Origin of the sequence: Aquabacterium sp. A7-Y, from assembly GCF_026153205.1 — a bacterium.
Taxonomy (GTDB): domain Bacteria; phylum Pseudomonadota; class Gammaproteobacteria; order Burkholderiales; family Burkholderiaceae_C; genus Caldimonas.
The window spans coordinates 1-45,690 of the sequence record NZ_JAPFBW010000046.1; the positions used below are offsets into that span (position 1 = coordinate 1).

Consider the following 45,690-nt stretch of genomic DNA (forward strand, 5'->3'; position numbering starts at 1 on the left):
GTGGTCACGTCGGCGATGTTGCGCACCTGGTCGGTCAGATTGCCGGCCATCGAGTTCACCGAGTCGGTCAGGTCCTTCCACGGTGCCCGCCACGCCCTTGACCTTGGCCTGGCCGCCGAGCTTGCCTTCGGTGCCCACCTCGCGCGCCACCCGCGTCACCTCGGCCGAGAAATTGCCGAGCTGCTCCACCATCTTGTTGATGGTCTTGGCGGTGCGGAGGAACTCGCCTTCCAGCGGCCGGCCTTCCACCTCCAGCGCCATGCTCTTGGACAGGTCGCCCTGCGCCACCGCACCGATCACGCGCGCGACCTCGCTGGTCGGGTGCACGAGGTCGTCGATCAGCGAGTTGATGCAGTCGATGGACTCGCCCCAGAAACCCTTGGCCCCGTCGAGCGAGGCGCGCTGCTTGAGCTTGCCTTCCTTGCCCACCACCTGGCGCAGCCGGGCCAGCTCCTGCGCCATCTCGGCATTGCGCTCGACCACGTCGTTGAACACCTCGGCCACCTTGCCGTGCACGCCGCTCCAGTGCAGCGGCAGCCGCGCTGTCGCGTCGCCGCGGCGCAGCGCGGTCAGCGCGGTCAACATCATGGCAAGAGGATCGGAGCCGGCTTCCACGGCCAGCTGATCAGGCGCATTCATTGCTTTTCTCCTCGGCGCGTGTAACCAGCGCCACGACGACCCGCTAAATGTCGCTGCGAGCGTCCGGGGATTTGTAACGGCCGGTCACGCCCAGCCTGTGCAACCCCAGAGTGTGCCGCACCTGTGCCGACACGCAGGGGTTCCGTCAGTCTGATGATCGCGGCTCTCTCCCGCCAGTAGGGCCTTGGACGCGGAAAACGGCGCGACGGCTGGCGCACGAGTGAGCGCCTCCTCGCAGCCCTGCGGGGCGTGCCGGGTCGTGCGGGAGAGTTGCAGAAGTTAAGGAATTCCCTTAGTTCGCCACTTCATGGCGGCGAATCGCCGGATCCCGGTCCGGGGAGAACCCGGCCGGTCGCCGGCACGTCAGCCGCGGGGAGCCGCGCAGGACTCGCGCACCACCAGCTCCATCGGGATCTCGAGCGTCTGAGGCGGCTCGTCCTGCCCGTCTCCGAGCCGCTGCAGCAGCAGCTGCGCCGCTCCCCGGCCGGCCTGCTCGAGGTTGAAGTGCACATAGGTGAGCGGCGGGTCGGCGAGTTCGAGCAAAGATGCGCTGCTGATCGCGACCACCGAGAGGTCTTGCGGCACGCGCAGGCGCGCTTCACGCAGTGCCTGCAAGGCCCCCGACAAGAGCCGGCTGCCGAGCGAGATCAGCGCCGTTGGCGGTGCCTCCAGCGCCAGCAGCGCCCGCATGTCGTCGGCGCCCGAGACCCCCGGCGCCGAGGCCAGCCGCAGCAGGCGCTCGTCCACCTCCAGGCCCAGCCGGGCATGGGCCTCGCGGTAGCCGGCCACGCGCTCGTCGGTCGGCCGCAGGCCGGGGCCGGCGGTGAACAGCGCGATGCGGCGATGCCCCAGGCTGTGCAGGTAGCGCACTGCCTGCGCGATGCCCTCGCGGTGGGCCATGCGCACCTGGTCGCCGGTCAGTGCGCCGTCGCGGTCGACCATCACGAGCGGCAGCCCGCAGTCGAGGTAGGGATTGGGCCGGTCCTCGCTCCACGTGAAGGAGGACGTCACCACCGCGCCGTCCATGCCGCGGCGCTCGAACATCTCCAGGATCTCAGCCTCGCGGCGGCGGCTGTGGTGGGAGTTGGCCAGCAGCAAGGTGTAGCCGTGCTGCCCGACATGCGCCTCGACGGCCGCGACGAAACCGGCCTGCAAGGGGTTCTCGATGTCGCTCACCATGCAGCCGATCGCCTGCGAGCGGCCCAGACGCAGGCTGCGCGCGCCGGCATGCGGCTGGTACTGCAGGCGCTCGGCCGCCGCCAGCACCTTGGCTTTCAACTCGGCGCTCACGTAACGCCCGCCGTTCAGCACCCGCGACACCGAGCCGATCGTGACGCCGGCGGCCTCGGCCACGTCCCGCACCGACACCCGTTTGGTCTTGCTCATGTTCAGGGAAAGCACTTAAAACGTTTTTCGATATTAGCCCAGGAAGTGCTTGCGTCTCCCACAGACCGGTCTATAAAATCGTTTTTATACCGCTCACTCCTGGGCGGACGAGGAGGAGATCCATGGCCCGCATTCCCTATCTGGACCTGGCGCACGTCGCCGGGCCACTCGGCGAGCGGCTGCGCGAGCGGCCGCCGCTCAACCTGTTCCGGCTGCTGCCCCATGCGCCGGGCGTCGCGACCGGCTTCCTGTCGATGGGACAGGCGGTACTGCGCGACAGCTCGCTGCCGCCGCGGCTGCGCGAGCTGCTCATCCTGAGGGTGGGTGCGCTCAGCGGCGCCGCCTATGAGATCCACCAGCACCGCAAGCTGGCGCGCAAGGCCGGTGTGCCGGACGCGACCGTGGAAGCGATCCTGTCGGTGAAGGGCGGCGAGGCCGGCTGGCGCGCCGTCGGACTGGGTGACGCGGAATGCGCCGCCCTCGCCTTCACCGATGCCACCGTGCGCGAGGTCAAGGCGGGCGAAGCCGCCTACGCAGCGCTGGCGCGCCACTTCGGGCCGGCACAGCAGATCGAAGTCCTCGTCACCGTCGGCTTCTACATGCTGGTGTCGCGTTTGCTCGAAAACCTGGAGGTCGACCTCGAAACGGTCGACGTCGAAAACCTGGAGCTGCGCCATGCTTGAGCTGCGACCCGATCGTCAACTGTTTGAGCCCGCGCTGGGCCAGGCCGCCGCCGGCACCCGCATGGCCGGCCGCCGCGTGCTGGTCGTCGGCGCCGGGCAGCGCCGCAGCGAGGAGGCCGATCCGCCGGTCGGCAACGGCCGCGCCATCGCGGTCCTGTGCGCCCGCGAGGGGGCCAGCGTCTGCTGCGTCGACCGCGACCTCGAAAGCGCCCAGGAGACCGCGGCCTGGATCACCCGGGAAGGCGGCCACGCCAGTGCGCTCGCCGCCGACGTGTCACACCCGGAGGCCATCGTCGCGATGGTGCGTGACGCGCATGACAGCCTGGGCGGCCTGGACGGCCTGGTGGTCAACGTCGGCATCGCGAACCACAACCGCTTCGGCCACGAGACCGCCGAAGCCTGGGACGAGGTGCAGAACGTCAACCTGCGCGCGCACATGTTGTGCGCCCAGGAGGCGGCCGCCCGCATGGAGACGGGCAGCAGCATGGTGTTCGTGTCCTCCACCGCCTCGATCTCGCCGCAGTCGGGGCTGCCGGCCTACGAGACCTCCAAGGCCGCGCTGGCGGCGCTGGGCCGGGCCGTGGCTTTCGCCGGCCAGGCCAGGGCCTTGCGGGCCAACGTCATCGCGCCGGGCCTGATCGACACGCCGCTGGGCCGCGATGCCTCACGCCTGCGCCCGGCGCGAGCGGCGCGTCCGCTGCCCTTCGGCCGCCAGGGCACCGGCTGGGAAGTGGCCTACGCCACGCTCTTTCTGCTGTGCGCCGAATCGTCCTATGTCAACGGCCAGGTGCTGATCGCTGACGGCGGCCTGTCCATCGGCGCCGCGCGCAGCGACGCCTGAAAAAAACCCGGGGGAGACACCCATGAGCGATTCCACTCTTCGGCAGCGCCGCGCGCTGCTGTGCAGCCTCGCCGCCGCGCCGCTGCTGCCGGCCACTGCCAGGGCAGCCGAGCCGCCCTGGCCTGCCAAGCCCATCCGCCTGGTGCTGCCGGCCGCCGGCGGCAGCGGGCCCGACATCCTGGCCCGCGTTTTCGCCGAGCGGCTCGCGGCGGCGCTGAAACAGCCGGTGCTGGTGGACAACCGTCCGGGCGCCAACGGCATCCTCGCCGTCAGCGCGGCCGTCAAGTCGCCCGGCGACGGCTATACCGTGCTGTTCGCCAGCTCCTCCTTCACGGTCGTCAACCAGGCGGTGCAGACCAAGCTGCCCTTCGACGTGCTGACCGATCTGGTCCCGGTGGCGCAGATCGCCTCGGGCGGGATCCACCTGGTCGTGCACCCGCAGCTGCCGGTGCGCAACATCAAGGAGCTGGTGGCGCTGGTGAAGTCCCGCCCCGGCGACTTCGACTACGCGACCTGGGGCATCGGCTCGACCGGGCACCTGGTGATGGAGCTGATCAAGCAGCACACCGGCATCCAGATGCGGCACATCCCCTACAAGACGGTGTCGCAGATCTACCAGGACATCCAGGGCGACCGCATCCAGATCGCTTTCGTCGATGCCACCAGCTCACTCGGGCAGATCAAGGGCGGGAAGGTGCGCGCCATCGCCTCGACCGGCTCGCAGCGCATGCCCGAGCCGCCCGGGCTGCCGACGGTCGCCGAGCAAGGCATCCCCTTCGACGCCGACGCCTGGTACGGCGTGTTCGTGCCCAAGGGCACGCCCGCGCCCATCGTGGAGACCCTGCATGCGGAAATCAACCGCACCCTGACCGCGCCCGAGTTGCGCGAGCGCTTCGCGCAGCTCAACCTGGCCCGGCTGCCGATCAAGACCGCAGCCGAGTTCGGCCAGACGGTGGCCGCCGATCTGAAGGTCTGGCAGGGCATCGCGCGCCGCTTCGACATCCGCATCGAGTCCTGAGACATCCAGCGCGCCCGCGCGCCGAGCGCCGGGCCGCATCCCCTCGGGGGACCGGCCGACGTACCCGTCGGACGAGGGGTCGTCATGCCAGCGGGCCGAGCGCCGGGCCGCTCCCAAGCCGGCCCGCATCCCCTCGGGGGATCGGCCGACGTACCCGTCGGACGAGGGGTCGTCATGCCAGCGGGCCGAGCGCCGGGCCGCTCCCAAGCCGGCCCGCATCCCCTCGGGGGATCGGCCGACGTACTCGTCGGACGAGGGGCTGTCATGACGCCTCGGGGGATCGGCCGACGTACCCGTCGGACGAGGGGTCGTCATCCTCGCCGCCCGCGCCCCCGCATCTGCCACAGCGGGCGCTTGCCCTTGAGCTGGCGCTCGATACCGTCGTTCAGGCGCAGCCGGAGGTCCTCGACCGCCTCGACATGGCCATACACCTCGTGGAAACGCTGATCCAGCCACAGCCACAAGGTGCAGGAGCGCAGCGCCTGCTCCATGCGGTCGAGCCGGCTGTGCTCGTCGACCTCCTGCAGGAACCAGGGCTGGCCGGCACGGCCGGTGTGGGCGTGGCTTTCGGTCCAGCCGAGGAATTCCTGCAGCTGCGACTCGGTGCGCGTGTCCACCGGCGCCTGCGCATAGACAAAACGCTCGCGCAGGCTCAGCTTGCTGGCGGTGCGGTCGAGCTGCTCGGCCAGCTCCAGCATCTGCTCCAGCGCTGCCACCTCGAAGTGCGCGGTGTCGAGCCTGAGCTGCTCCATGAAGATGCCCAGCACCTCGCGCAGCCGGGTCTTGCCCAGGCGCTTGGCGATGGTCTCGACGTGCCACCAGCTGGGCGCCACCGGCGCCTTGAAGTTGCGCGGCGCGCGCGGTGTCTTCTGCAACAGGTCTTTCAGCTCGCGCGCGGCGCCCGCCTCGGCCTCCTGCAGCACCCCGGCGAACCCTTCCTCGTGGATGCCGAAACGCCCGGCCCGGCCGGCGATCTGGTGCACCTCGGAAACGCTCAGCAGCCGGTCGTCCTGGCCGTCGAACTTCATCAGGGTGCTGAACAGCACACGCCGGATCGGCAGATTCAGGCCCATGCCGATCGCGTCGGTCGCGACCAGGATGTGCGACTCGCCCTGCGCGAAACGCTCGGCCTCGCGACGCCGCACCTCCGGCGGCAGCGCCCCGTAGATCACCGAGACGGCACGCCCGTGGGCGCCGATCTGGTCGCGCAGCATCAGCACGTCCTTGCGGCTGAAGGCCACCACCGCGTCGCCCTTCTTGACCGCGCCCAGCGGCACTGGCGCGGGCAGCGCCTCGACGTGCTGCTTGCGCTCGAAGTGGACCACCTCGTGGCTCTCGCCGCACAGCCCCAGCAGGTTGCCGATCGCGCGCGCCGCATAGGCCGAGCAGATGATGATCACCTCGTGTGCCGGCACCGCAACGATGGCCTGGGTCCAGGCCCAGCCGCGCGCCGCGTCGAAGATCATCTGGGCCTCGTCGATCACCGCCACTTCGACCGTGTCGCCGGTGTTGACCATCTCGATGGTGCTGGACACCACGCGGGCGCCCTCGGCCGGCACGTTCTCCTCGCCGGTGCGCAGCGAGCACGGCACACCGCGCGCCTGCAGGCGGTCGCGGCCCTCCAGCGCCAGCAGGCGCAGCGGCGCCAGGTAGGCGCCGTGCTCGGCGGTGGCGAGGCGCTCGAAGGCCGCATGGGTCTTGCCGCTGTTGGGCGGCCCGACGAACAGCCGCACCTTGCGCCGCAGCTTGCGGGCCAGCGGGAAGGTGTCGGGATAGCCCTGGAAGGCCAGCTCCGTGTTGAGGTCGTCCAGCGTGTCGAGCTCGGTGACGCGGCGCTGCCAGCGCTCGAAGGCGCGGCTGCAGCCGGCCTTGAGCGCGTCGAGGTCGCGCGGCTTGGCACATTCCGCCTGCAGCGCCGCCAGCAGTGAGGGCAGCTGGCGCTCGTTGTGCCGACGGCCTTCGGCGACCAGCGTGTCCAGGTGGGCCTGCAGGGCCGCGGCCTGCGGGTAGACGGCGCTGGACCCCAGCGCTCTCAGCAGGGCTTCGCGGTCGCCGGTGCGGAAATAGTCCCAGACCGCCTCCGCATCGATCGGGGCGTGGAAACTCACCGGCACGCGCCAGCCCGGCTCGCGCAGCGCCAGCTCCTGCGACGACAGGCGCTCCCAGCCGTTGCCGTGGCGCGAGATGCCGAGCGCCTCCAGCGCCGCGGCCCGGCTGCTGTAGGCGGCCCGCAGCTGCTTGGGGCCGTCGACCTCGTCGAGGTGGCGCAGCGCGGCGTCCATCAAGGTCGGGGCGATCCAGCGGCTCGGCCGCGAGCCGGGCACCGCCTTCTGCAGCAGGATCAATCCCATCCAGTCGAGGTGGTCGTCATCCTGCTCGCCCTCGGCCTCGACGAAATCGGCCGGCTTGACCACCTGCGGCAGGTGGTAGGCGGCCTGGCGAATGCGGTGGACCTGTTCGGGTCCCAGGTGAGGCGGGATGCGGCTGGCGTGCGAGGGGTCGGGGAGCGGGCGGGGTTCGGGCTTGGCAGGCGGCATGACATGGAGGGGGGAACGGAGCCGCCGCGCAACAGCAAGACGGGGCCTCGGGAAACCCCGATTCTGCACCGAGCAGGGGTCCTTCCCCTGCGCTGCCATGGCCGGCCGGCGGCCGCTGCGCGATATGCGGCCACGCCGACCCGCTGCCGCAGCACCCTCCACGACACCGGCTTCGCACGCTGCAACAAGCGCAACCCGATCCGCACGTGAACCCGCTGGGTGCCAAGGGGGTCGGCGAAATCGGCATCACCGGCGTCGCGGCGGCAGTCGCCAACGCCGTGTGGCACGCCACCGGAGGACGTGTCCGCGACCTGCCGATCACGCCCGACCGCCTCTTGTGACCAGCGGCACCTTCTGTCGGCGCGCCAGGGCCGTCTCTCCGCCAAGCCCCTGCCGGTCGTTGTGAGGGCTGGCGGCCCGGGCCATCGGCGCCTACGTTTCTCGGTCCGTCCCGGGCCATTGTTGCGCCCCGGTCCACCCATCGCCGGCAGCCGGGCGTCCGCACCCGGCTGCCGCCGCATCGTCCAGGAGAGACTGCCATGACCCGACCCTATCGCCGCCTCGACAAGAACCGGGCAGCCGTGCTGCTCGTCGACCACCAGGCCGGACTGATGTCGCTGGTGCGGGACATCGGTCCCGACTCGTTCAGGAACAACGTGCTGGCCGTCGCCGACCTGGCCCGCTACTTCCATCTGCCCACCATCCTGACCACCAGCTTCGAGGACGGGCCCAACGGCCCGCTGATGCCGGAGCTGAAGGAGGCCTTCCCCGAAGCACCCTTCATCCCCCGGCCCGGCCAGATCAACGCCTGGGACAACGAGGACTTCGTCCGGGCCGTCGAGCAGACCGGCCGCAAGCAGCTGGTCATCGCGGGCGTGGTGACGGAGGTCTGCGTGGCCTTCCCGGCCCTCTCGGCCATCGCGGAAGGGTACGAGGTGTTCGCGGTCACCGATGCCTCGGGCACCTTCAACGAGCTCACGCAACAGGCCGCCTGGGAGCGCATGGCGGCGGCGGGTGTGCAGCTGATGAGCTGGTTCGGCGTGGCCTGCGAGCTGCACCGCGACTGGCGCAACGACGCCGAAGGGCTGGCCGCCTTGTTCGCCGACCACATTCCGGACTACCGCAATCTGATGACCCTCCACGCGGCCGGACAGCCGGCATGACGAGCGGCCGGTGTGCTGAGTTGGAACGCAGGCCGCCGGCTTTTTGCCGGGGATGCGGCCTCCGCGAGCCGGCCGTCGAAGCGGCAGCCGGCTTCCCCTATAGTCGGGTCCATTCGAAACGCGAGGCTCCCGCCCGCGTCCGCCCCCGGCCGGTCCTCGGTCGGCAGAACAGGTGCTCATGCTCGCACGGCGTTTAGCTTCCACCGCCTCCCCTGCTGCACCGCCCGCTCCCGGGCCGGTGACGCCCTGGGCCGATTCCATCCTGTGGCGCCAGCTGCGAGGCCTGCTGCTGGCCGGCCTGGCGGCCGCGGTCGTGCTTTCGCTGATGCAGGTGCTGGCCCACGGGCGGGTCGAGCGCGCCGAGCTGGACAGCAGCCTGCGTCAGGCCCTGGACGGCGCGATGGGCCCGGCGCGCCAGGCCGCCTACGAGCTCAACCCCGAGCTGGCCGAGGTGGTCGTGGCCGGGCTGTGGGCCTCGCAGCGCTATGCCAGCGTCGAGATCCTCGACGACGAGGGCCGGCCGTTGGCGAGTGCGCGGGGGGCCGTCAAGCCACTGGTGTTCGGACGGCTGCTGCCGGTCCTGCTCGGTCCGATCGAGCGCCAGGAGCGGGTGCTGATGGACCCGCGCGGCAGCCAGCAGGTCGGCCGGCTGCTGGTGCAGCTGGACCTGCGTGCGGTGGAGTCCGACGTCATCGAGCGCCTGGTGGCGGCCCTGCTGCAGTCGCTGCTGATGCTCGCGGTGCTGATCGCCGTGGTCGCCGCGATCTTCTACTTCACCATCACCCGGCCCCTGGTGCAGGCCGCGCACACGCTCTCGGTCAGCGACGAAGGCAGCAGCCTGCAGCCGCCCCGCGGCCACGAGCGCAGCGAGATCGGAGCGCTGTTCGCCCAGTTCCGCCACCACATCGAGCGGGTGCGGGCCGCCGAGGCGCTGGCCCAGCAGGCCGCGCGCGACCTGGCCGCGAACGAGGCGCGCGTGTCGGCGCTGATCGAGTCGCTGCTCGAAGGCATCGTCACGCTCGACGCCGACAACCGGGTCCTGAGCGTGAACCCGGCCGCGGCCCAGCTGTTCGGCCTCTCGCCCGCCGCGGCGGTAGGCCGGCCGCTGGCGGACCTGCTGCCCGACCTGGCCGCGGGCGAGCCGCCGACGCCGCCCATCTACGGGCCGGCCCGCCAGGCCCCGGGCGGCAGTCAGCACGGCATGACACGGGCCCTGCGTGCCGACGGCGGCAGCCTGGTGGTGGAGCTGTCGGACACGCGCAGCAACGCGCACGGCCAGGCGCTGCGCGTGCTGCTGCTGCGCGACGTGTCGGATTGGCTGGCGCTCGAGGAAGCGCGTCGCGAACGCGCCGCCGCCGAGGCGGCCGACCGGGCCAAGACCGCTTTTCTCTCGCGCATGAGCCATGAGCTGCGCACCCCGCTCAATGCCATCCTCGGGTTTTCGCAGCTGTTGTTGCTGGACACCGGCAAGACGCTCACCGAAGCGCAGCGCAAGCACGCCACGCTGATCCACGACGCCGGTCAGCACCTGCTGTCGCTGATTCGCGACCTGCTCGACAAGAGTCTGATCGAGGCCGGCCGGCTGCAGGTCGACTTGAAACCGGTGCCGCTGGCCCCGCTGGTGGCCGAGTGCCTGCCGCTGATCGGCTCGCTGGCCGAGCAGAAGTCGGTGCAGGTCGACGTGCAAGCGCTGCAGGAGCCGGGCCTGGCGGTGGTGGCCGACGCGACGCGGCTGCGCCAGAGCCTGGTCAATCTGCTGACCAATGCGATCAAGTACAACCGGCCGCACGGAAAAGTCGAGGTCGCCGTGCAGCGCCGCGAGCCGGGGCGGGTCACGGTCTCGGTGCAGGACAACGGCGTCGGCGTGTCGCCCGAGCGGCTGTCCCAGGTGTTCGAGCCCTTCAACCGGCTGGGGCAGGAAAACGGCCCGATCGAAGGGGTCGGCCTGGGCCTGGCGCTGACGCGCCAGCTGGTCGGCATGATGAACGGCACGCTGGATTTCCAGAGCGAGCCGGGCCGGGGCACGGTGGTCAGCATCACGCTGCCGCTGGCCCGCGCGGACACCTGAGCGCGCCTCTGGTCAGGGCCGGCGCGGCGCTGCCCCGTCCCAGGCGTAGGGACAGGGCGGGTCGGCGCGCAGCCGCCGGTACTCGCCCGTGGCCTGCAGCGCGCGCAGGCCCCGGTTGAAAGCGTCCAGGCGCTGCGCCGTCCCGGGCAGTACCGTCGGCAGCATCACATGGGTCGGGAAATGCCCTGTCATCGGCCGGGGGTGGGCGCGCAGCTGTGCCGCCTGGTCGGCATCGAAGTGCCTCAGCATCAGCGAGCAGGCGACGTTGCGCTCCACCGGGACCACGTCGACGCGGCGGCGCAGCAGCTTGCGCAGCGCGGTCAGGTCATCGGGCGTTGGGTCGCCGCGCAGCTCGCCGGACTCGATCATCGAGCGCATCTCCGGGGTGTAGCTGTAGTCCTGGATCAGCGCGAGGCGCCAGCGCGCGAGGTCGGCGTAGTGCTGCCAGTCGAAGTCCAGCTCGTGGTGGTGGAGGAACACCCAGTGTTCGGTCAGGACCGTGTCGGTGAGCACGAAACCCGTCTCGCGCGCCGGGTCGCGGCCCCAGTAGGCGGTGGCGTCCCACTTACCGGCGCGCGTTTCGCGCAAGGCCCGCGACCACGGCAGGAACACATACTCGACCCGGTAGCCGCCCTGCTCGAAGGCCCGCCGCACGATACGCAGCGCGATGCCCTGGTCGGAGCGCGAAGCGGTCGCGTAGGGCGGCAGCTCACCGGTGGCGATGCGCAGGGTCTTCTCGTCGGCCCGGACGCCGCCGGCCACGGCAAACAAGGCGGCAAGGAGCAGGCACAAGAGGAATCCAGGCATGGCGGGGTCCGCGATCCGGCAGGGCGGTCATCATACCCATCCTGCCGCCGGTCGCCCCCACGACCCCGGGGGGCTCCGGCCCGTGCCGGATGCCAGACAATGCCGCGCATGAACTCCAAGCCGACAGCTCCGCTCCCTACCGCCGCGCAGCCCAAGCCCTCGCCCGCCGAGGCGCTGGTGCAGGGCCTGCAATCGATCGCGATCTACAACGACAAGGGCCATGCCTGGGTCGGCCATGGCCCGGACGAGATCGCCCGGATGCGCGAAGGCTTCCAGCAGGCGCTGCTGGCCCGCGTGGCCGAGCTCGGCGAGCAGCGGCTCAGCCCCGAGCTGCTGGAGGCCATACGCAGCGGCGCGGCCGCTCAGGACGGCAGCGGCCGCTTCCACCAGCTGGCGCAGCGCGAGCTGGGCGGCGCGGCGGCACGCGCCGCGCTGCTGGATCAGGACGCGCAGGGCTGAGGCCCCACTTCACCCGTAGATGAAGTCGTTCGCCGTCACGCTGCCTGCAACGCTGAACTCGACCCGCCCGAGCAGCAGCGCATCCCCGCCACCGGCCGCGGTCGGGTTGTACCAGACCTGCCCGTCGAGGGTGTTGAGGTAGATGCCGCTGGCATTGCCGGCGGCGTTGCCGGTCAAGCCCACGCCCTTGAAGAAGGACCCGGCCGCCAGCGCATTGCCCGCCACCGCGCCACCCGCGAAGCTCAGCCCGGCGATGCCGGGATTGAGCGCCCCGGCGAGTCCCGTGTCGAGCGCGTTGGACAGCACGATGCTGTCGTCGGCATGGCTGAAGTCGGTGATCGAATCCGCGTTGCCGGCGCCGCTGCGGTCGAACACGAAACGGTCCTGACCGGCGCCACCGGTCAGAAAGTCCAGCCCGGTGCTGCCGTTCACCACGTCATTGCCGGCACCACCGTTCAGCGTGTCGTCGCCGCTGCCGCCGTTGAGGCTGTCGTCGTCGTTGTTGCCGTTCAGCGTGTCGTTGCCGCTGCCACCGCTGAGCGCGTCGGCACCGTTGCCGCCCACCAGCGTGTCGTTGCCGCTGCTGCCGCTCAGGCTGTCGTTGCCGTCCAGCCCGAACAGGACGTTGTTGAAGCCGTTGCCGCTGATCTGGTTGGCCAAGGTGTTGCCGGTGCCGTTGAGCGCGCTGGCGACGTTGGAAAGCGTGAGGTTCTCGACGTTGGCGTCCAGGGTGTCGCTGATCGTGCTGATCACCCGGTCGACGCCGCCGAACAGCGCCGCCTCCGAGACGCTGTCGCCCGCGGCGTCGATGAAGTAGGTGTCGTTGCCCGCGCCGCCCGCCATCGTGTCGGTGCCGGCATTGCCGTTGAGCGTGTCGTTGCCGGCGCCGCCCTGCAGGTCGTCGTTGCCGGTGCCGCCGCTCAGGCTGTCGTTGCCGTTGCCGCCCTGCAGCGTGTCGGCGCCGGCCCCGCCGCCGAGGCTGTCGTTGCCGTCGCCGCCCGACAGCGTGTTGTTGCGGTCGTTGCCGGTGATGACATTGTTGAGCGCGTTGCCGGTGCCGTCGACCGCCGCGGGCACCAGCGCGAAGCCGCCGCCGGGCTGGACCACCAGCTGCGTCGGCGTGTTGTCGAGCACCAGGTTCTCGACGTTGTTGCCCAGCGTGTAGCTCTGCACCCGCGAGACCACGGTGTCGGTGCCCTGGCCCGCGTTCTCGAACACCTGGTCGCCCGCGGAGTTGACGTTGTAGGTGTCGTTGCCGGCGCCCCCGAACATCGCGTCGTCGCCTGCCGACCAGTTGGCGTTGAGCGTGGAGAAGGCGTCGTTGCTCGAATCGACCAGCGCTTCGCTGGCCGCCGTGCCGTTGATGATTGCCATGAAAAAACTCCAGGAAAGAGAGTGCGTGGATGCGCGTCGTCGACGCGCCCTGACCACCGCGACCGTCCTGCGCACCCGGAATGCGCCGGCCGGCCGTGGCCGCCTTGCCGCGGCGCCCAGGGAGGGGCATCAAGACCGCCGTCGTGCGCGCTTGTCTCCGATCCCTCGTGCTCCGGACGGCAGGACCAGCTTCGGCGATGGCAGGTGATGCCGCCTCCCTCTTGCAGGGGGGGCACCAAAAGGAGGGAAGGCCAGGCCGTGGCCGACCACGCGTCGGCCTGTGCCCGCGCCTCGCCCATGACGCGATCGATGTCGAGGATCAGGGCCGGGGGCTCAGATCGGCGCGGCGCATGCCCAGCCCCGGGGGCCAGGCACCGGCTTGTTCCTCACGCGCGCAGGACGACAGGCGCTTCACCGCCTCCCAAGGCAGGCAGGCCCGGGCGCACGAAGGCGGTCGCCGGCGCGGTCGGCCAATGCGGCTCGCAGCGATGCACGAGCCACTCGCGCTCGGCCGCCGCGCCAGCCGGCAGGGGCAGCCGGCCCAGCGTGTTGCAGCCGGCGTCGCAGGCCGCATACCGGAAAGCGCGCAGGTCCACGCCACCGGAGGGCAGCGGCCCGTCGAACAAGGAGTGCTCCCACTCGTCGAGCCGCTCCATCGTCGTGCTCTGCCCCTGGGGAGCCCCCAGGGCGATGCGGTGCACGTGCATCGCCAGCGGCACGCCGTCGCTGTCCCCTTCCTGCGATTCGCACAGCAGGCAGTACTGCAGCCCGATCCACCGGCCATCCTGCTCAACCCAGGGCGCATAGCAGTAGGCCTGGGCACCGGTGGCGCGCACATAAGCGCAGGCTTGCTGGAAATTCATCATGGCGGGCCTTCCCTTTCTGGCGATTTGTTGGAGTGAATTGGAGTCAGGTCGGCAGGAGGCAAGAGGCATGCCCACGAGCGTCGCGGCGCCAGGCCAGTCCCGGCCCGCGCCCAGGACTGGCGCGGGCCGCCGGGCCGCGCGGGACACGGCGAATGTTTCAAGGCCGGGTAGTTTTCACCCCCGCGCAATCCGCCGATGGCCCTGCAGGCCTTAACGAGGTCGGCCCCCGCCCTCCCGCCGGAGGAACGGCGGTTGCAGCCCTTACCGAGGCGCCCCGACCGATCGCGCCGCCCTCCAACCCTCTCCGGGAGATCCCATGGCCTTGACCCTGTTCGACGACCGTGGCTGCTCGCTCGACCAGCAGCGCTTCACTTGGCGCGACATGGTGCAGACGCCCATCAGCAAGCCCGACGATGACGCCTACCCCCGCGTGCGCATCATCCTGATGAACGGGCTGGAAGTGGAGGCGCTGCGCTTCTCCCACACCTGCGCGATCCCTACGATCGCCACCGTGCCGACCCCTTGTCCAAGCCGCACGCGCTGACCATCACGGCGGCGGAGCAGCAGACCCACAACTACTACATGAACATCGGCCCGCTGTTCAGCGACCCGATGGCCCGCCTGCTGTATGCCGAGATCGCCTCCATCGAGGAGCAGCACACCACCCAGTACGAGTCGCTGATGGACCCGACCGAAAGCTGGCTCGAGAAGTGGCTGCTGCACAAAGCGAACGAGGTCTACAACCACCACGCCTGCGCGAGCCAGGAGAGCAACCCCCGCATCCGCGCGTTCCGGGAGCGTTTCCTCGACTACGAGCTGGGCCACCTGCATGAGGCGATCGCGCTGTTCCAGCAGATTGAGCGGCGCGATGCCGCGGAGGTCTTGCCGGCCGTGCTGCCCGACCCCATCCCCATCACCTCGCAGCGCGAGTTCGTGCGCCAGGTGCTGGCCCGCGAGGTGGACCTGCGTGCCGACGGCAGCCGTTTTGTCGACCGCCTGCAAGAGAACCCGCGGTCCCTCGACTACCGGGACGAGCTCAACGCCGAACTGTCGCCGACCCTGGCGGTGGCCCAGGGCTACCGCTGGCAGCCGGGTACCGAGTTGATGCGGTACGCCGCCTGAAGCACTGGAACAACAGCACCGGCACGCCACCCGTCGGTCTTTCTACAGGAGTCCCCGCGATGCAAAAGAAAACCCCCTTGGGCCGGAACAAGACCGGCATCCAGATGTCCCCGGTCGATGCGGCCCGCATGCAGGCCGGCAGCGAAGCGGCGATGCTGCCGGACCAGGACGCCCTCGATGCCCCGCCGCCGCTCGTCGACACCAGCTATGCCAGCGTCCGCCAAGGCTACATGCGGGAGGACGAAGGCCTGGGCTCGGTGCCACCGCCCGGCACGCAGAAAGGCTTGTTGAAGTCGGGCGCCGACATGATCACCGGCACCCGGCCCCAGGTGCTGGTCGACAAGCTGGGCGAGCGTCTCGCCTTCGAGCGCGGCGGCGTGCGGCTGTACGACAGCCTGCTGGTGAAGTGCTCCGCCGCCGCGCACCCTCTGCCCGACGCAACACTGACACGCTGCGGCGCTTCCGCGACGAGGAGGCCCGCCACTTCGTGATCGTCGTCGAGGCCCTTCGCAGCCTCGGCGCCGACCCCACGGCGCAGACCCCCTGCGCGGATCTGGTCGGCGTCGAGAGCCTCGGGCTGGTACAGGCCATGAACGACCCGCGCACCTCGGTGCAGCAGGGCCTGCATGTGATGCTCGACGCGGAGCTGCTCGACAACGCCGGCTGGGACCTGCTGGCCCGGCTGGCCCGCGCGGCCGGCCATGACGAGATCGCCGAGGGCTTCGACGATGCACTACGCCAGGAGGCCGTTCACCCGGCCCAACTGCGCAGCTGGGTGGAGCTGATGACGCTGGGCGACAGCTCGATGCTGCGCCCTGCCGCGCCGCACTGAGCCGCCCGCCCCGGGACGCGCGCCGGGTCGACCGCCGCGCGTCCCCGCGCTTTCCTGTATTGACCTGTATAGACAAGTAGCTATCATGCGGTCCACCCTCCGTTTTTCGACCGCGCCATGTCCAGCCAGGCCGCCGCTCCCGAATACCTGAAACTCAAGCGCCACATCCTGGGCCGCATCGCCGCCGGCGACTGGCGGGCCGGCGAGCGCATCCCGAGCGAAGGCGAGCTGACGCGCGAGTTCGGGCTGTCGCGCATGACGGTCAACCGCGCGCTGCGCGAGCTGGCCGCCACCGGTGCGATCACGCGCGTGCAGGGCGTCGGCTCCTTCGTGGCGGGGCCCAAGGCCGAGTCCACGCTGGTCGAGGTGCACGGCATCCGCGACGAGATCCGTCAGCGCGGCCAGCGCCACCGCGCCGAGGTGCTGGCGCTGCGCCGGGTCGAGGCCGACGCGCTGCTCGCGCAGTCCTTCGGCATCGCGGTCGGCGCCCCGTTGTTCCACTCACTGCTGCTGCACCACGCCGACGAGCAGCCCCTGCAGCTCGAAGACCGGCATGTCAACCCGGGCGCCGTGCCGCATTACCTGGCGCAGGACTTCACGCTCGATACGCCCCACCACTATCTCTCGCGCGTCGCGCCGCTGGAACAGGCCGAGCATGTCATCGAGGCCGATGCCGCGACGCCCGAGACCGCCCGCCACCTGCAGCTGCAGCCCGACGAAGCGGTACTGATCCTGAACCGGCGCACCTGGTCGCACGGGCGTGTCGTCAGCGTCGCGCGGCTGATCCACCCGGCGCGGCGCTACCGCCTGAGCGGCCGCTTTTCATTCACCCAGCCGCAGCCCCCTCACGGCTGAGCCGAACGCACCCGCAAGGAGACACCGATGAGCAAGCCGGCCCGCAGCGTCCGCGCCCCGCGCGGCAGCCAGCTGCACTGCAAGAACTGGCTGATTGAAGCGGCCTACCGCATGATCCAGAACAACCTGGACCCCGAGGTGGCCGAGCGGCCCGAGGACCTGGTGGTCTACGGCGGCATCGGCAAGGCGGCGCGCGACTGGCCCGCCTTCGACGCCATCCTCGCCGCGCTGCGCGCGCTCGACGAGGACGAAACCCTGATCGTGCAGTCCGGCAAGCCGGTGGCCGTGTTGCGCACCCATGTCGATGCGCCGCGGGTGCTGCTGGCCAACTCCAACCTGGTGCCGAAGTGGGCCACCTGGGAGCACTTCCACGAGCTGGACCGCAAGGGCCTGATGATGTACGGCCAGATGACGGCCGGCAGCTGGATCTACATCGGCACTCAGGGCATCGTGCAGGGCACCTACGAAACCTTCGTCGAGCTGGGCCGGCAGCATTACGGCGGCGACTGGAGCGGCAAGTTCATCCTGACCGCCGGCCTGGGCGGCATGGGCGGCGCCCAGCCGCTGGCCGCGGTGCTGGCCGGGGCCCACTGCATCGTGGTCGAGTGCCAGGAGTCGCGCATCGACTTCCGCCTGCGCACCCGCTATGTCGACCACAAGGCCCACAGCATCAACGAGGCACTGGGCATCCTGGCACGCGCCGAGCGCCCGACCTCGGTCGCGCTGCTGGGCAATGCCGCCGAGCTGCTGCCGCAGTTCGTCGAGCGCGCCCGCCAGGGCAGCGCGCGCCCGGCAGCGGTGACCGACCAGACCTCCGCCCACGACCTCGTCAACGGCTACCTGCCCTACGGCTGGAGCGTGGCGCAATGGCAGGCCGCGCGGGTCGGCAGCGATGCCGAGCGCCTGCAGCTGGCGCAGGCAGCGGCGGCTTCCTGCGCAGACCATGTGCGCGCCATGCTGGACTTCCACCGCCTGGGCGTGCCGACGATCGACTACGGCAACAACATCCGCCAGGTCGCGCTGGACCAGGGCGTGCAGGACGCCTTCGCCTTCCCCGGATTCGTGCCCGCCTGCATCCGGCCGCTGTTCTGCGAGGGCAAGGGCCCGTTCCGCTGGGTCGCGCTGTCGGGCGACCCCGAGGACATCCACAAGACCGATGCCAAGGTCAAGCAGCTGTTCCCCGACAACATCCACCTGCACCGCTGGCTCGACCAGGCACGCGAGCGCATCGCCTTCCAGGGCCTGCCGGCGCGCATCTGCTGGCTGGGCCTGGGCGAGCGCCACCGGGCCGCGCTGGCCTTCAACGAGATGGTGCGCCGCGGCGAGCTGAAGGCGCCCATCGTGATCGGGCGCGACCACCTCGACTGCGGCTCGGTCGCCAGCCCCAACCGCGAGACCGAGGCGATGCTCGACGGCTCGGACGCGGTGAGCGACTGGCCGCTGCTGAACGCCTTGTCGGCCACCGCCGGCGGCGCCACCTGGGTCAGCCTGCACCACGGCGGCGGTGTCGGCATGGGCTACTCGCAGCACTCGGGGGTCGTGATTGTCTGCGACGGCAGCGCCGAGGCCGATGTCCGGCTGGCGCGCGTGCTGTGGAACGACCCGGCCATGGGGGTGGTGCGCCATGCCGATGCCGGCTATGAACTCGCTGCCGAGACGGCTCGGCGCCACGGCCTGAAGATCCCCTCCATCGCAGTTCAAGGAGCCGCGCAGTGACGCCCTCGTCCCCCTTCACCCTGCACCCGGGCCGCCTGGGCCTGCTGGACCTGCGCGCGATCGCGGCCGGCTTCCAGCCCATCGAGCTGGACCTCGACTGCCGCGCCGGCATCGCCGCGAGCGCGGCCGCCGTGCAGCGCATCTCGGGCGGCAGGCAGCCGGCCTACGGCATCAACACCGGCTTCGGCCGGCTCGCCAAGGTCCAGATCCCGGGGCACCAACTGGCCGACCTGCAGGCCAACCTGGTGCGCTCGCACGCGGTGGGCGTCGGGCCACTGCTGGACGACGACACGGTACGGCTGATCCTGGCGCTGAAGATCGCCTCGCTGGCGCGCGGCTACTCGGGCGTGCGACCCGAAGTCATCGATGCCGCGATCGCGATGTACAACGCCCAGATCTGGCCCTGCATCCCGAGCCAGGGCTCGGTGGGCGCCTCCGGCGACCTGGCGCCGCTGGCCCACCTGACGCTGCCGCTGATGGGCGAAGGTGAGGTGCGTGTGGACGGCCGGGTGATGGACGCCGCCAGCGCGCTGCAGCGCGCCGGGCTCCAGCCGCTGCGTCTTGCGGCCAAGGAGGGCCTGGCCCTGCTCAACGGCACCCAGGTGTCGACCGGCATCGCGCTGATGGGTCTGCTGCGCGCCGAGCAGGTGTTCGCCGCCGCCGTGGTGGCCGGGGCCCTGAGCGTGGACGCGGCCAAGGGTTCCGACGCGCCCTTCGACGACCGCATCCACCAGGTGCGCGGCCATGCCGGCCAGATCGACGTCGCGAAGCTCTACCGCGAGCTGCTGGCAGGCAGCGCGATCCGCGCCTCCCACCGCACCGGCGACGACCGCGTGCAGGACCCCTACTCGCTGCGCTGCCAGCCGCAGGTGATGGGCGCCTGCCTGGAGCTGATCCGCAACGCCGCCCGCACGCTGGTGGTCGAGGCCAACGCGGTGTCGGACAACCCGCTGGTGTTCGCCGACACCGGCGAGGTGCTGTCGGGCGGCAACTTCCACGCCGAGCCGGTCGCCTTCGCGGCCGACACGCTGGCGCTGGCGATCGCCGAGGTCGGCGCGCTGTCCGAGCGCCGCATCGCGCTGCTGATCGACGCCACGCTGTCGGGCCTGCCGCCCTTCCTGGTGGCCGAGCCCGGGCTCAACTCCGGCTTCATGATCGCCCACGTGACGGCCGCCGCGCTGGCGAGCGAAAACAAGACCCTGGCCCACCCGGCCAGCGTCGATTCGCTGCCCACCTCGGCCAACCAGGAGGACCACGTCAGCATGGCGACCTTCGCGGCGCGCAAGCTGGCCGACATGGCCACCAACGTGCGCCACATCATCGCGATCGAGCTGCTGGCCGCCGCGCAGGGCGTGGACTTCCACCGCCCGCTGCGCAGCTCGACGGCGCTCGAAGAGGCCCATGCCGCGATCCGGGCCAAGGTGCCGCACTATGCCCGCGACCGCTACTTCGCGCCCGACATCGCGGCGGCCGAACAGCTGATCGACGCCGGCACCTTCACTCGGTTTGCCGGCAGCGTGCTGCCGTCGTGGAGCGGGCAGTGAAGGCCGGCTGGCGGGAGCCCTGGCAGGGCCGCGTCGACCCCTTGGACGGTGAGGCCGGCCGGCGCTGGCACCAGGCTGTGCAGGCCTGGCAGCCGGGCGCCGCGCGCGGGGTGGCGCTGCTCGGGCTGGCAAGCGACGAGGGCGTGTCCCGCAACCAGGGCCGCGTCGGTGCCGCCCAGGGGCCGCTGGCCTTGCGCCGCATGCTGGCCAACCTGCCGGTGCACCGGCCGCTGCCCCTGTACGACGCCGGCGACGTCACGTGCGAGGCGGGCGACCTGGAAGCGGCACAGTCCGCCTATGCCGAGCGCGCGGCCGCCCTGCTCGACGACGGCCAGCTGGTGCTGGGCCTGGGCGGCGGCCACGAGATCGGCTGGGCCAGCTACCAGGGCCTGGTGCACAGCACCGCGCTGCGGGCCGGCGGCTCGCTGGCGATCGTCAATTTCGACGCCCACTTCGACCTGCGGCTGGCACCGCAGGCCAGCTCCGGCACCCCCTTCCGGCAGGCGCTGGACGAGGCCGAGGCCAGCGGCCGACGGGTCGCCTACCGCTGTGTCGGCATCAGCGTCACGGCCAACACGCGGGCCCTGTTCGACCATGCGCGCCAGCGCGGCGTGATCTGGAGCCCCGACGAGGCCCTGGACCTGCGCGGCCTGGACAGCTGCCGCGCCGAACTGCTGGCATGGCTGGCCGGCCACGACCACGTCTACCTGACCCTGTGCCTGGACGTGCTGCCGGCCAGCGTCGCGCCCGGCGTCAGCGCGCCGGCGGCACGCGGCGTGGCGATGGAGGTGCTGGAGCCGCTGGTCAAGGCGGTGGCCGGCTGCGGACGGCTGCGCCTGGCCGACATCGCGGAACTGTGCCCGCCGCACGACATCGACCAGCGCACCGCACGCACCGCGGCGCGGCTGGCCTGGCAGATCGTCGACGCCTGGCAGAGCGCCCGCAGCGCGGAGCCCGGAGCATGAACCGCGACGGCCTGCTCATCCGCAAGGTCCACCTCGCCACGCTGGACGAGGCCGGCGGCTGGGGCGAGCTGCGCGACGCCGCCCTGCTCGTCCAGGCCGGGCGCATTGCCTGGCTGGGCCCCGAGGCGCAGCTGCCCGACGGGCTGCCGGTCACCGACGAAGTGGACGGCCAGGGCGGCTGGCTCACGCCCGGCCTGATCGACTGCCACACCCACCTGGTCTGGGCCGGCAGCCGGAGCGCCGAGTTCGAACAGCGCCTGCAGGGCGCGAGCTACGAGGAGATCGCCCGCGCCGGCGGCGGCATCGTCTCGACCGTGCGGGCCACCCGCGCGGCCGACGAAGCGGCGCTGCTCGCGGCCAGCCGCCCGCGCCTCGAAGCGCTGAAGCGCGAAGGCGTGACGACGCTGGAGATCAAGTCCGGCTATGGGCTGGACACCGAGACCGAGCTGCGCCTGCTGCGCGTGGCGCGCCGGCTCGGCGAGGAGAGCGGCGTCCGGGTGCGCACCAGCTTCCTCGCAGCGCATGCGCTGCCGCCCGAGTTCCGCGGCCGCGCCGACGACTACATCGACCTCGTCGTGGACGAGATGCTTCCCGCGGCCTGCCGGGAGGGCCTGGCCGACGCCGTCGACGCCTTCTGCGAAGGCATCGGCTTCAGCCCGGCGCAGACCCGGCGGGTCTTCGAGGCGGCCCGTGCTCGCGGCCTGCCGGTGAAGCTACATGCCGACCAGCGGTCCGACCTGGGCGGCGCGGCGCTGGCCGCCGAGTTCGGTGCGCTGTCGGCCGACCACATCGAGTACAGCTCGGAGGCGTCCATCGCCGCGATGGCGCGCGCCGGCACGACGGCCGTGCTGCTGCCCGGCGCCTTCTATTGCCTGCGCGAGACCACCCTGCCCCCGGTCGACGCGCTGCGGCGCCACGGCGTGCCGATCGCCTTGTCGACCGACTGCAACCCCGGCACCAGCCCCTGCACGTCGCTGTTGCTGATGCTGCACATGGGCTGCACGCTGTTCCGGCTCACGCCGGCCGAAGCGCTGGCCGGCGTCACCCGCCACGCCGCACGCGCGCTGGGTCTGCAGGACGAATGCGGCCGGCTGCGCAGCGGACTCGCCGCCGACCTGGCGCTGTGGGCGGTGGACCACCCGCGCGACCTGGCCTGCCGCTTCGGCTTCAATCCCTGCGTCGCGTCATGGGCCGGCGGGCGGCGCCTCACGGGACCGGCGACATAGGAGCGTGCGAGGCCGCCGCCTCCGCGGCCGGCGGCGCCATCTCGACCCGGTCGCGGCCCAGCTCCTTGGCGCGGTAGAGCGCCGCATCGGCCCGCCGCAGCAGTTCGTCCCACTCGTCCCGGACTCCGCGCGCCACCCCGGCGCTCACGCTGACACGCAGCTCGGGCAGGCGCGTGAAACGCAGCGTGCCCGCCCGCACCCGCACCCGCTCGGCCATCTGCATCGCGCCGGCCTCGTCGATGTCGGAGCACACCACCAGGAACTCCTCGCCGCCGAGCCGCGCGACCAGGTCCCCGGTGCGCACGCAGGCCGGCAGCGAACGTGCGAATCTGCGCAGCACCGCGTCGCCGGCGGCATGGCCATGGCGATCGTTGATGCGCTTGAAGTGGTCGAGGTCGAAGGCCAGCACCACCAGCATCTCGGCCTGCCCGCGCGCCCGCGGCCGGTCGCGCGCATGCGCCTCCAGCGCCGCCTGCAGGCCGCGTCGGTTGAGCAGGCCGGTCAGCGGGTCGGCATTGGCGGTGTGCTGGTAGGACTCGATGGCGCGGAAGCTGCCCAGCATCAGCATGCAGAAATTCAGCAAGAACCAGAGGCTGACATCCACATGCAGCCAGAAGGAATTGATCAGGAACTGATCTGGCAGGTCGCGCGAGTTGACCAGCCACTCCAGCGCGTAGAGCACCATCAGGGTCAGCGCCGCGGCCTGCATCAGGCGCGCCGGTACCCGGTAGGGACGCAGCTTCAGCAGCCGCAGCTCCCAGGCGATCCAGCCCAGCATCACGACCTCGGTCCAGGTCTGAACCGCCTGAGGCAGCACCCAGTTCTGGCTCCGGTGGCCGGCCACCGCGACCCCGAGCACGGCCACGACCCCCGCCGACAGCGCCAGGTATTCATGCCGCGCCAGCGCCCGCTGGCGCACGAAACTCGCGGTGGACCAGGCCAGCCCGGCGAGTGAAAAGCAGGCCAGCAGCGCCCCGCCAAGCAGCACCGCCTCCAGGCTGCGGCGCACCGCCCCTTCCTCGAGGTCGGCGGTCGCGACGCCGCGCAGCGCCGCGCCTATCGTGTAGCCGAAATGGGCCCAGCCCCACAGGGCGATGCCGCGCAGGCCGGGCGACAGCCGGCTCACGTAGATCATCAGGCCCAGCAACACCAGCGCCAGCGTGCAGTCGCTGATGGTCGAGGCGTAGTCGTCGAGGCCCATGGCCTGGGGTCGCCAGAAACGGACGGGTGGTGGAAGTTCCAGAGAGAAGGGCAAGGCGCGCGCCAGCCAGGCAGGCAACCGGCCGGGGCGGCCGGCACGCTGCCGCCGAATAGGCCCTTACCCTGCTTGGACACGCACCGGCCGCGGGCGATACTGCGCAGGCCCTAGAGGAGTTCCGATGAGCAGTGCCGAGGATTTCGAATCGATCCGCAACTATTACGAGCGACCGGTGATGCAGGCCGTGTCCGAGGCCACCGCGCGTTATCCGCAGATGGCCGGCGAGCTGCTGCCCGACGTGGTCTGCGTCGCGCTCAACCGGCTGCCGCCACGTTATATCCGCCACGAAGTGGACCTGGTCTTCTACCTGACCGAGCGCGAGCGCGCCGACATCGAGACGGCCATCTCCGAGGCGGTGAGCTTCGCCTTCGAGTTCGTGCAGGCGCGCTGGGCGATGCGGGCGCGGCGCTAAGCGGCGCCGGCCCGGGGTGTCGGAAGCCGCCGCAAATGGGGATGCGCTGAACAGTCACTGTCCCGAAGTCAATGGCAGAAGACCAAGCCCGACGCGAAGGCCTCGAACGCCTTGAAGTTCACCCACGGGTAGGCGTGCAAGCCGATGGAGACGAGCGTCCAGGCCAGCGCGGCGGTGCAAATGAGCCTAGCACTGCCCGGCCCGAAGCTCTCCCGCGCTCCTTCCAGCCCAGAAAGGAGGACAAGGATGGACAGCGGAAAGGTCAGCAGGCCACCGAAAAACAGCAGCGCTCCTTGCCCTTCGTGGAACCCGCAGCTCAGATTGAAGGCCAATGCCGTCAGGAGATGCAGAAGGAGCGGCGGCACCAACGCTGGGAGTCCGGCACAAACGCTCAAGTGAACCGCAACGCTGGCCTCTCCTCGGGGTCCCGGCCATGGCGAGCCATGCCGCCGCTTGTGTCCATCCAATCGCTCTCTCCTCAGACATTCCACGGGCCACTTGCCTTCCGCGTGAAGTACAACTCAGCGGCAGTTCAATCGGCAAGCAGGATCCGCGAAGTCGAGGAAGACGGCACCGCAGGTGCCGAGAAATAAGACCTCTCAGCCCTGTTGCCGCCTAGAACCCCAGGAAGTTCGGCACCGGCGCACCATGGCCGCCACGGCGGCCGGCCGGGCGCACCAGGATGGTCGGGAAGCTGACCGGCAGGGTCTGCGGGAAGTCGCGGCTGTAGTGCAGCCCGCGGCTCTCGTGGCGCACCAGCGCCGAGCGCACGATCAGTTCCGCGCAGTCGACCAGGTTGCGCAGCTCCAGCAGGTCGCGGCTGACGCGGAAGTTGGCGTAGTAGTCGTCGATCTCGGTGCGCAGCAGCTTGATGCGGTGCAGCGCCCGCTCCAGCCGGCGTGTCGTGCGCACGATGCCGACGTAGTTCCACATCAGCAGACGCAGCTCGTCCCAGTTGTGGGCGATCACGACCTGCTCGTCGGCGTCCTCGACCTGGCTTTCGTCCCAGGCCGGCAGCGGGATGTGCTGGGGCGCCGCATGGCCGCGGATGTGCTCGGCCACCGTGCGGCCCAGCACCACACATTCCAGCAAGGAATTGCTGGCGAGCCGGTTGGCGCCGTGCAGGCCGGTATAGGTCGCTTCACCGGCCGCATAGAGCCCGGGCAGGTCGGTCCGTCCGTGCAGATCGGTGACCACCCCGCCGCAGGTGTAGTGCGCCGCCGGCACCACCGGGATGGGCTGCCGCGTGATGTCGATGCCCAGCTTCAGGCAGCGGGCGTAGATGGTCGGGAAGTGTTCCTTCAGGAACTCGGCGCCCAGGTGGGTGGCGTCGAGCCACACATGGTCGACGCCGTGTTTTTTCATCTCGAAGTCGATCGCCCGCGCGACGATGTCGCGCGGCGCCAGCTCGCCGCGCGCATCGTGCGCGGCCATGAAGCGGGTGCCGTCGGGCAGCTTGAGGTGGGCGCCCTCGCCGCGCAGCGCCTCGGTGATCAGGAAGCTGCGCTCCTGCGGGTGGTAGAGGCAGGTCGGGTGGAACTGGATGAACTCCATGTTGCCGACCCGGCAGCCGGCCCGCCAGGCCATCGCGATGCCATCGCCAGTGGCGGTTTCCGGGTTGCTGGTATAGCGGTAGACCTTGCCGACCCCGCCGGTGGCGAGCACCACGGCGGCAGCGGCCAGCGTCTCGACCCGGCCACTGTCGATGTCCAGCGCATAGACGCCGTAGCAGCGCGGCGGCTCGTCGCGCTTGAGGTGGCGCGAGGTGATCATGTCCACCGCCATCCAGCGCTCGCGCAACTGGATGCTGGGATGGGCGCGCACCCGCTCCAGCAGCACATCGTGGATCGCCTTGCCGGTGGCATCGGCGGCATGCGCGATGCGGCGCACCGCGTGGCCGCCCTCGCGCGTCAGATGCAGGCCCAGCGGGCCGCCAGGGTCGGGCGAGAAGGGCACGCCGCATTGCACCAGCCACTCGACCGCGGCGGCACTGTGCTCGGCAATGAAACGCGCGGTGTGCTCGTCGACGATGCCGGCGCCGGCATCCTGCGTGTCGCGCACGTGGCTGTCGATGCTGTCGTCGCTGCCCAGCACCCCGACGATACCGCCCTGCGCCCAGGCGGTGGCCGCCTCCTCGAGGTTGCGTTTGGCGAGCACCACCACCGGTCGGTGCTCGGCCAGGTGCAGCGCCACCGTGAGCCCGGCCAGGCCGGCTCCGATGATCACCACGGGCGCTTCAATGTTCGCTTGCATGCCAGTCCTGCTTGTCGTTGTCGGGGCCGCGGGCCCTTGTCTCCGCCTCGTGCGCTGCGTGTCGCCGGGGCCACGGGTGGAGATCGATTCTATCGGCCGGGCCGGCTGCGCGTCGCCCTCGACAGGCGAGCAGCACCAGGCCGGCGGCCAGCAGCAGCATAGTCTCGGGCTCCGGGACCGGCGTGAGGACATAGGCTGCGAAGCCGCCGCCCCGGACGTCGCCCGTGGCGAGGATCTGCCCCTTGTTGTTGATGTCCACCGCCGAAACCAGACTCAGCCCGAGCGCCGGATCGATCAGCGTATCCAGCGCGAGCACGCGGCTCTCCCCGGGATCGAACAAAAACGCGCGCAGTCCCACCCCCCCGGCGGACTGGTAGTCCGAAGTCCCGACCACCTGGCCGGCGTCGTTGAGGCCCTGGGTCTGGCAGAAACCCAGCCATTCCGAAGAAAACGGCAGCGGCGTGACGCTGCCGCTGGCGGTGTCGACAAGGGTGGCTCGACGGCTGTTCAGATCGGCGCCGAAGTCGCCGACCGCGACACCGTGCTGATTGATGTCCCACAACACGCTGTATCCGTAGCCGCCACTCACGTCCACCATGCCCTTCTCCGCGGTGTAGACGAAGGCATGGGGCTGGTGCATGTTCCCGTAGGCAAAGCCGACCACCTGACCGGCAGCATTGATGGCGTGCGCATAACTGTCGCGCGGGTGGCCGGCATCGATGTCCTGCACGCCCGCCCCGGGCCGGTAGATGAAGGCGTGGTTGTCGTGGCCGACCCGCCATGAACCCACCACGACGCCACGCTCGTTGAGGCCGTATCCCGCGCTGTAGTCGCCCCCGGAAACGAGACGCTGTACGCCCGCACCCGGGGTGTACAGAAAGGCACCGGAAAAGGCGGTCGCACTCCCTCCTTCTCCAGCCACTTGACCGCGGTTGTTGAGCTCCCACCCATAGCCCCGGGCAGCCGGCCCGCCGATGATCTCGACGCCAAGGCCCGGCGAATACAGAAAGGGTTGCACCGAGCCGCTGCGGTCCACCCTGTATCCGGCCACCTGCCCCACGTCGTTCAGCGACGTGCCCTCCAAGCCGAACCCGATCCGGGTCACGGTATAGGAGGGCGCCGCCTCCGCCTGCAAGCCGAGCCCGGAGAGGGCGAGGATCGCGAACATCGTCAAGGGTCTGGTCATCTGTCACTCCTTCCTTTGAAGTGCGGAGCCATTCGAACGGAATCGCCCCTGCAGAGCGGGTTGCAGCGCGGTCCCGCTGCCGATTCTCGAACCGGGGAACGCGCCGCCCGGCCATGCCCCTCCTGGGGCAAACCCTTCCCGCAAACGGGAGGCCCTCCCAAGCAAGGCGGCGCCTATGTTTTCAGGGCAGGCGGCGCGAGCGGCTTGCAAGGGTCGGCGCCTGCTCTCCCCCCTGCCGCGCCGGGTCAAGGACCTTCACATGGACAGAGGTTTGACATGGCAATCATCCCGGGCACGAGCGGCGACGACACGCTGATCGACAACGGCAAGGACACCGAATCGGAACTCAACAGCAACTGGTCGGAGGGTGAGGACACGATGGTCGGTGGGATCAACAACGACACCTACCGCGTCAACTCGGAGGGTGACCAGGTCGTCGAGCTGGCGGGGCAAGGCACCGATACGGTGCTCTCACGCCTGCCCTACTACCGACTGCCGGACCACGTGGAGAACCTCGCGCTGCACCCGACGCCGCACGTGGCCATGCCGCTGGCCGGTGTCGGCAACGCCCTCGACAACCGGATCAACGGCGGCCCCGACGACAACCTGCTAGTGGGCCTGGACGGGAACGACAGCCTGCACGGCAACACGGCCAGCGACACGCTGCTGGGGGGCCGCGGCGACGACAACCTGCGGGGCGACTGGGGGAACGACAGCCTGCACGGCGACGAGGGGAACGACCTGCTGAACGGCAGCTTCGGCCGGGACCTGATGTATGGCGGCAGCGGCGACGACCGCCTGCACGGCGAGCACGAGCAGGACGTCCTCGACGGTGGCGACGGCGACGACATCCTGTTCGCCGCCCAGGACGCGAGCAAGGACCTGCTGATCGGCGGCGCCGGCAACGACATCTACCATCTCGACGGCCAAGACGAGGTGGTCGAGCAAGCCGGCGACGGCATCGACCAGCTGGTCGCGTGGGCGGACACGATCCTGGGGGCCCACCTGGAGAACCTCAGGCTCAGCGACGGGGCCCCGCAGGCCAAGCTCGGACGCGGCAATGAACTGGACAATGTGCTCACCGGCAGCCAGTACTCGAACCGGCTCGAGGGACTCGCGGGCGACGATACGCTCTACGGCATGAGCGGCCACGACGTACTGGACGGGGGCTCCGGCAGCGACCGACTGTTCGGGGATATCGGCGACGACCGGCTCGACGGCGGCGGCTTCACCGGCACGCCGGACCTCCTGGCCGGCGGTGCCGGCAACGACAGCTACGTCTTCCATGGCGACGAGACGCTGGTGGAACGGGCCGAGGAAGGGACCGACGAGGTCCTGTCCACGACCAACGCGACACTCGGCACGCACTTCGAGAACCTCACGCTGTCCGACACAGCCGGCCCGGGCGTGCTCAACGGCGGGGGCAACAACCTGGCCAACCTCATCACCGGCAACCGGTGGAACAACGTGCTGTTCGGACTCGACGGCCACGACACGCTGCGCGGCGACTCAGGCGACGATGTGCTGAGCGGCGGCACCGGCAACGACCAGCTGCGGGGTGAGGCCGGGGACGACCTCCTCCATGGGGGCGCTGGCCGCGACCGCTTCGTCTTCGGCGCGCCGGACGGGGGCCGGGGCGACGAGGTGCTCGACTTCGACCCGGCGCAAGACACCCTGGTGCTGCTGGACGAGCTCGACACGGGGGCCCGGGGGAGCGTCCCGGGCGGAATCGCGGGCCTGTCCTTCACCGCGGGCCACCTGGCCGACGCCGCCTTCTTCAAAGGCAGCGGCTTGACGGGCCAGGAGGCCGGCAGTCACAGCGGCATCTACGTGAACACGCTGACCGGCTGGGTCTGGTACAACCCGAGCACCGCCGAAGCCGGCGACTCGCGCTTGGTAGCGCGCCTGTCCGGCGACCTGGTGGCCCGCATGGACAGCACCGACTTCACCTACGGCGCGGGTTGAGCCGGCCCGGGGTCAGGCAGACGCGGCCGGGCTGCGGCGGCTTCCTCCTGTTGCGCTGCCGCAGTCTGGCCCCCCCGCACCCACGGAAGACGCGCGGGACCTGACAGTCCGCCATCGCTGGGAAGTGGCGACCCGGCAGGCCCGCGCCACCGCCCACCGCAACATCCGGTGCTCTACCCCGGGTCAGCATGCAGCCACGCTTGCAGCTGAACCGGGACACCCGGCCCTACAGCACCACGTGGTCGACCAGAAAGTCGAGCACCACCCGCACCCGCGCCGGCAGCCGTCCCGGGCCGCCGAGGTAGACGGCATGGACCGGTTCCCGCTCGCCGGGGTTGAAGGCTTCCAGGACCGGGACGAGCCGGCCCGCGTCGAGGTCGGCCTGCACGTGGAACAGCGACAGGCGTGCCAGACCGACACCCTCGATGGCCAGGCGGCGCAGGGTCTCGCCGTCCCCGGCCCGCACCGAGCCGGCCACCTTGATCTCGACGCAGCGGCCGTCGACGAGCATGGGCCAGTCCGGGCGGCTGCGCCGGTAGCTCCAGCCCAGACGCTTGTGGACCAGCAGGTCCCCGGGCGTGCGCGGCGTGCCGTGGCGCCGCAGATAGGCCGGCGCCGCGACGATGGCTTGCCGGGTCTCGCCGAGCAGCCGGGCCACCAGCCCCGACGCCGGCAGCCGGCCCCAGCGTATCGCGATGTCGGTGCGCTCCTCCATGAGGTCCACCACCTGGTCCGTCAGCGTGATGTCGAGTGCCAGCTCCGGGTACTGCTCGGCAAAGCGGGGCACCAGCGGCAGCAGCACGTGGTGGCCGAAGGGCAGGCTGGCATTGACCCTGACGCGCCCGCGCGGAGCCCCGCCGCCGGAGGCGCTGCGCTCCGCCTCGTCGATGTCGGCGAGCACACGCGCACAGCGCTCATAGAACTCGCTGCCCTCGGGCGTGAGCTGCAGCTTGCGGGTCGAGCGGTGCACCAGGCGGGCGCCCAGCCGCGCCTCCAGCCGCCCGATCAGCTTGCTGACCGCCGACGGTGTCAGCTCCAGGTGACGCGCCGCGGCGGAAAAGCCGCCGCGGTCCACCACCTGCACGAAGACCTCCATCTCGCCGGAGCGGTTCACGTCGGTGGGAGACATGGCTTGTGAACTGAGTTCATAGATGAATGTCTCCTGGGCATTCTAGTCATGCCCATCGGCGCCGGGCACAGTCGGCCCATCTGCCACTCCGTCGAGGAATTCGCGACATGGAACATCGACTGCTCGGCCGCTCCGGACTGAAGGTGCCGGCGCTCGGTTTCGGCGCCGGCACCTTCGGGGGCCAGGGGCCGCTTTTCAGTGCCTGGGGCGCCACCGACGTCGCGGGCGCCAGGCGCATCGTCGACCTCTGCCTGGAGGCCGGCGTGAGCCTGTTCGACAGCGCCGACGTGTACTCGGACGGCGCCTCCGAGGCCATCCTCGGGGCCGCGCTCGAAGGCCGCCGCGACCAGGCGCTGATCTCCACCAAGATGGCGCTGCGCACCGGCCCCGGCCCGAACGACGCAGGAAGCTCGCGCCACCGCCTGATCGCGGCCACCGAGGCTGCGCTGCGGCGACTGAAAACCGACTACATCGACCTGCTGCAACTGCACGCCTTCGACGCGTCCACTCCGGTCGAAGAAAGCCTCAGGGCGCTCGACGACCTGGTGCGGGCCGGCAAGGTGCGCTACATCGGCGCGTCGAACTTCTCGGGATGGCAGCTGATGAAGTCGCTCGCCGCTTCGGAGCGGCTCGGCCTGTCGCGGTATGTCGCCAACCAGACCTACTACTCGCTGGTGGGACGCGACTATGAATGGGAGCTGATGCCGCTGGGGCTGGACCAGGGCGTGGGCGCCATCGTCTGGAGCCCGCTCGGCTGGGGCCGGCTGACCGGCAAGATCCGGCGGGGGCGGCCGCTGCCTGCGGGCAGCCGTCTGCACGAGACAGCCCGCTACGCGCCGCCGGTGGACGACGAGCACCTGTACCGCATCGTCGATGTGATGGACGAGGTGGCCGTCGAGACTGGCAAGACGCTGCCGCAGATCGCCATCAACTGGCTGCTGCGGCGGCCCAGCGTCACCAGCGTGCTGATCGGTGCACGCGACGAGAGGCAGTTGAAGGAGAACCTCGGCGCGCTCGGATGGGCGTTGACCCCGGCGCAGATGGACCGGCTGGACGCGGCCAGCCTGCTCACCCCGCCCTACCCCTACTACCCCTACTGGCGGGGCCAGTTCACCGAGCTGGCGCCGCCCCCGGTGCGGCTCAATCCAGCCGCATCTGCAGGCGCAGGTAGCTGATCGTGCCCTCGGGCCGGTTGCGCACCGAGAACTCGCGCAGCACCTTGAACTCGACGGCCCAGCGCCCGTCCTCCGAGGTGTAGCCGACCAGCGGGCCGAGGCCCAGGCTCTGCACCTTGTTGCCGTGCGAGGCCACGTCGGGCCCGCTGTCGTCGGTGGTCTGCCTCAGCACGAAACCCTGCAGGCCCAGGCGGGTCGTGTCGTTCAGGCGATACAGCCCGCTGACGTCGCTGTGCAAGTACTGGCCCGAGCGCACGTCGGTGTCGCGGTTGCGGGTGTTGAAGGAATAGGTCGTGCGGGAGCCGACCTCGAAACCGTTCTCCCACACGTAGGACGCCACCACGCCGGGGCGCACGGTCCAGAAGTTGCCGGCACCCGGGTTCACCGCGCGGTCCTCGTCGTAGTCGCCCGTGGGCGCCACCAGGCCGAGGCTGGTGACGAGGCGGTAGTCGTCGGTCTGCCAGTCCAGGAAGGCGGCCATCTCCGTGTCGCCGATGCCCGACTTGCTGTCCGACACGGTGCCGCCCGGGAAGGACACCTCGTTGCGCTGGTGCACGATGGGCAGCGACACGGAAGCGCCGACCCGGCCTTCGAGGTAACGCAGCTCCGAGATGTAGGTCAGCCGCGGCACCACCACGGTGGCCTCGATCTTCGGCCGCACCCGCAGCTGCTGTCCGTCCAGCGTGGCGACATTGCTGTTGCCGTCGTTGTCGCGCACCTTGGTGGCGCGGTAGTGCTGCAGCCACACCTGGCCGTACCAGCCGGGGAACTGCGGGCTGGTCAGCTCCTGGCCGGGGCCGCCGAGCAGGGCGCGCACCTGGCCGTTTTCAGTGGCGAGCGCCGAAGAAGAAAAAGTGACAGCGGCCGAGACAGCGGCCAGCAGAACGGGACGGGAGAGTGTCATGGTCGTCTTGACGTGCTTGGGTCGAACCCGGCAAGCGGCACGCAAGCCGGACAAGCCGGCCCGTGCGCTCCTCGTCCTGCGGTGCTGCTGCTGGGGGCGAGGCCGATCCGGGGATGAAAGATCGGCCGGCATCATATCGGCGCTGGTGTCATCTGCGCCGGATGTCGCACTGAAGAGACAGTCTATCCCTTACGCCACACTTACATATTAATATATTAAGTGATTAGATCCTATGTTTTCTTTACCGGAGAAGCTCGCGCAGCGGGCCTCGACGGTGCCATCGACTTGCGGTTCCCCGATGCTGTTCACCTCCTGCTCCCCCCTCGCCGTCGTGCGCAGCTGCACCGCTGCCCTGCTTGTCCTGGCCGCCTGCGGCACGCGGGCCGCCGAGCCGACGACGGCCCCGGCAGCCGGGCCCGCCAAAGTGGAGCTCGAGGGTGTGCTCTTCGATGAGACCGTCTTGCACGGCGGCCAGGTCCTGCCGCTGAACGGCGTGGGGCTTTCCAGCATCCTGTCGGCCCGGTCGATGGTCGTGGCCCTCTACCTGCCCAGCAAGCAGAAAACGATCGAAGGCGCGCTGAACGTCAAGGGTCCCAAGCGCATCCACTACTGCACGATCCGCACCATCTCGACGCGCGACCTCGCCAACGCGATGCTCGACCGCATCCGCCAGAACACGACGACCGAGGAGTTCTCCGCCAACATCGTGCAGACCGCCCAGCTGGGCGCCGTCTTCGGCACCCGCAAGGAAGTGCGCAAGGGCGACTGCGCGCTGATCGACTGGATGCCGGCCACGCAGAGCACCGAGTTCCGCCTCAACGGCGAGCTGCTCGAGCAGCCGATCAAGGGCGAGAGCTTCTTCCAGATGATGATGAAGGTGTGGATCGGCCCCAATGTGCGGGCCTCCACCCGCGAAGCGCTGCTCGGCCTGCGCTGAGGCCAAGAGAAGCCCCTCGTGAGCGAGAGGGGCTGGTGATGCAGACAGCTTGCGTGCGCCATCCCGGCCTGCGACGCTGTCGCCCACGGACCCCGCGGCGACCGGGCTGATCCGGGCGGGCGTCCGCATCACCGGAGGATCACCATGCATCCCTTGCCGCTACTCTCTGCGGTTGCCGCCCTGCTGGCCGCCACCACCGTCCTCGCGAACGAGCCGACATCCGGGCCCGAGGCCCCCCTCCCTTCCCCACCGGCCGGCTTCAGCCCGCCGCCCCAGCTGCTCGCCTTTCCAGACGCAGCACCCGGCGATCCACGCCTGTCCTTTCCTGAATGCGCCGGCATCCCGCCGAGCGATGAAGCGCCCTTCTACGACTACAACGGCTTGTCGGGCCGCTATGCGGGCAGCCGGCCCGCCGCTGAGGGGCAGCCGCTGCAGATCGGTTTTGCCCTCACCTCCAGCGGGCCGGGACCGTGGGCCGAAGGGGAGTACAGCGGGTGGTTCATGACCGCCGAAGGTGCGGCGCGCTGGCACGCGGGTCACTTCAGGGCGCTCGCGGTCAACCCGGCCTTCATGCCCAGCATCGTGCTCACGTCCGGCTTCGACACCGCCAACCAGGGCTACAGCGTCCTCGGGCTGCGCAAGGATGCGGCAAGCGGACGGATCACCGCCCTGTGCCTCTACAGCTGGAGGCAGGAGTGGCCGCCGACGGTGTTCCCGCGGCGGCCGTTCGCGCTCTGGCGCATGTTCTAGAACCTGTCTCGAAATCGTTGACGCACTTCGCCGCCGACGTTCTCGAAGTACACCTCGATGCCCTCCGGCAGGCGGTGGCCATTGGCGATCTCCTTCCAGGCGGTCAGGCAGGTTCGGTTGAGGCCCGCTGCAAGGACGCGCTCAGCGGCGCTCAGTGGCGCGCGGGGCGCGGGCCGTAGCGCAGCGTGAGCAGCGTGCCCAGCGCCAACGTGGTGACGGCGAACGCCGGGCCGCCGAGCGCGCCGATGTGGTCGACCAGGAGGCCGCCGCCGATGGCACCGCTCGCGATGGCGATCTGGAATGCCGCCACCAGCAGGCCGCCGGCACCTTCGGCCTGGTCCGGCGCGGCACGCACGATCCAGGTCTGGAAACCGACCGGAAAGGCACCGAAGGCAAAGCCCCACAGCGCGACGGCAACCGCCGTGACGATGGCCGAGCTCCCCGCGACCAGCAGGCTCGTCGCGAGTGCAGCGATCAGCGCAGCGCCGAAGACGATGGCGTGACGCTCGCTGCGCTCGGCGATGAAGCCGCCGGCGAAGTTGCCGAAGAAGCCGCCGATGCCATAACCGAGCAGGATGGCGGAGATGGCGCTCACCGAAAGACCGGTGACGTCTTCCATCAGCGGGCGGATGTAGGTGAAGCCCGCGAAGTGGCCGGAGATCACGAGCAGCACGGCCAGCAGGGCGATGCGCACGCCGGGGCGGGCGATCAGCTCGCCCAGCACGCGCAGGTTCGGGTTGTCGCGCGGCGGCAGCGCCGGCAGCGTGAACCACTGGGCGACGAGCGTGAGCACGCTGGCGGCGCCGGCTGCGACGAAGGCGCTGCGCCAGCCCCACAGGTCGCCCATCCAGGCACCGATGGGGGCAGCACAGACGGTGGCGACGGACACGCCGGTGAGAATGACCGACATGGCGCGCGCGAACAGCGGCTCGGGCACCAGGCGCATGGCGAGCGCGGCCGCCATGGACCAGAAGCCGCCAAGCGCGATGCCCAGCATGACGCGCGCGACGAGCAGCACGGCCAGGCTGCTGGCGGTGGCCGCCAGCGCATTGGAGATCATCAGCAGCGTGGTGAGCGCGAGCAGCACGGCCCTGCGGTCGAAGCGGCGGGTGAGCAGCGGGATGGACGGCGCCGCGACGGCACCGACCAGCGCCGTGGCGGTGACGGCCTGGCCCGCGGCGCCGGCCGACACGCCCAGGTCGGCCGCGATCGCAGTGAGCAGGCTGGCCGGCAGGAACTCGGCTGTCACGAGGCCGAACACACCCAGTGCGAGCGAGGCCACGGCGGGCCAGCGGGCGACCGTGGCGACACCGGTGGCGGGGCCTGGTGCGCCGGCGGCGCGGGCATCGAGGCAATTGGAGCAGGAAGCGGATGACATCGTTGTTGCGGTTGTGGTGGTCGAAGCCAGCAGCTTAGGGATAAGATTCTGGCGTTTCCATGCCAGAACTTCCGAAATGCTTGACCATTTGTCCGAGGCACCGCGCACCCGGCACAGCGAGCTGCCCGACGTGCCCGACACCCTCACCGAGATCCTGCAAGGGCTGCGGCTCGACGGCGTCGAGTACGGCCGCTGCGTGTTGCATCCGCCGTGGGCGGTGGCGTTTCCGGCGCAAGGGTCGGCCCGCTTTCACTTCGTCTCCAGCGGTAGCTGCTGGCTGCGCACGCCGTCGACCGACTGGGTCCAGCTGAAGCCCGGCGACGCCGTGCTGCTGCCGCGCGGCAGCTTCCACGTGCTGGCGAGCGCACCCGAGGTGCCGGTGGTGGACATCGACTCGCTGGCGCGGGTGGCAGTGTCGGAGAACATCTACCTCGTGCGGGGCGAGGCGCTCTCCGGCGCGGACGGAAACGCTGCGCCGGCCGACGTGATGTTCTGCGGCGCCATGCGCTTCAACCTCGATCCGCTGCACCCGCTGGTCACCATGATGCCGGACGTGATGCGCGCCGGCGACCTCGCGCAGCGCGACCCCACGGTGCCCGCGCTGCTGGATGCGATGGAACGCGAGATCGCGCTCGAACGCATCGGCGCGTGCGGCATCCTCGCGCGCATGGCGGACGTGCTCGCCGCCAGCATCATCCGCGCCTGGGTGGAGTGCGGCTGCAACAACCCGACGGGCTGGATCGCCGCGGTGCGCTGCCCGAAGATCGGCAAGGTGCTCGCCGCCATCCACGCCGCTCCCGAACGCGACTGGACCGTGCCGGCGCTGGCCGAGCTGATGGGCGCCTCGCGCTCGACCTTCGCGGAGGCATTCACGCGCACACTCGGCGAAAGCCCGGCCAGGTACGTGGCCAAGGTGAAGATGTTCCAGGCCCGTCGCTGGATCGCGCGAGACGGCATGCGCATCTCCGTGGCCGCCAACCGGCTGGGCTATGACTCGGAGGCGTCGTTCAGCCGCGCTTTCAAGCGCGTCATCGGCCACCCGCCGAGCGCGGCGCGGGCAGAGCACCTGCAGTCGCGCCCTTGACGCCGCCAGCGCCGCATACCAGCAACATCGCTGCCAAGGTCCTCGCGTATTTCACGTCTTCCATCTGAGGCCTCCTACCGTCGATCCTGTCCGTTCAGTCCGCTGAGTCGATGGCGTTGTGCCGGAACATCGTGGATGCTTTTGGCAGCAGCATCCGGGCAGTTGCAATAGGCCTATCCGTATCAACATGCCGACAGCGGAGAGTCGCATGGTTCAACTATCCCCACGCCAGATGGTGGTGGCGGTGGTCAGGAATCGGGCGCACCGTCTGCTGGGTGGCATCCGGCGCGGCGGCCACAAGGCGGCGGTCTGGTCCGAGGAGGCCCGGCGCGCCCATGGCGAATCGATCTACCGGGTGCTGTCGCCCTACGTGGGCGATGTCGCCGGCCAGACGGGCCTGGAGATCGCGCCGGGCGACAACCTGGGGGTGTGCGGCCAGTTTCTCAAGGCTGGCGCTGACCGCTGGTGGGCCCGGCGGATTTGTGCCAGAAGCCGATGGCGCCGCACCCGCCACCCCACCCTCCCCAGTCCCGCCAACACGCAGACCCACGTCTGCGGTTCCGGCACCGGCGTCAGCAGGTAAGCCGACAGCCGGGCATTTCCGCTCGCAACGGCGACGATCTGGCCGAGCTCGTTGAGGTCGCTGGCCCGAGTCAACGTGGTGCCCGGCAGGTCGACCAGGCTGTTGAGATCCTGGAAGGACCGGCCGTCGACCGAGACCAAGGCCCTGTATTCGCCCCGGTCCAGCGCGGGGTCGTACCGAAACATCTCGCCGATCACGACGCCGACTTCGTTGAGGTCGCGGGGCCCTGGCCTGTTGCTGCTGCCCCGGCGATGGGGCCGGTGGCAGCACGATCTCGTGCACCTGTCCGTCCTTCCACAGCCCCACCGCGCCCATCTGGTACCTTTCCGAGCGGTTGTCGCCGGCACGCTCAATGCGCGCCGTCGGCCGCTTGCGGCGAGAACTCGAGCGGCTCTTCCTCGAGGGCTCGTATCGCCTCAGCAAGCGCCAGCTCGTCTGTTTCGAACGGGTCGTCCCAAACGTGCGACGTGTTCTGTTGGTCAACCACCTCGAGAATCCACTTGCCCTTGCCGTCCTCGTAGATCTCGACCTGCACGGTTACGCCATGCCTCGAAATCGTCTGGCTCAGTGGCGATTCGATGACGACCGGGTCATTTTCAACACTCATGTTCTATCCTTTCCGATCTTCTGATCACTTGTCGGGGAACGACGACGCTCCTTGTCGATCGACGGTCTCGATTGTGAAGCCAGAGCCTTGGGCCGCCCGCTCCACGGCGCAGGCGTCTGCCCTGTGCATGGCCCCCAGGTAAATGCGCGGCCCCTCAAGGAAGCGCTGCTTCAGCTGGGCTGCTCTGAGGCCGCAGAACTGCGAGTGCAACTTCGCTAGGTGCGAGAGATTCTTGGCAGTCGGCGGCAAGCCGAGCAGGTCCACGTACACGTCGAGCGGCTCTGGCTCCGGCATGCCCGTCACCACCGGCGAAAAGGATCCGGCCTCCTCGTGACCCCAATGGCGGCAGTGAAGCTCGAACAAGTGCCCGACGGTCCAGTACTCGGCCACTCGGTGGCACCTAGGACAGTCGCGGATACGGTCTGCATATCGTCAGTTCTATCCACCGGCCATCCCCCTTTCCGTGGTCACTCGACGAGGGCGGCTCCGGCCCCCGGATCCCAAGGACCTCACCCAGAAAACAGGGTGATACCCGAATTCCGCTGCGTCGTGCGCACGTCGGCGCAAGCCCAGAAGCGGCTCATGCCTCGCCCTCCGCGTTGCTGCCGCGCGTGATCCGCCGCGCCTCCAGTTCCCGACGCGTCTTGTCCAACTCTTCGGCTAGCAGCTTCTCGTTCGGAAGCACCGTCTGGTATTCGGCGGCCAGGACCTTGTTGGGCAGACCTTCGAGCGCATAGCGGGCTTCGGCAGCGCCTTTCGCCGCGCACAGGATCAGACCCACAGGCGGGTTCTCGTCGGGTTTCATCCAGTGCTCGCGGGCGTAGTTCAGGTACAGGTGCATCTGGCCGGCGTCGGCGTAACTGAACTTGCCGACCTTGAGGTCAATGACCAGCAGACACTTGAGGCGGCGGTGAAAGAACAGAAGGTCGACGCGGAACCAGCTGTCGTCGATGCGCAGCCGGCGCTGGCGGCCTACGAAGGCGAAGTCGTCGCCCAACTCCAGTAGGAAGTCTGCCAGGTGGTGAATCAGGCCTTCTTCAAGGTCGGACTCGGCGTACTCGTCCTTGAGGTTCAGGAACTCCAGAACGAAGGGGTCCTTGATGGCCTGCTCAGGAGTGATCACGTCGCCAGGTTCCGCCACTTCGCCTTTTTCCAGCATCGCCGCCTTGTTGCTGGAGAGCGCGGTACGCTCGTAGAACTGGCTGTTGATCTGGCGATCGAGCTGGCGCACGGTCCAGCCGCCGCGCAGGGCTTCGGTCTCGTAGAAAGCGCGCGCTTGCGGGTTCCGGACCGACAGCAGGCGCACGTAGGCCGACCAGGGCAGTGGAAACGCTTGGGCGAGCGCGGACAAGTCGGGAAATGTCCAAGACGCCGTCTGGAGATTGTGCGGGGCAGCCGATTCTCCAGACAGCGTCTGGAGAATCCGGGCTGCGCCCGATTTTGCAGGCAGCGTTTGCAGAGCCTGGTTGGCGGGCCAAGCCAAATGAAAGGCGCGCATTTGCCACAGGTTCTGCCGACTGAAGCCACGGCCGAAACGTGCAGACAGGTCAGTCGCTAGGCGTTCGATCAATGCTTCGCCGTAAGCAGCCCGTCCCTGTCCGCCCTGTTCGAACTCGACGATACGCCGGCCGATTTCCCAGTAGGAGGCGGTCATCAGCGCATTGACACTTCGGGCAGCGGCGCGGCGAGCGAACTCCAACAGGGCGACGATGTCGCCGTGGATGCCACTGTAGTCGTCGGCGCCGGCTGAGGTGAGATCAGTCATCAGCCCATCCTTTCCGATGTACACGCCGATCCAAGCTCGAGCGGCTGTCAGGCCGCCGTCGCCTCGCCCCAGAGGTTGAACGCTAGCGCCTTGGGGCGCGTTATGTACCCCGTTTGCATCGACACCCGAAAGCCGGCCTCACCCAGCAGCTTAGGCACGTCCCTGGTGAGATGGCAGTTGCCGACGAGCTTGGCCCATGTGGGCTCGATCGCTCGCTGCCATTTCACGACGGCTGGATCCGGGGCGAGCCCGTGTTCTGCGAACAGCAGCTTTCCCTGCGGCCGCATCACCCGGCGGATCTCAGCCAAGACGGCAGCGGGACTTGTCACGCTGCACAGCGTGTACGTGCAGACGACAGTGTCGAATGACTGGGCGTCAAACGGCAGGCGCTCGGCTGCGAGCGTTCTCAACTCCAACGGGAGCTGCGCACGGACAGCACGACGCCTAGCGAAAGGGTGCATCTGTTCAGCTGGGTCGATGCCGACGAGCACTTGCACTCGATCTCGCTTGTAGTGCGGCAGGTTCAGCCCGGTCCCAACCCCAATCTCTAACACGCGTCCCTGTGCAAAAGGAACCACCGCTTGTCTGCGGCGAGTGAAGGGGCTCAGGCCACAGGCAAAGTCGAGGAGGTATGGCAGCACGCGCCGCTCGTACCAAGAGACCGGTGCGTTCATAGTCCTTTCCGATTCATTAGTTCGCGTCCTTCATTCGACATTCCGGGAGGTGGTGCACCCACTCCCCGGTTGGCTGCCGACGCGAGTCCAGCACGGCCACGTTAGGCCATTCCACACGGGCATGATCGTGCGCTGGGTCCAGGAAACGTTGTGGACACCCTTGGGTACGGTCCGCTCCGAGAGGATCAACGCGTCCAAGATACGGCGCGCTGCCGTCCTCGTCATCGAGCAGAACAACATCACCGACTGTCCGTCTCTTGCTCATCGTGAGGCACCTTTCCGATCACGTCAGCTGTCGTCCGTTCCGGACCGCCCACCCTACTGCCGGCACAGCACCTCTAGGCGGTGTTAGCAGGGTCCCGCCAACCGCTCGAAGGCCCATGCATCGCAGTCGTCTTCCCGGTCCTGACGCCAGTTATTCTCCAAGTGCGCGAGCTCGTGCAAGACCAGGTGAAACAAGAAGGCCCTGGGGGAGCTAAGACGCTCGTACACGTCGACGTCCTCGTGCCCCCCGAACAGCGCCACACGGTCAATGCAGCTTCGTACTGTTGCGGCGCCAATGTGTCCTCGCAAAAGGACTCCCCATGCGCCCGATTCTCCGTCTCTGATCGCCATTGCACATGGATTGCCGTCACACGTTCCGTATCGAGCAGCGCACCACTCTGCGATGTCAGGGACGATCAACAGTTCGACGCGTTGAGTCGCGTTCCGCTGAAGCAAGTCATTCAACTCCTGGCGGAACGGCTCAACTAGTATGGCCGACTCATCTGGCTCTAACGGAGCATCTTTGAACATGCGAGTCCTCCGAAAGTAGGCCTAACGCTGCGAGTAAAAGAGTTGTGAGGCAAAAGCGTTCAAGCCGCATCAATCTTTTCCTACTTGTGCTCGTTCCGCTTCGACCTCGTCTTCACTGCGGTGGCCTCGTTGACCATGGCCTCGATCCCTTGGCTCAGCACTCCGTTGCCCTTCCCAGTCAGATACGCCACTGTTTGAGGAAGCAGGCTGACCGATGTCTTCACCTTCTTCTCGCCCTCAGGCTTCGGCTTGCGCCCCGAGCCTCTCGGGTTCCGCGTGCTCACCGGTTTGATATTAGTCATACCGAAATCAAAGTCAACCTGATTTTGGTGTGACTGTAATCCAGGCTTAGATTGCCTGTTCAAACATCTGCTCAATTGTGCGATCCGATGGCTCCAGGTATGCGTCGGTGTGGTCAAGGTGGGCGTGCCCGAGGAGCCGCTGCACAGTCTAGATGTCGTGGCCTTGCTGCAGAAGGCGCGTTGCGAAGGTTCTGCGACCTGTATGGCTTGAGCATTCGTGAAGCCCTGCTGCTCTGTACAGCTGGGACGTTCGAGCTTGGAGGCTGTCGCATGCCCAGTAGTCTTCGACATCGCCTCCGGCAAGCCGCTTGGACTTGCGTGTTAGCTCGAATGCCGCACCCTTGTGCGAAAGAATCAAAGCAGTCGCAAGCGAGAGTCCCCGAAACATCCGGCGGTCAAGTTCGGTTCCCCAGTTCTTGGTCCAGCGGTGCTCACTGTACCGCTCTACCGCCTCAATGGTCGCGGTGTTTGTCAGGAAGACGCACCTCTGTCGGCTGCCCTTCGTGATCGCCGCGCGGAGCGAGATCTCCCGGCGCAGTTCGCCCGAAGGCATGAGGACGTCGTTGACCTGCAGCCGCGCAATCTCGGTGATTCGCATCGCGCACGTGAGCCCGAGGAGCAAGACGAGCACGTCGCCTGGGCATGGCGATTGGTGGCTTCTGTAACGCGCAGCAGGTGTCGGATCTGAGCGAGCCGCAATGTGCGCTACCTTGACGACGGGGCCTTGCCGGCGAACAACAATTGGATAGAAAACCGAGTCTGATCCAGTCGGCCAAGCTCAACGACATCGCCCCTTGGCGTTACCTTCAAGACGTCATTCACCGGGATCTGGTTGAGTCGGCTGCCGTTTCCCCAGCAGCCATCCCTCACCCTTGCTGTGCGCCGCGCTTCTACTGTAGAAGAATCGGCGAGAGTCATGCTTTCCTAGGTCCGCGTTCGGTGCATAACAGCCGGATGCTGTAGCTGTCAGCGGCACTAGCACTACAGTCGTAGTTTCTTGCGTCGCCTTCGACGCCAGTGGCAGGCTTTAGCACGAGCGTGATGGTGTCGACGCCAGTACGACCAAGCGAGAGCGTGTGCAGGTGGTGGCGCAGGAAGGCGCAGCAGCGCCACAAGAAGACGCCGCACTTCGGGGACGGTCAGCGGCAGCAACCCCCTGTGTGCCTTGAAGGCCTGCAGCGAAGAGCGTTCCTTTTCGGCCGCGCCCCCCTTTTTGAAGTCCAGCTGGATGGCGTTGGCGCGCAAGACGCTCAGGCAGGCATGGGCCAACAGGGCCAATGTGATGTGCCGATACCAGCCGGTCCAACTGCGCACCTCGTACTGGTCGAGGCCAACGAGTTGCTTGCTGTTCTCGAACGACTCCTCGATGGCCCAGCGTCTGCCGGCCACGTGCGCCAAGACCTGCAGCGGGGTATGGAAGGGGGCGTAGACGGCGTAGTAGGCTAGGTTTGTCGCGTCACCCACGCTGCGGCGCACCAGCAGCCCACGCTGCATGGGGGTCCTCCAAACTAGCACGAAGACCAGTGCAACTGGAGCCCCAACGAACACCCAAGCGTGCGTCTCTTCGAGGCCCAAGTCCCACCTTCGCACCTATAGCGGCGAGTGAGCCCCATGCGCCTCCAGCGCCGAACGCAGCGGCCGTCACAGCAACATGACGGCGGATCCTTTTCATGAGTTCGTGCCTGCGGTTCTGGTTTCCGACGATTATTGTTGGCTCAGTCTGCTATCGGCGTGCCCGCCGCACCGATCAACTGTCGAAGTTGGCGTTGCAGCTCCCCGCGGCCCGCACGTTCGCCCGCCGCCCGCTCGCGGCGACCGCGGTGGATGATCGCACGAAGGTCGATTGGGGCGATTCCCGCGCTCACGTCAAAGCGCGGCGAGCCCTCATCGTCGCGGATCGTGACCAGGCCAGCCATCGTCGACGACCCAGCTTCGGCGGACTGATCGGCCGCGTGCAAGATCGCCTCGCACTCCGGGCTCATTGACGGAATCGACTGCGTTTTCATCGCTCATGTCGAGTTCCGACGCACGTTCCGATCGTCCCGGATAGCCGAGGTGCAGAGGAAGTCTTGCTGCTCGTTCATGTCGCGCCGGCCTCCACGCCCTTGAACACGACCTCCAGTGGCAGCGTCAGGTCGATGCTGCTCAGGACAAGTTCGCCAGCCTTGCTCTGGTCCACCATCGTCCACTTCTCGACGGCTGCATCGGCTAGTGTGAAGACCTCGACGCGGCGGTCCGCCGGGTCAATCAGCACGTACTCGCGCAGCGACGGCAGTGAGCGGTACAGGATGAACTTATCGCGCTTGTCATAGCCCTTGGTGCTTGGGGGCAGAACCTCAATCACCAGCTTTGGGTCATTGATGACCTGTTCGTCACCCGCTTCGGCCTTGCCGCATGTGACCATCACATCCGGGTACAGGTAGCCATCGGCGAGACCGACTTTGACGCCCTCGGCGAACACCTGGCAGGGTGTGCCGTCCAGGTGGTCACTGATGCGGCTGGCCAAGTTGAGGATGACCCGGTTGTGGCGCAGAGATCCGCCCACCATGGCGAAAATTTCACCTCGATAGAACTCGTGCCGTTCGGTCTGTTGTTCCTCCCAGGCCAGAAACTCGGCCATGGTCATTCTTTGCAGGGGCATGCCCATCGCGCCACCTCATGTTAAAGGACTCATTAAGTAGCATATTTCCGCCTCTCACCACACACCATCAGCCACGACCCATGGCAGCAACTCATGGGCGTGCTCATGGAGTTCGCCAGAGTCGGCATCGCGGTAGCGCTCACCGTCGCGCTCGATCATGAATGCGCCCGGACCATCGGCGGCTTGGTACATCCCTGTGATCCGCTCGGGAAGGGCCCCTTCCGGTGCGCCGTCAGGGTAGTACAACGTCACCGCGCAGGGCAGACCTTCTGCCGTGACTCCTACTTTGGTCGGTGCCTCCATGGCGGCCTCCTGTCGAGTCCGCGTTCGAGATGGCCTCATAATGTACCCATTGGGTACTCAAGTCAAGCGCCGCCGCGCATTTTTTTCTTGAGTTGTTCGTGCGCGAGGATCTCGCGCACGTGGCTCCACATCGTGGGGGGCATCTCCCGCCCATTGGACGACGGCAGCATCCATTTGTCGAACGTGGCTCGCGGGCAGCCGAGGCGCTCGCACATCTCCTCCCGGGTCAAGGATCGGCCTAGATCTATCAGCTCGCCGAGGTCGGCCATCGCTTGCCTCAGGAACTCCTGCTGTGTAGTGCTCATCGGGTCAGTGTATGCCCAATGGGGACAACCGCCTCAGAGCACGCGCGCCACGATGCGCCCCAGATCTACCGGGTCACCTTCGACCAGGTTCTTGGTTGCGGAGAGTGTTGCGAGGCCGAGCACCTCGCGTATGTGGCGGAGGTCATAGCCGCGCCGATGGAGGCGAACGGCGAACGTCCGGCGCGATGCCGTCGCCCCAGCGCACTCGATCCCCGCCTGGTCGTGCAGTTTGCGGATCGTCTGCGTCAAACTCTCGCAGGAGCGCGAGGTGTTGCCCGCTGAGGTCCTGCGGGCAGTGAGGGTGAACGGACGCCCGGCCGCCACCTTCATAGCATGGCGCATCTGCGTTTCTTCGACTACGGGTGCCTTGGCCATCGGAACGCGCCTCCTTCCAGCCATGCTACGAGGCCGTTTCGCCGGACCTTCTTTGAATCGGGCCGCCAGCCCGCGCCCCACCTCGCGTTCTCGGAAACTTCAGAATCGCCAGCGGCCTCATGAAAACACGCCCAGAGGACGCCGGTGCGCTCGGCACCCGTGAAATGTGCCCTGCTCTCGAGACAGCATCCGTGACCTACGGAACCGCGCAGTTGCAAGCCATCCGCCACCACCTAAACTGGAACAGAACCGCAACCGTTCGACGGCTCTTGATATGCCAGCCGAGCTTCAGAATGCTTGTTTCACGGAAGCCAGCTCAACGCCTTGGTGAGTCGTCACCATGCACTCCGGCTTACCTTCCAACACGCTCCCTGCCAGTGGTCTCCGCCAAGCTCAGTGGCAGCGAATGAAGAGCTTGCTAGCCGAGGAGCTATCGGCGCTGATTGATGTCACCACCGCAAGTCACACGCTGCTCGACGACCCTCGCTTCGCCACGAAGCAGGCTGCCGATGCGCTCAGCGGCGTGCCGCGCATCGGCCAGCAGCTCGGGCCTTACCGCATCGTCGAATTGATCGGTCGCGGTGGCATGGGCGAGGTCTACCGCGCCGAGCGCGCCGACGGCCAGTACGAGCAGCAGGTGGCCATCAAACTGATGGGCCACAGCTTCGACCGCGAACACGCGATCTCCCGCTTCCACGCGGAGCGCCAGATCCTGGCCAGCCTCGACCATCCCAACCTCGCCAAGGTCTTCGATGGCGGCGTGACCGAGGACGGCCGGCCGTACTTCGTGATGGAGCTGGTCGACGGC

46 protein-coding genes and 2 pseudogenes are annotated in these 45,690 nt (G+C 69.0%); 24 read left to right on the top strand and 24 right to left on the bottom strand.

Annotated elements, in window-relative coordinates; genetic code table 11:
• A pseudogene (locus OOT46_RS27865) lies at nucleotides 1-639 on the bottom strand (hypothetical protein); the annotation flags it as partial.
• 363 nt (nucleotides 640-1,002) lie between these two features.
• Complete coding sequence (locus OOT46_RS27870; RefSeq protein ID WP_265406890.1) at nucleotides 1,003-2,025, bottom strand: LacI family DNA-binding transcriptional regulator; 1,023 nt, start codon at nucleotides 2,023-2,025, stop codon at nucleotides 1,003-1,005.
• A gap of 122 nt (nucleotides 2,026-2,147) precedes the next feature.
• Here OOT46_RS27870 and OOT46_RS27875 point away from each other — a divergent pair, with 122 nt between their 5' ends.
• Genes OOT46_RS27875 through OOT46_RS27885 form a run of 3 tightly spaced genes read left to right on the top strand, consistent with a single transcriptional unit; the run spans nucleotide 2,148 to nucleotide 4,567 of the window.
• Nucleotides 2,148-2,708 carry a carboxymuconolactone decarboxylase family protein gene (locus OOT46_RS27875; protein WP_265406891.1) on the top strand — a complete coding sequence of 187 codons (561 nt, stop codon included), beginning with the start codon at nucleotides 2,148-2,150 and terminating at the stop codon, nucleotides 2,706-2,708.
• Nucleotides 2,701-3,549, top strand: a complete 849-nt coding sequence (locus tag OOT46_RS27880; protein ID WP_265406892.1) for an SDR family NAD(P)-dependent oxidoreductase — start codon at nucleotides 2,701-2,703, stop codon at nucleotides 3,547-3,549. Before OOT46_RS27875 ends, OOT46_RS27880 begins: the two co-directional genes overlap by 8 nt.
• 22 nt (nucleotides 3,550-3,571) lie before the next feature.
• A complete protein-coding gene (locus tag OOT46_RS27885; protein WP_265406893.1) occupies nucleotides 3,572-4,567 on the top strand; it encodes a Bug family tripartite tricarboxylate transporter substrate binding protein in 996 nt (331 codons plus the stop codon).
• A 311-nt stretch (nucleotides 4,568-4,878) separates the two neighbouring features.
• On the opposite strand, the gene OOT46_RS27890 is transcribed toward OOT46_RS27885, so the two are convergent.
• Complete coding sequence (locus OOT46_RS27890) at nucleotides 4,879-7,104, bottom strand: helicase-related protein (protein WP_265406894.1); 2,226 nt, start codon at nucleotides 7,102-7,104, stop codon at nucleotides 4,879-4,881.
• Nucleotides 7,105-7,310: 206 nt separating this feature from the next.
• On the opposite strand from OOT46_RS27890, the gene OOT46_RS27895 reads away from it, so the two are divergent.
• The 3 genes from OOT46_RS27895 (at nucleotide 7,311) to OOT46_RS27905 (ending at nucleotide 10,335) form a co-directional block, all read left to right on the top strand.
• Nucleotides 7,311-7,445 (top strand): hypothetical protein, encoded by a 135-nt coding sequence (locus OOT46_RS27895; RefSeq protein ID WP_265406895.1) that lies wholly within the window; start codon nucleotides 7,311-7,313, stop codon nucleotides 7,443-7,445.
• A 198-nt stretch (nucleotides 7,446-7,643) separates the two neighbouring features.
• Nucleotides 7,644-8,267, top strand: coding sequence for an isochorismate family cysteine hydrolase YcaC (gene ycaC / locus OOT46_RS27900; RefSeq protein ID WP_265406896.1), 624 nt, complete (start codon nucleotides 7,644-7,646; stop codon nucleotides 8,265-8,267).
• A gap of 178 nt (nucleotides 8,268-8,445) precedes the next feature.
• Complete coding sequence (locus tag OOT46_RS27905) at nucleotides 8,446-10,335, top strand: sensor histidine kinase (RefSeq protein ID WP_265406897.1); 1,890 nt, start codon at nucleotides 8,446-8,448, stop codon at nucleotides 10,333-10,335.
• 12 nt (nucleotides 10,336-10,347) lie between these two features.
• Here the strand turns inward: OOT46_RS27905 and OOT46_RS27910 are convergent, their stop codons facing one another.
• Complete coding sequence (locus OOT46_RS27910; RefSeq protein ID WP_265406898.1) at nucleotides 10,348-11,142, bottom strand: substrate-binding periplasmic protein; 795 nt, start codon at nucleotides 11,140-11,142, stop codon at nucleotides 10,348-10,350.
• Between the two features lie 108 nt (nucleotides 11,143-11,250).
• Between OOT46_RS27910 and OOT46_RS27915 the strand changes: the two genes are divergently transcribed.
• Entirely contained in the window at nucleotides 11,251-11,601 is a 351-nt protein-coding gene (locus tag OOT46_RS27915; protein WP_265406899.1) for a hypothetical protein, read from the top strand.
• 9 nt (nucleotides 11,602-11,610) lie between these two features.
• Here OOT46_RS27915 and OOT46_RS27920 read toward each other — a convergent pair whose 3' ends face one another.
• Nucleotides 11,611-12,975: a calcium-binding protein gene (locus OOT46_RS27920; protein ID WP_265406900.1), complete on the bottom strand. Its 1,365-nt coding sequence runs from the start codon at nucleotides 12,973-12,975 to the stop codon at nucleotides 11,611-11,613.
• A 386-nt stretch (nucleotides 12,976-13,361) separates the two neighbouring features.
• Nucleotides 13,362-13,841 carry a hypothetical protein gene (locus OOT46_RS27925; protein WP_265406901.1) on the bottom strand — a complete coding sequence of 160 codons (480 nt, stop codon included), beginning with the start codon at nucleotides 13,839-13,841 and terminating at the stop codon, nucleotides 13,362-13,364.
• A gap of 316 nt (nucleotides 13,842-14,157) precedes the next feature.
• On the opposite strand from OOT46_RS27925, the gene OOT46_RS30835 reads away from it, so the two are divergent.
• The 9 genes from OOT46_RS30835 to hutI all read left to right on the top strand — a co-directional run bounded on the left by OOT46_RS30835 (nucleotide 14,158) and on the right by hutI (nucleotide 22,101).
• Nucleotides 14,158-14,385, top strand: a complete 228-nt coding sequence (locus OOT46_RS30835) for a hypothetical protein (RefSeq protein WP_322114303.1) — start codon at nucleotides 14,158-14,160, stop codon at nucleotides 14,383-14,385.
• Entirely contained in the window at nucleotides 14,364-14,963 is a 600-nt protein-coding gene (locus OOT46_RS27930; protein ID WP_322114304.1) for a hypothetical protein, read from the top strand. Before OOT46_RS30835 ends, OOT46_RS27930 begins: the two co-directional genes overlap by 22 nt.
• Before the next feature lie 59 nt (nucleotides 14,964-15,022).
• Nucleotides 15,023-15,454, top strand: coding sequence for a hypothetical protein (locus OOT46_RS27935; RefSeq protein ID WP_265406902.1), 432 nt, complete (start codon nucleotides 15,023-15,025; stop codon nucleotides 15,452-15,454).
• Nucleotides 15,451-15,795 (top strand): hypothetical protein, encoded by a 345-nt coding sequence (locus OOT46_RS27940; protein WP_265406903.1) that lies wholly within the window; start codon nucleotides 15,451-15,453, stop codon nucleotides 15,793-15,795. The genes OOT46_RS27935 and OOT46_RS27940 overlap by 4 nt, the downstream gene beginning before the upstream one ends.
• Before the next feature lie 117 nt (nucleotides 15,796-15,912).
• The gene (gene hutC / locus OOT46_RS27945; RefSeq protein ID WP_265406904.1) at nucleotides 15,913-16,650 is read left to right on the top strand and encodes a histidine utilization repressor; all 738 of its coding nucleotides are present in this window, start codon (nucleotides 15,913-15,915) and stop codon (nucleotides 16,648-16,650) included.
• Nucleotides 16,651-16,677: 27 nt separating this feature from the next.
• On the top strand, nucleotides 16,678-18,366 hold the full coding sequence (hutU, locus tag OOT46_RS27950) for a urocanate hydratase (protein ID WP_322114305.1): 1,689 nt from the start codon (nucleotides 16,678-16,680) through the stop codon (nucleotides 18,364-18,366).
• On the top strand, nucleotides 18,363-19,910 hold the full coding sequence (gene hutH, locus OOT46_RS27955) for a histidine ammonia-lyase (RefSeq protein WP_265406905.1): 1,548 nt from the start codon (nucleotides 18,363-18,365) through the stop codon (nucleotides 19,908-19,910). The genes hutU and hutH overlap by 4 nt, the downstream gene beginning before the upstream one ends.
• Entirely contained in the window at nucleotides 19,907-20,875 is a 969-nt protein-coding gene (gene hutG / locus OOT46_RS27960; protein WP_265406906.1) for a formimidoylglutamase, read from the top strand. The genes hutH and hutG overlap by 4 nt, the downstream gene beginning before the upstream one ends.
• A complete protein-coding gene (gene hutI, locus OOT46_RS27965; RefSeq protein WP_265406907.1) occupies nucleotides 20,872-22,101 on the top strand; it encodes an imidazolonepropionase in 1,230 nt (409 codons plus the stop codon). Before hutG ends, hutI begins: the two co-directional genes overlap by 4 nt.
• Here hutI and OOT46_RS27970 read toward each other — a convergent pair.
• Complete coding sequence (locus tag OOT46_RS27970) at nucleotides 22,082-23,302, bottom strand: sensor domain-containing diguanylate cyclase (protein ID WP_265406908.1); 1,221 nt, start codon at nucleotides 23,300-23,302, stop codon at nucleotides 22,082-22,084. The two genes, hutI and OOT46_RS27970, sit on opposite strands and share 20 nt — an antisense overlap.
• Before the next feature lie 178 nt (nucleotides 23,303-23,480).
• Between OOT46_RS27970 and OOT46_RS27975 the strand changes: the two genes are divergently transcribed.
• The gene (locus tag OOT46_RS27975; protein ID WP_265406909.1) at nucleotides 23,481-23,771 is read left to right on the top strand and encodes a late competence development ComFB family protein; all 291 of its coding nucleotides are present in this window, start codon (nucleotides 23,481-23,483) and stop codon (nucleotides 23,769-23,771) included.
• A 68-nt stretch (nucleotides 23,772-23,839) separates the two neighbouring features.
• On the opposite strand, the gene OOT46_RS27980 is transcribed toward OOT46_RS27975, so the two are convergent.
• The 3 genes from OOT46_RS27980 to OOT46_RS27990 form a co-directional block, all read right to left on the bottom strand.
• A complete protein-coding gene (locus tag OOT46_RS27980; RefSeq protein WP_265406910.1) occupies nucleotides 23,840-24,139 on the bottom strand; it encodes a hypothetical protein in 300 nt (99 codons plus the stop codon).
• Between the two features lie 247 nt (nucleotides 24,140-24,386).
• Complete coding sequence (gene nadB, locus OOT46_RS27985) at nucleotides 24,387-26,024, bottom strand: L-aspartate oxidase (RefSeq protein ID WP_265406911.1); 1,638 nt, start codon at nucleotides 26,022-26,024, stop codon at nucleotides 24,387-24,389.
• On the bottom strand, nucleotides 26,008-27,210 hold the full coding sequence (locus OOT46_RS27990) for a PEP-CTERM sorting domain-containing protein (protein ID WP_265406912.1): 1,203 nt from the start codon (nucleotides 27,208-27,210) through the stop codon (nucleotides 26,008-26,010). The genes nadB and OOT46_RS27990 overlap by 17 nt, the downstream gene beginning before the upstream one ends.
• A 276-nt stretch (nucleotides 27,211-27,486) precedes the next feature.
• On the opposite strand from OOT46_RS27990, the gene OOT46_RS27995 reads away from it, so the two are divergent.
• A complete protein-coding gene (locus tag OOT46_RS27995; RefSeq protein ID WP_265406913.1) occupies nucleotides 27,487-29,175 on the top strand; it encodes a calcium-binding protein in 1,689 nt (562 codons plus the stop codon).
• Nucleotides 29,176-29,401: 226 nt separating this feature from the next.
• Here the strand turns inward: OOT46_RS27995 and OOT46_RS28000 are convergent, their stop codons facing one another.
• Nucleotides 29,402-30,304 (bottom strand): LysR family transcriptional regulator, encoded by a 903-nt coding sequence (locus OOT46_RS28000; protein ID WP_265406914.1) that lies wholly within the window; start codon nucleotides 30,302-30,304, stop codon nucleotides 29,402-29,404.
• Between the two features lie 107 nt (nucleotides 30,305-30,411).
• On the opposite strand from OOT46_RS28000, the gene OOT46_RS28005 reads away from it, so the two are divergent.
• A complete protein-coding gene (locus tag OOT46_RS28005; protein ID WP_265406915.1) occupies nucleotides 30,412-31,479 on the top strand; it encodes an aldo/keto reductase in 1,068 nt (355 codons plus the stop codon).
• On the opposite strand, the gene OOT46_RS28010 is transcribed toward OOT46_RS28005, so the two are convergent.
• Nucleotides 31,445-32,383 (bottom strand): SphA family protein, encoded by a 939-nt coding sequence (locus OOT46_RS28010; RefSeq protein WP_265406916.1) that lies wholly within the window; start codon nucleotides 32,381-32,383, stop codon nucleotides 31,445-31,447. The two genes, OOT46_RS28005 and OOT46_RS28010, sit on opposite strands and share 35 nt — an antisense overlap.
• Nucleotides 32,384-32,681: 298 nt before the next feature.
• On the opposite strand from OOT46_RS28010, the gene OOT46_RS28015 reads away from it, so the two are divergent.
• Nucleotides 32,682-33,320, top strand: a complete 639-nt coding sequence (locus tag OOT46_RS28015; protein ID WP_265406917.1) for a chalcone isomerase family protein — start codon at nucleotides 32,682-32,684, stop codon at nucleotides 33,318-33,320.
• A 144-nt stretch (nucleotides 33,321-33,464) separates the two neighbouring features.
• A complete protein-coding gene (locus OOT46_RS28020) occupies nucleotides 33,465-34,070 on the top strand; it encodes a hypothetical protein (protein WP_265406918.1) in 606 nt (201 codons plus the stop codon).
• 151 nt (nucleotides 34,071-34,221) lie between these two features.
• On the opposite strand, the gene OOT46_RS28025 is transcribed toward OOT46_RS28020, so the two are convergent.
• Nucleotides 34,222-35,448, bottom strand: coding sequence for an MFS transporter (locus OOT46_RS28025; protein ID WP_265406919.1), 1,227 nt, complete (start codon nucleotides 35,446-35,448; stop codon nucleotides 34,222-34,224).
• Between the two features lie 76 nt (nucleotides 35,449-35,524).
• On the opposite strand from OOT46_RS28025, the gene OOT46_RS28030 reads away from it, so the two are divergent.
• Nucleotides 35,525-36,532, top strand: a complete 1,008-nt coding sequence (locus OOT46_RS28030) for an AraC family transcriptional regulator (protein WP_265406920.1) — start codon at nucleotides 35,525-35,527, stop codon at nucleotides 36,530-36,532.
• Nucleotides 36,533-36,740: 208 nt separating this feature from the next.
• The gene (locus tag OOT46_RS28035) at nucleotides 36,741-37,115 is read left to right on the top strand and encodes a hypothetical protein (RefSeq protein WP_265406921.1); all 375 of its coding nucleotides are present in this window, start codon (nucleotides 36,741-36,743) and stop codon (nucleotides 37,113-37,115) included.
• Between the two features lie 349 nt (nucleotides 37,116-37,464).
• Here the strand turns inward: OOT46_RS28035 and OOT46_RS28040 are convergent, their stop codons facing one another.
• From OOT46_RS28040 to OOT46_RS28095, 11 genes and pseudogenes are all read right to left on the bottom strand, one after another.
• Entirely contained in the window at nucleotides 37,465-37,722 is a 258-nt protein-coding gene (locus OOT46_RS28040) for a hypothetical protein (RefSeq protein ID WP_265406922.1), read from the bottom strand.
• Between the two features lie 24 nt (nucleotides 37,723-37,746).
• Entirely contained in the window at nucleotides 37,747-38,112 is a 366-nt protein-coding gene (locus tag OOT46_RS28045) for a hypothetical protein (protein WP_265406923.1), read from the bottom strand.
• A gap of 190 nt (nucleotides 38,113-38,302) precedes the next feature.
• Complete coding sequence (locus OOT46_RS28050; RefSeq protein WP_265406924.1) at nucleotides 38,303-39,487, bottom strand: PDDEXK nuclease domain-containing protein; 1,185 nt, start codon at nucleotides 39,485-39,487, stop codon at nucleotides 38,303-38,305.
• 47 nt (nucleotides 39,488-39,534) lie between these two features.
• Nucleotides 39,535-40,161, bottom strand: a complete 627-nt coding sequence (locus OOT46_RS28055) for a class I SAM-dependent methyltransferase (RefSeq protein ID WP_265406925.1) — start codon at nucleotides 40,159-40,161, stop codon at nucleotides 39,535-39,537.
• A 1,245-nt stretch (nucleotides 40,162-41,406) separates the two neighbouring features.
• Complete coding sequence (locus OOT46_RS28060) at nucleotides 41,407-41,856, bottom strand: tyrosine-type recombinase/integrase (RefSeq protein ID WP_265406926.1); 450 nt, start codon at nucleotides 41,854-41,856, stop codon at nucleotides 41,407-41,409.
• A 545-nt stretch (nucleotides 41,857-42,401) separates the two neighbouring features.
• Nucleotides 42,402-42,785 (bottom strand): annotated as a pseudogene (locus tag OOT46_RS31075) (IS701 family transposase); the annotation flags it as partial.
• Nucleotides 42,786-42,973: 188 nt separating this feature from the next.
• Nucleotides 42,974-43,264: a hypothetical protein gene (locus OOT46_RS28075; protein WP_265406927.1), complete on the bottom strand. Its 291-nt coding sequence runs from the start codon at nucleotides 43,262-43,264 to the stop codon at nucleotides 42,974-42,976.
• 74 nt (nucleotides 43,265-43,338) lie between these two features.
• A complete protein-coding gene (locus OOT46_RS28080; protein WP_265406928.1) occupies nucleotides 43,339-43,878 on the bottom strand; it encodes a Uma2 family endonuclease in 540 nt (179 codons plus the stop codon).
• Nucleotides 43,879-43,953: 75 nt separating this feature from the next.
• The gene (locus OOT46_RS28085; protein WP_265406929.1) at nucleotides 43,954-44,202 is read right to left on the bottom strand and encodes a hypothetical protein; all 249 of its coding nucleotides are present in this window, start codon (nucleotides 44,200-44,202) and stop codon (nucleotides 43,954-43,956) included.
• 62 nt (nucleotides 44,203-44,264) lie between these two features.
• The gene (locus tag OOT46_RS28090; protein WP_265406930.1) at nucleotides 44,265-44,507 is read right to left on the bottom strand and encodes a hypothetical protein; all 243 of its coding nucleotides are present in this window, start codon (nucleotides 44,505-44,507) and stop codon (nucleotides 44,265-44,267) included.
• Nucleotides 44,508-44,540: 33 nt separating this feature from the next.
• Complete coding sequence (locus OOT46_RS28095; protein WP_265406931.1) at nucleotides 44,541-44,882, bottom strand: hypothetical protein; 342 nt, start codon at nucleotides 44,880-44,882, stop codon at nucleotides 44,541-44,543.
• 406 nt (nucleotides 44,883-45,288) lie between these two features.
• On the opposite strand from OOT46_RS28095, the gene OOT46_RS28100 reads away from it, so the two are divergent.
• The coding region (locus OOT46_RS28100) for a protein kinase (RefSeq protein WP_265406932.1) at nucleotides 45,289-45,690 on the top strand (402 nt) is incomplete at its 3' end.

Excerpts from the sequence above, each read along its gene's own strand:
- OOT46_RS27870 (WP_265406890.1), bottom strand. The coding sequence starts at position 2,025 with ATGAGCAAGACCAAACGGGTGTCGGTGCGGGACGTGGCCGAGGCCGCC.
- OOT46_RS27875 (WP_265406891.1), top strand. The coding sequence starts at position 2,148 with ATGGCCCGCATTCCCTATCTGGACCTGGCGCACGTCGCCGGGCCACTC.
- OOT46_RS27880 (WP_265406892.1), top strand. The coding sequence starts at position 2,701 with ATGCTTGAGCTGCGACCCGATCGTCAACTGTTTGAGCCCGCGCTGGGC.
- OOT46_RS27885 (WP_265406893.1), top strand. The coding sequence starts at position 3,572 with ATGAGCGATTCCACTCTTCGGCAGCGCCGCGCGCTGCTGTGCAGCCTC.
- OOT46_RS27890 (WP_265406894.1), bottom strand. The coding sequence starts at position 7,104 with ATGCCGCCTGCCAAGCCCGAACCCCGCCCGCTCCCCGACCCCTCGCAC.
- ycaC (WP_265406896.1), top strand. The coding sequence starts at position 7,644 with ATGACCCGACCCTATCGCCGCCTCGACAAGAACCGGGCAGCCGTGCTG.
- OOT46_RS27905 (WP_265406897.1), top strand. The coding sequence starts at position 8,446 with ATGCTCGCACGGCGTTTAGCTTCCACCGCCTCCCCTGCTGCACCGCCC.
- OOT46_RS27910 (WP_265406898.1), bottom strand. The coding sequence starts at position 11,142 with ATGCCTGGATTCCTCTTGTGCCTGCTCCTTGCCGCCTTGTTTGCCGTG.
- OOT46_RS27915 (WP_265406899.1), top strand. The coding sequence starts at position 11,251 with ATGAACTCCAAGCCGACAGCTCCGCTCCCTACCGCCGCGCAGCCCAAG.
- OOT46_RS27920 (WP_265406900.1), bottom strand. The coding sequence starts at position 12,975 with ATGGCAATCATCAACGGCACGGCGGCCAGCGAAGCGCTGGTCGATTCG.
- OOT46_RS27925 (WP_265406901.1), bottom strand. The coding sequence starts at position 13,841 with ATGATGAATTTCCAGCAAGCCTGCGCTTATGTGCGCGCCACCGGTGCC.
- OOT46_RS30835 (WP_322114303.1), top strand. The coding sequence starts at position 14,158 with ATGGCCTTGACCCTGTTCGACGACCGTGGCTGCTCGCTCGACCAGCAG.
- OOT46_RS27935 (WP_265406902.1), top strand. The coding sequence starts at position 15,023 with ATGCAAAAGAAAACCCCCTTGGGCCGGAACAAGACCGGCATCCAGATG.
- hutC (WP_265406904.1), top strand. The coding sequence starts at position 15,913 with ATGTCCAGCCAGGCCGCCGCTCCCGAATACCTGAAACTCAAGCGCCAC.
- hutU (WP_322114305.1), top strand. The coding sequence starts at position 16,678 with ATGAGCAAGCCGGCCCGCAGCGTCCGCGCCCCGCGCGGCAGCCAGCTG.
- hutI (WP_265406907.1), top strand. The coding sequence starts at position 20,872 with ATGAACCGCGACGGCCTGCTCATCCGCAAGGTCCACCTCGCCACGCTG.
- OOT46_RS27970 (WP_265406908.1), bottom strand. The coding sequence starts at position 23,302 with ATGGGCCTCGACGACTACGCCTCGACCATCAGCGACTGCACGCTGGCG.
- OOT46_RS27975 (WP_265406909.1), top strand. The coding sequence starts at position 23,481 with ATGAGCAGTGCCGAGGATTTCGAATCGATCCGCAACTATTACGAGCGA.
- nadB (WP_265406911.1), bottom strand. The coding sequence starts at position 26,024 with ATGCAAGCGAACATTGAAGCGCCCGTGGTGATCATCGGAGCCGGCCTG.
- OOT46_RS27990 (WP_265406912.1), bottom strand. The coding sequence starts at position 27,210 with ATGACCAGACCCTTGACGATGTTCGCGATCCTCGCCCTCTCCGGGCTC.
- OOT46_RS27995 (WP_265406913.1), top strand. The coding sequence starts at position 27,487 with ATGGCAATCATCCCGGGCACGAGCGGCGACGACACGCTGATCGACAAC.
- OOT46_RS28000 (WP_265406914.1), bottom strand. The coding sequence starts at position 30,304 with ATGTCTCCCACCGACGTGAACCGCTCCGGCGAGATGGAGGTCTTCGTG.
- OOT46_RS28005 (WP_265406915.1), top strand. The coding sequence starts at position 30,412 with ATGGAACATCGACTGCTCGGCCGCTCCGGACTGAAGGTGCCGGCGCTC.
- OOT46_RS28010 (WP_265406916.1), bottom strand. The coding sequence starts at position 32,383 with ATGACACTCTCCCGTCCCGTTCTGCTGGCCGCTGTCTCGGCCGCTGTC.
- OOT46_RS28015 (WP_265406917.1), top strand. The coding sequence starts at position 32,682 with ATGCTGTTCACCTCCTGCTCCCCCCTCGCCGTCGTGCGCAGCTGCACC.
- OOT46_RS28020 (WP_265406918.1), top strand. The coding sequence starts at position 33,465 with ATGCATCCCTTGCCGCTACTCTCTGCGGTTGCCGCCCTGCTGGCCGCC.
- OOT46_RS28025 (WP_265406919.1), bottom strand. The coding sequence starts at position 35,448 with ATGTCATCCGCTTCCTGCTCCAATTGCCTCGATGCCCGCGCCGCCGGC.
- OOT46_RS28030 (WP_265406920.1), top strand. The coding sequence starts at position 35,525 with ATGCTTGACCATTTGTCCGAGGCACCGCGCACCCGGCACAGCGAGCTG.
- OOT46_RS28035 (WP_265406921.1), top strand. The coding sequence starts at position 36,741 with ATGGTTCAACTATCCCCACGCCAGATGGTGGTGGCGGTGGTCAGGAAT.
- OOT46_RS28040 (WP_265406922.1), bottom strand. The coding sequence starts at position 37,722 with ATGAGTGTTGAAAATGACCCGGTCGTCATCGAATCGCCACTGAGCCAG.
- OOT46_RS28050 (WP_265406924.1), bottom strand. The coding sequence starts at position 39,487 with ATGACTGATCTCACCTCAGCCGGCGCCGACGACTACAGTGGCATCCAC.
- OOT46_RS28055 (WP_265406925.1), bottom strand. The coding sequence starts at position 40,161 with ATGAACGCACCGGTCTCTTGGTACGAGCGGCGCGTGCTGCCATACCTC.
- OOT46_RS28060 (WP_265406926.1), bottom strand. The coding sequence starts at position 41,856 with ATGCGAATCACCGAGATTGCGCGGCTGCAGGTCAACGACGTCCTCATG.
- OOT46_RS28075 (WP_265406927.1), bottom strand. The coding sequence starts at position 43,264 with ATGAAAACGCAGTCGATTCCGTCAATGAGCCCGGAGTGCGAGGCGATC.
- OOT46_RS28080 (WP_265406928.1), bottom strand. The coding sequence starts at position 43,878 with ATGGCCGAGTTTCTGGCCTGGGAGGAACAACAGACCGAACGGCACGAG.
- OOT46_RS28085 (WP_265406929.1), bottom strand. The coding sequence starts at position 44,202 with ATGGAGGCACCGACCAAAGTAGGAGTCACGGCAGAAGGTCTGCCCTGC.
- OOT46_RS28090 (WP_265406930.1), bottom strand. The coding sequence starts at position 44,507 with ATGAGCACTACACAGCAGGAGTTCCTGAGGCAAGCGATGGCCGACCTC.
- OOT46_RS28095 (WP_265406931.1), bottom strand. The coding sequence starts at position 44,882 with ATGGCCAAGGCACCCGTAGTCGAAGAAACGCAGATGCGCCATGCTATG.